This window comes from Rhodococcoides fascians A44A, assembly GCF_000760735.1.
In the GTDB taxonomy this organism is placed as follows: Bacteria; Actinomycetota; Actinomycetes; order Mycobacteriales; family Mycobacteriaceae; genus Rhodococcoides; species Rhodococcoides fascians_E.
Genome location: NZ_JMEX01000008.1, coordinates 2,320,827 through 2,378,497, shown reverse-complemented (window position 1 = coordinate 2,378,497; position 57,671 = coordinate 2,320,827). Strand labels below are relative to the sequence as shown.

Sequence of the window (57,671 nt, the reverse complement as noted above, 5' to 3'; positions counted from 1 at the left end):
CGACTGCAAGCGGTTCGAACTCGGGTGCCGAACCTGCACCGCGTGCCGTCAGTGCAGTGTCGACATCCCGCGCCAGCGGACCGAGAGACAGCCCGTCCACAGCAACATGATGCGCAACCACCGTCAGAACCTTGACTGTGCTGTCGGGTCGCTCCTGCAGGCTCCGCTCCTGCAGCGAGAGCCGTACCGGTGGTTCCATCGTCAGATCGAAGCCCTCGACGGGTGCTGTCGACGCATCCGCGTGGCGTTCGTCGAGTGAGGAGACGACGGTGACCGCGTCCAACAGCGTGGTCGTCGGGCCGTCCGGCGTCGACGGGTACACCGTGCGCAGCGGCAGGTGGCGCTCGACGACGTCGGTGATGGCAGCTCGTAAGACCTCGACGTCGAGGTCGTCGGGTAACGCGAGCTCGAACGCGATGTTGTAGGCCGCGGAGTCGGGTGCGTACCTGTTCTGCAGCCAGATCCGGCGCTCGGCCGGGGCCGGCTGCGTGAACGATCGCGCGTCCGAACGGTGGGTCAGCGCAGGCGGAGGCGCGTATTCAGTGGACAGCTTCTGCACCGATGCGCCGAGGAGCTTTGCCGTCGGCGATTCGAAGATCGTGCGCACGGGCACGTGGGTCCCCAGGGCTGCGCCGATGCGGGCCGCGGCTCGGGCGGCGCGGAGCGAGTCGCCGCCGAGTACGAAGAAGTTGGCGTCGACGCTCATGTTCTCGGCAGCGCCGCCGAGGGTGTCGGCGAAGATCCCGAGGATCACGTCCTCGGCGAGGGTGCGAGCTACCGCGTCACCCGCGAGTGCGTCGGGCGACACCAGGGCACGAGTGTCGACCTTTCCGTTGGCGGTCAGCGGTAGTCGATCGATCGGCACGATCGCCGTGGGCATCAGCGCCAGCGGCAGTCTGTCCAGCAGCCACAGCTTGGCGTCCTGCTCGCCCACTCCCACGACCCAGGCCACGATTCGGCCGTCCCGTGCGTCGGCGACGGCCGCGGTGACGTCGGGATGCGTGCGCAGTGCTGCCTCGATATCGCCCAGTTCCACTCGCACTCCGCGAATCTGGACCTGGGTGTCGATGCGTCCGCGGAAATCGAGCTCGCCGCCCTCCCCGATGCGCACCCGGTCGCCGGTGCGATAGAGACGGGTACCGCCCGGACCTGCGACGAAGCGCTCGGCGGTCAACGCTGCCCGCGAGCCGTAACCCCGGGCCAGTCCGCCCGCCAGATACAGCTCGCCGACGCCGCCGCGCGGCACCGGCCGCAGCCGTGTGTCCAGCACGTGCGCCGAGATGTGCGCGAGGGGGCGCCCGATGGTGACGGGACTGTCGGTCGTCAGGCCATCGGTCAGCGTCGCCACCACGGTGGCTTCGGAGGGGCCGTAGGCGTTGAGCATCAGCCGGTTCGGGCTCCACTGCGTCACGACGTCCGCTCCGAGGACGTCGCCGCCGACGGCGACCGTCGTCACGCTGTCCACGGGCGGGACCGTGGCGAGGACTGCGGGTGTGGACAGGAAGTGGGTGACGGCGTGTTCGGTGAGGAACTGGGCCATCGCGTCACCGTCGACCAGGTCGGTCGGGGCGATCACGAGGGTTGCGCCCGCACCGAACGCCAGAATCAACTCCAACATCGCAGCGTCGAAGTTGACCGAATAACCGTGCAGTACGCGGGATTCTGCGTCGACGCGGTACCGCGGAATCACCTGCTGCGCCAAGGCATGGACAGTTTCGTGGGTCACGGCGACCGGTTTGGGTGTGCCCGTGGATCCGGAGGTGTGGATGACGTAGGCGGGGTGCGCCGGCCGCAGCGTCGCGGTGCGCTCGGCGTCGGTGACGGGTGCGTCGCTCAGCAGTAGGGCAGCGGCTTCGTCGACCCAGTCGATTCCGGTCTCGTTGCCGCCGAATCCGATTCGGATGCCGTCGAGGATTGCGGTGCGTCGGGCTGCGGGGTAGGTCGGGTCGACGGGGACGAACGCGGCCCCGGCCTTCGCCACGGCCCACAGGGCAAGCACGTAGTCCGCCGAGCGTTCCAGCGACAGTGCGACGAGTGATTCCGGCCCGACTCCCTCGGCGATGAGCAGGCGCGCGATGCGGTTGGAGCGACGATCCAGCTCGTCGTACGTCAGCGTCTCGGCTCCGTCGAGAGCGATATTTCCGTCGGTCCACACGTCCAACAGAGTGCCCACGGGTGCATCCACGGCGGGCTGCTCCGGCTGCCCCAGCTCGATGTCGCCCAGTTCGATGTCGCCCAGCTCGATGTCGCCCACCACCGCATCGGGTGTGTCGGCGACGGTGCTGAGCACGGTGAGCAGGGTGTCCGCGAAGTGCTGGACCGTCCGGTGCTCGTACAGGTCGGCGGCGTACTCGATCTGGCCGGTGATGCCGTCGGCGGTCTCGGTGAGTACCAGTCCGAGGTCGAACTCCGAGGTGTGCGTCGGAACCGGAACGACGGCGATCGGGAGGTCGTCGACCGACTGGTGCTGCGCGTTGTCGAACGCGAGCATGACCTGGAAGATCGGGTGCCGGTCCAGTGATCGGTCCGTCGCGAGGGCGTCGACGATGCGCTCGAACGGCAGTTCGGTGTGCGCGAACGCGTCCAGGTCGTTGTGCCGCACGGCAGCAAGCAGTTCCGTGAAGGTCGAGGAGGGGTCGACGTCGACGGCCAGGGGCACGGTTCCGACGAACATTCCCACCATGTCGTCCAGTGCCTCGTGGCCGCGGCCGGCCGACGGTGTGCCGACGACGGTGCGCGAGGCGTCCCCGAACCGGGTGAGAGTGGTGGCGAGTGCTGCGTGCACCACCATGAACGTCGTTGCGTTGGAGGCCTTCGCGAGATCGCGAATCGCGGAGTGCACCGACGCGTCGACGGTGATCGGGACGTCGGCCGTGACCAAGGACTGCACCGGCGGGCGTGGATGGTCGGCGGGCAGCGCGGCCAGCGGACGATCGGTATCCAACACGGTTGTCCAGTAGGCGAGTTGGCTTTCCGCGACGGCGTCGACGACCGCTCGGTTCCAGACCGCGTACTGGCTGTACTGCGCGGGGAGTCTCGACCACGTGGGTGCGTGCCCGGCCAGTCGAGCGGCGTGTGCGACGGCGAAGTCACGGACCAGCGGGTCGATGGACCATCCGTCGATCGCGATGTGGTGCAGCACGATCACGACGGTCACGTCCTGCTCGGACTGCAGAACGGCGGCGCGGATCGGCACGTCGTCGGCAACGTCGAAGCCGGCCGACGCCAGTGCGGCGATGCGCCCGCCCAGGTCGTCCGGGTGCACCGCGTACGTGGGGATGTGGTCCAGTACCTGGCCGGTGGGCTTCACCACCTGGCGTGGGCCGTCCTCGTCCGCCGGAAAGTATGTGCGCAACGACTCGTGCCGTTCGAGCACGTCTCGCAGTGCGGCCACCACGATCGATCCGTCGCCCGCGGTCGCATCGGTGATCCGCAGCGCGACCGGCATGTTGTAGGCCGGGGAGCTGGCGTCGAACTGGTTGAGGAACCACATGCGCTGCTGCGAGTAGGACAGTGGAATCCGTTTCGGCACCGGCATATCGAACAGAGCCTGGGTGTCGAGCAAGTCGAGCGACGAACCCTGGTCGGCGGATGCGTCGAGGGCGGCAGCGACTCCGGCAACGGTGGGGACATCGAACAGCGTCGGCAGAGTCACCGTGCCGCCGAGCCTGGACAGCACGCGCGTGGCGCTGAGGGAGTCCCCGCCGAGGTCGAAGAACGAGTGTTCGCGCCCGACAGCCCGTCCTGTCAGACCGCCGGCGCCGAGGACGTCGGCGAAGACGGTCGCGACCAGCGTTTCGGTCTCGGTCCGCGGCGCCACGTACGCGGTGTCCTCGCCCACGACCGGCGCCGGCAGAGCACGTCTGTCGATCTTGCCGCTCGCGGTCATCGGGAAAGCGTCGAGAACCGTGACGTGGGCCGGCACCATCCACCGAGGCAGGTGCGCGGAGAGATGCGAGTCCAGATTGTCGGTTAAACCAGTGACGTACAGCGTGATTCGTTGATCGTGCACGGCCGCGACGGCCGCCGTGACGCCGGGCGATCGGGCGGCGACCGACTCGATCTCGCCGAGTTCCACGCGGCGCCCCTGCAGTTGGACCTGGCGATCGCTGCGGCCCAGATACTCGAGCGCGCTGCCGTCGACAGCCCACCGCACGACGTCTCCGGTTCGGTACAGCCGGGCGCCACCGACGTCCGCGACGAAACGCGAGGCGGTGAGACCGGGTTGGCCGTCGTATCCGCGGGCAATGCCGTCGCCCCCGAGATACAGCTCGCCGACGCCGCCGCGCGGTGCAAAACGCAGGTGGGCGTCGAGAACAACGGCGCGGACGCCGGGAAGGGCGGTACCGATCGTGACGCGTTCGCCCACCGTCATGGGCTCGGAGAGCGTGGCCAGGACGGTCGCTTCCGTCGGTCCGTAGGCGTTGAGCATCTGCCGATCGGACAACGCGCCGGCGGGCATGTGGTGGGAGGATGCCGCGAACCGGTCGCGCAGTTGCGGTGGGCATTCTTCACCGCCGACGTCGAACACGTCGATGCCCGCGAGGTCCTCGGGTTCGAGTGTCGCGAGGACTGCCGGGGAGGTCACTAGATGGGTGATGCGTTCTGCGGCAATGAAATCGGCCAGCATCCTGCCCGCGTACACCTCGGCGGGCGCGATCACCAACGTGGCACCGGCTGCGAACGCGGAGAGTATTTCCTGGATCGACGCGTCGAAGATCGGCGATGCCAGGTGCAGCACCCGAGATCTTGGTGTCACCGAATAGCGTTCCACCACAGCGGCTGCCAATTGCGCGAGTCCGCGATGAGTGACGCTGACGGCTTTGGGACGCCCGGCACTCCCCGAGGTATGTACGAGGTAGGCCTCGTTGTCGACGCGTGTTGTCGGAGTAGTTATCTCGAACGACTGCGCGTCGAGCAGATCCTCGATGGCCAGCCATCGCACCGACCCGGGTAGCGACGCGGCGAGCTCGCGGGTGGTGACGCCGACCTCGACGGACGCGGCGGTGAGGATCTGCGCCAGCCGATCGGCCGGCTCGAACGGATCGACGGGCACGAACGACCCACCGGCCACCGAAACCGCCCACGCCGCCAGAAGCGAGTGATGCGACCGTCCGATCGCCACGGCAATTCGCGTCTCGGTCCCGGCCGGCAACCCAGAGGCCACTCCCGCCGCGCTCAGGGCGAAATCGGCAGCAATGTGGTCGATTCCGCCGTACCGAACGACTGCAGATTTCTGCAGCAACGAGGTCAACAGCTGCGGCTCGGTGGTACCCCACGCTGCGCTGTCCTCCGCGCCGGGGACGGTGAGCTCCGAGACCGACAAGCCGTCGGGAGCGCCGACGAGTTCCCGCAGCAGGTCGAGAAACCGTGCGTGGTGGTAGCCGAGCTCGTCGGCGGTGTACACGGCCGGGTTGCCGAGGAAGTCGACGCGGGTGGTCGCCCCGGCGACGCCCGGGTAGACGTTGACCATCATGTCGTCGATGGGACCGCTCGACAGCACTCGATACTCACCGACGACATCGCCGAGTCGAATTGTGCTGTTGTACATCATGATATTGACCGACGGACCGAAGATGCCGCGACCGGCGGCAGCGCCGACGTCGGTGCCCGCGGCACGCTGCATGTCCTCCACCCGGAACCGCTGGTGCCGGAGTGCGCCGGTGAGCTCGACCTGAATGCGTCGGAGAAGCTCTTCGACGGTGACCCCGGGCTCGACGCCGATGCGCAGGGGTACGACGTTGGACATCATGCCGGAGGAGTCACGCAGCTTGGTCGTCGCGCGGCCGGAGACGGGGAGGCTGAGCATGACGTCTTCGGTGTCGGTCATCCGCGCGAGGTACAGCGAGAACGCTGCGAGTACGACGGGCACGTCGGAGGAGTTGTAGCGGCGCGCGAGTTCGGCCATGGCGTCGGCGATCTCGGGCTCGAGCTCGGCCCCGACGCTGATCGAGACGCCGCTCGGCACCGAGGACGAACGCGCGAGCCGCGGGGCGTCACTGTGTCCGTCGAGCCGGCCGAGCCAGTACTGACGGTCGGTCTCGTAGCGGGACGACGCGGGGTAGGCGGCCTCGTAGTCGTAGATCTCGCGGACGCCGACGGCTCGGGTCTTCGGCGCATCGGTGCCGGTGAGCAGAGCGGTGTAGATGGCGGCGGTGCGTTCCTGCACGGAGATGGCCCCGAGGCCGTCCATGACGATGTGGTGGGCGCGGCTGAACCAGTAGTAGTGCTCGTCGCCGATCTGGATGATGTCCGACGCGATCAGTTGATCCCGCACCAGGTCGACGGGTGCGCGGTATTGCGCGTTCATGTATTCGTGGGCGTAGGCGACGGGATCGAGTTGGCCGCGGAAGTCCCGGTGGATCATCGCGTAGGGCACGTTGGTGTCGAACCATTGGTAGGGACGGCCGTCGATCTCGGTCAGCCTCACGCCCGGCGACTCCAGGTCACGACAGGCGATATCGGTGGCGCGGATGAGCGTCGGAGGGTCGATGTGCCCGCGGATCTCGACGTACTGGGCGATCGTGAACGGCACGTCCGGTGCCAGCTTCTGCGCGAAGTAGATGTTCATCTGGGCAGCAGAAAGCGGAAACAGGCCATCCTCCAGCGGCGCACTTCCAGACGACACTTCTGCTACCCCTCCTCAGGCTCACTGCGGACGGCTTCGCAGACAACTCAGCTACCCATACGGTCGTTCTGTAGGGTCGCAAAAACGACCTCGACCTCTCGTGGCCCCTCTACAAACTAGTGGACGGGCGGCAATTGCTCTACTTGCCGGGAAATGTCGGGGCATTTCGATGTTCGGGATTCGGCGAACCCTCAGAAATGATCCCGAAAAAGGTCGACTTGCTTGTTTTTCGACGGGAAATCACACGAGGTCAGGTCGTTTTCCAGCCGTAACGAACCGCGCCGGCCGTCAGGATCAAGATGCGGATATCACGGAAAAGCGACCAGGACTCCACATACGTCCTGTCGAGCGAGTGAATGTCCTGCGGTGTCAGTTCGGTCCGGGGAGTGAGCATCCAGAGTCCGGTCATGCCCGGGCGCAGCCGAACCTCGATCGGCAGCTGCGACTGTGATGTCCGCACCGGCCGGGGCCGTGGACCGACAAGGCTCATGTCTCCGCGCAGTACGTTGAGCAGCTCAGGCAGATGGATCAGACCGTACTTGACCAGCGGCCGGTTCTTCCGCTGGTCAGCCGGGGCAGAGAAGTTGAGCAGGTCGAACGCCTCACCGCCGAGACCGAGCCGGGGCAGCGTGGTCACCGAAGCCTTCGAGGGACCGGTGACCTTGGCGTAGACCCAGCAGCACACGAACACCGGAGCGAGCACCGCGAGAGTGCCTGCGGCGACGATCTTGTCGAACACTTCCTTGGTTGTTGCATCCCACGAACCGAGCGCTACAACTCCCGCATTCGAATGTGACGGGTCACCGCCACTTCGACCCAGTCGGTCGCCCTGCACCGATTTTTCACCCCAACTCGTACGTCTGCCGAAACTCGACTCGAATGTCGCATGTAAGCACCATCACGTTACGATCACGCTAACGCGTTGGCCTTTCCTCGGTTTCGCGCATTGTTTCGATTGCTTGAAATGTCATTCACGTGAATTAATCGCTACTCTTCCAGAGCATCGTCACATTTTTCAGGGTGTGACGCTCACCGACCTAGCCCACAGGAGTTCTGGCGACATGACGACCGGTACCGAGACCCGCTCATCGTCACGTGGACGCAAGAAGCGCCCGATTCTGTGGGCCGTCGTGATCGTCCTCGTGCTCGTCGTCGCGTTCGCGGCATGGCTGGCGTACGAGGCCGTGACAGCGAAGTCCAACCTCGAGACGACGCGCGACGCCGCCAACAAAGCCAAGGATTCTCTGCTCGACGGTGATGTCGCCGGTGCGCAGGCCGCAGCGGCGGAGGCGTCGGACTCGGCGAAGAAGGCACAGGACGCCGCGTCGTCGATTCCGTTCTCCGTCGCGGGAGCAATCCCCTTCCTGGGCAGCCCGCTCGCGACGGTGTCCGATATCGCCGACGTCGTGCACGGTCTCGCCGTGGACGTGCTGGAACCGGCGTCCGCTGCGAGCGCGAGTATTTCACCCAACAGCGTCATCGAGGGCGGCGGGCGAGTGAACCTGCAGGCGTTGACGGATGCCGAGCCGATCCTGGCCGAGACGTCCGCCGCTGCGGAGGATCTGTACGCCCAGGCTCAGGCGATCGAGGATCCGGCGTTTCTCGGAGTGGTGCAGGACGCCAGGGTCCAGCTCGAGAACCAGACGCACGATCTTGCCGGGCTGCTCACCAACACCTACACCGCGAGCCGCTTGGTTCCGTCGATGATGGGTGCTGACGGACCGCGCTCGTACTTCATGGCGTTCCAGACCAACGCCGAGGCACGCGGAACCGGCGGTCTCCTCGGCGGTTTCGGCATCATCAGGGCAGACAACGGCACCGCTCGCGTGGATACCCTGGGCGCCAACAACGAGTTGGAGTTCGCCGAGCAGCCGATCGATCTCGGGCCGGAGTACAACGCGCTCTGGGCGCCGCGCAACACCACCGTCGACTTCCGCAATTCCAATGCGAGCCCGAACTTCCCGTACGCGGGACAGATCTGGTCGTCGATGTGGACGGAGCAGACCGGTGAGCAGTTGAACGGTGCCATCGCGACCGATCCGATTGCTCTGAGTTACATCCTCGACGCCACCGGACCCATCACTCTGGCCGACGGCGAGGTGATTTCCGGAGACAACGTCGTCGAGGTGACACTGTCCACCGCGTACGCGCGCTTCGGGGACGATCAGATCGCACGCAAGGCGTACCTGCAGGAGATCGCAGCGGCCGTCGTGGCCAAGATGACGACGGGCGTGGCGCCGACACGACAGCTGCTCGACGCCGTCGGCCGCGCCGGAAGCGAAGGCCGCATCTCGGTGTGGAGCGCGGACCCGGCGGAGCAGGAAATTCTGGCTGCGACCAAGATCGGCCATGCACTGCCGACCGAGCCTGTCCCCTACGCCAATGTGATCGTCAACAACGCCGGCGGCAACAAGCTGGATTACTACCTGGCCCGCGACATCACCTACACCGCGGAAAGCTGCAACGGTCCTACCCGGAAGTCGACTGTCACAGCCACATTGACCAACACCGTCGATCCGAACGGTCTGACGCAGTACGTCGCCAGCACCTTCCAGCCGGGCGTTCCGTACGGCACCAACGAGTCCATCGTCTACCTGTACGCAACCCAGGGCGCCAAGATCCTCTCCACGAAGGTCGACGGGCTCAGTGCCTTCGCCGTTCAGGGCGGCGTCGAACTCGGGCACCCCGTACAAGCTGCCTACGTCACCATCCCGCCGGGTGAATCCTCGACAGTGACATGGGAAGTCGAGGAGCCCACCGTTCCGGGCGAAGCGTTGGTTCCCACGCAGCCTCTCGTCGACGACCCCACCATCACCGTCGACGTCCCCACCTGCTGACCCCGGAATGCCCCATGGTTTCCGTGTCGTTCGTTCGTATGTAATCCGATTGCCGGATACCCGTTCTGCCCGCCCCCTGCAAGCATTGCTTCGACCGATGACACTCATTGTCGTTCGAAACTACGTGTGCGGAGCAAACATGTTGAGCAATAGACTGATCCGACGTTCCATCGCTGTGTCTGCAACACTCGGCGCCGCTCTTCTCCTCGCGCCTGGCGTTGTGTCCGCGCAGCCATCGGTCGGGAGCGCCGACGGAGCCATCAGCGGCGGCAGCGCAATTCTGGACAGTGGTAGCAGCGTTCTGAACGGCAACATCGTCGACGGTGTCACCGGCATCGTCAACGGCGGCAGCTCGATCCTCAACAGCCTTCCGGGGACCGGGTCGTTCGCTCCGCGCCAGCCGTGCAACCAGGGCACGGTCTCCGGTGGTCCTGGCGTGACCCAGACCAATCACGATTTGGGACGGCCCGGGCCTGCGTCGTTCGTCATCAACTACGAGACCGAGAGCGTTCCCGACGTCATCGAGGTGTTCTATCAGGGCGGCCTGGTTCAGAGCATCGGCCCCGTGGGTGACAACATCAACGAGGGCACCGGTTCCGCCGTCGTCGCTCTTCCGCCCGGTGGCGACACGTCCGTTCTGGTGAAGGTGACGGGCCCTGCGGACACCATTTGGGAGTACACCGTGAACTGCCCCTTCGCCTGATCAGCGGTTCGGCGCGTGCATCGACGGCGCCACTCGTGTGAAGCTGGGTCCCATGGGAACGCGAAGATGGTTCGACAACACATTCGCCGACACGTGGGGCCCAGTTCTGATGTTGGCACTGCTGGCCGTGATCGGTCCCGGCGTGATCGACAGCGCGCTCGACGAGCGGTCGCCCTGGCAGATCTTCCTCGTCCTGGCGTGGGCGCTGCTCGTCGTCGTCCAGGTGACGGAGCTGATTCGTCGACGCACCCACCATCCCAGCACTCAGCGGGTCGACCCGGCCACCATCCCGGTCGATGACGTGGCCGACGCGATCTCCGAAGCTCCGTCACGTGTGAAGGCCGTCAAGCTGCTGCGAGAACGTCACCCTGGCCTCGGCCTGAAGGAGGCAGCGGACCTGGTGGACGCCCGCCGATAGTTCAGTATTTCCTGAATACAGATTTCGATGTACAGTCACCGGTATGGACGTCCTGACCCGTGTATCGGTGCTGTCGCGCTTCGGCCATGCCCTGTCGGATGAGACCCGTACGCGGGTACTGCTGGCGCTGAAGGAAGCGCCGGCCTACCCCGCCGAGCTTGCGGCAGACCTGGGCGTGACACGTCAGAAGATGTCGAATCACCTCGCGTGCTTGCGTGGCTGCGGTTTGGTCGTCGCGGTGCCGGATGGCCGGAGAACACGCTACGAGCTGGCCGACGCCAACATCGGGCGGGCTCTGGACGATCTGCTGCAGGTCGTTCTCGCCGTGGATCCCACGTGTTGCCCGGCGTCGACCACCGAGGACTGCTGCTGATGGCCACCGACATCGGACTCCCGGTTCCGAACGCTCGTCGACGGGCAGTGCTGTCCAGGCGAATTCGGTGGTTCGTGGCGGCGACGATTGCCTACAACGTCGTCGAGGCGGTCATCGCCATTTCCGAGGGTGCCCGGGTGTCTTCGACGGCACTGATCGGGTTCGGTTTGGACTCGATCATCGAGGTCTCGTCCGCGGCCGCGGTTGCGTGGCAGTTCTCGGCCTCGGATCCGGAGTCGAGGGAGAAGGTCGCGCTCCGCATCATTGCGTTCTCGTTCTTCGGGCTCGCGCTCTACGTCACGGTGGATGCCGTCCGGACACTCTTCGGAGCCGCCGATGCCGAACACTCGACCATCGGAATTGCGCTCGCGGCAGTGAGTTTGGCCATCATGCCTGCACTGTCCTGGGCTCAGCGACGTGCAGGCCGAGAGCTCGGGTCGGCGAGCGCGGTAGCGGACTCCAAACAAACACTGTTGTGCACGTACCTGTCGGCCGTCCTGCTGGTCGGGCTCCTGCTCAACAGCCTCTTCGGGTGGGCCTGGGCCGATCCGATCGCGGCACTGGTGATCGCCGGCCTGGCCGTCAAGGAAGGGCTGAACGCGTGGAAGGGCGACACCTGCTGCGCGACGCCGGTATCCGCGCAAGCCTCGGCCGGAGCCGATCACTGCAACTGCTGCGACTGACCCGCATCACCATTCCCTCAGCGCTGCTCGGGCGGAATCCAGTGCCGATTGCGGACTTTCGAGCAACCAGTTGGCTTCGCCTGGTTTGTCGAAGTCGAACCAGAGCAGCCCCGAGACGCGGGTGGTGCCGAGGTAGGCGAAGAGGTCGGTGATCCATTGCGCTTTGTCTCCCAGGGCATCTCCGCTGCCGGTTTCGTAGATCCACACAGGCTTGGAGGGTGCCACCGAGTTCGCGGTCGCGATGGCGTCGGCGAAGAGGTTGTCCGGGGTCTGCCAGTACGTCCCTTCACCCCCGCCGTTGTATCCGTCGATTCCCACGAGGTCGACGTAGAGGTCGCCGGGGTAGGTCTGCGCAGCGATGTCCAGCCCTCCTGGGCGGTCGCTGCTGGCGTCGTAGGACCACACCCATTGCACTTTGCTGGCTCCGGCTTGGAGAAAAATGTCGTGCACCCGGCGGTAGGCGGCGACGTAGTCCTCGGCGGTCGAGCGTGAACCGTCCACCGACCACGGGTACCAGTTGCCGTTCATTTCGTGTCCGAACCTCAGCTGCATCGGCTGGTCGAACTCGGCGGCACTTCTCGCCCATCCGGTGATGTATTCGTCGAACTCTCCCGCTGCGATCCGCGCGGGTCGGAATCGTTCCTGATACTCACCTTCGTCGGGATGCCACGGCTCCCACGTGACGGCGGGGATGGCTCCTCGGTCGTGAATGTCGTACAGGGTGTCGAGCGCGAGTGGGCGCTCCCAGGCCCACGCCTCGAAGTAGTTGATCACTTCCGGGGACCGGTCGAGCGCATCCCCGGTCGTGAACGCCGTCGCGACGCCCGAGTTCTCGCCTTGCGAGGACAGGCCGAACGTTCGCGGTGGCGTGTCCGCGGTGGCCGCACAACTTGCCGCTGCGAGCACTGCCGTCGTGACCACAGCCAGGGACGCGAGCGTGAAGCGGGTCATGAGGATCCAATGTGTCGGTCGAACAGCGGACAGGTTTCGAAAAGCGGTCAAACCAAACTCGAGGTAGGTTTCAGGAAGTCGGGTGTCACTCAGGTCAGCGTCGACCATCTTTCTTCCTCTGCGATCGAAACTACAACAGTCGATTGGCCTCCATGACATCTACATACGAGGACCGGATTGCGATTGCATCCCGGTCCGTCGATCCAGCGCTCGTGTCCCCTCCTACCGATCCAGGTTTACCGTCGCCGCCGACGGACGTCGAACGTGATTCCTATCTGCAGAGTGAGAATCGTTGGATTCCTTTGGCTTCCACGTTCGGCGGTTTTCTCACGACGGTCAGCTTGCTGTATCTCGTCCAGGGCCAGATGTGGGCCATACCCCTGCTGATTCCCCTTGCCATCACGACGACGGCGATGGTCGTCTCCCTGCTCACGTCCGTGCAACCGCGTCGAGACACCTTGGCCGGACACATCGCACGCGTGCGTTCCTACGCGCCGGTTCACTATCCGAGTGTCGATGTGTTCCTTCCCAGCGCCGGGGAAGACATTGCTGTGCTGCACAACACGTTCTGGCATGTCAGCCGGTTGGATTGGTCCGGCGAGATCACCGTGTACGTGCTGGACGACTCGGACCGGGGCAGTGTCCGCGAGCTGGCGGAGACCTTCGGCTACGAGTACCGAGTGCGCCCCAACCGTGGATTCCTCAAGAAGGCAGGCAATCTGCGGTTCGGTTTCGACGAGTCCCACGGAGAGTTCATCACCATCTTCGACGCGGATTTCGTGCCCCGGCCGGACTATCTGCACGAGCTCATGCCGTACACCACCGAGGACGACGTGGCGATCGTGCAGAGTCCGCAGTTCTTCGACACCGCGCACCGAATGAACTGGATGGAGTACGCCGCGGGCGCCACACAGGTACTGTTCTACCGCTGGATCCAGGCCGCGCGGGACAGGAGCGACGCGTCCATCTGCGTCGGCACCTGCGCCATCTACCGTCGGAGCGCGTTGGAACTCGGCGGCGGATTTTCGGCGATCGAGCACAGCGAGGACGTCTACACGGGCGTCGACCTCATGCGCGTCGGGTTCCGGACGCGGTACGTCCCCGTCGTGGTGTCCAAGGGTTTGTGCCCGGAGACTCTGGACCAGTTCGCCAACCAGCAGTACCGCTGGGCCAACGGATCCATGAGCTTGCTGAAGTCACGCGATTTCCACAAGATGCCGTTCACGCTTCGTCAGCGTCTGTGCTTCTGGTCCGGGTTCCTGTATTACATCGACACTGCGGTGAACGTGTATGTCATTGCGCTGCCGCCGATTCTGATGGCGTTCCTCGCGCCCGACGATGTGTCGATCAACAACTACCTGTTCGTGTTCCTGGCCATGGTGGTGCGCTTCGCGCTGGTACCGGTCATCACCATGGGCCGCGAGAGCACCCTCGGACTCGATCGCGTTCAGGCCTTCTACTCCTACATCCACTCCCTCGCGGTCGTCGACGTCATGCGCGGACGTACCGATGCCTGGCAGGCCACCGGAATCAAGACGCGCTCGACCACCGCGAGGCGCGTCAAACGCGTCATGACGTCCTGGTTGGTCCTGGTGCAGGTGCTGATGTGGGTGGGCATCTTCTGGCGGGCACCGCAGTACGGGTGGTCCAACTACGCTCCGATGATCGGTTTCGCTGTCTTCAACCTGATCGTCGTCTATCCGTTGATGTTCTGGCGCACGGAGTTCCCGTCGTTGCTGGATCCGATGACGCTCCGCCGCAGACTGTTTCGGTCGGAGGTCATGACCTTCACCCAGCCACCGTCGTCCGAGAGAGTGCCGGAGCGTCGACGCAGGATCCGCATCGAGTGGTCGGCGTCCGCGGCATGGCCGTGGCTGCTCGTCATGGCCGTTGTCTCGGCGGTTCTTTCGCTGCGGCCGGGTTCCAACAGCACCGCGTTCCAGGACGAGGGTCTGTACCTGTTCATCGGTCATCGCATGCTCGAGCACGTCGCCGACGGTGCCACCGTGACCGAGTACCCGGGCGGCTATCTGTCGGGCGCGCCGGGGTTGTTCCCGGTGTTGGGTGCGCTCGCCGATACGGTCGGCGGTCTGGAAGCGGCCCGGCTGGTCAGCTTGTTCTTCACCTGGGTTGCCATCGTCGCCGTCTACGGAATAGGTAACCGCTTGTTCGGCACGCTGGCAGGACTGTTGGGGGCTGCCGCGTTCACGTTGTCGGGATCGGTGATCTTCGTGTCCCACATGGCGACGTTCGACGCGATGGCCATGAGCCTCGTCGCCGTCGCGCTCTGGCTCACTGTGCGCAGTGCTCAACAGAATTCGCTGTTGTGGGCTCCGGTCATCGGCGCGATCCTCGCTCTTGCGTTCCTGACGAAGTATGCGACGGCGGTCTATGCGCCCGGCGTCGCGGTGATCGGCATGATCCTGGCGTGGCCGAGCATCCGCTGGGGTGCGGCGCGCCAGGCTCTGCTCATGCTCGCGTCGGGCACGGCGACGGCCTTTTTCATCCTGATCTTCTGGGCTCAGGATCTCATTCCGGGAATCATGTCGACGACAACCAACCGGACGCCCATTTCCCCCGCGTCGGCATCACTGCTGTCGACGAACGTCGCGACGTGGGTCGGCGCGATCCTTCTCCTGGCGCTGGTGGGCGCGGCGACGCAGTACCGACGGTGGCCGATCGGGCTCGTCATGTTGGCTTTCTCGGTCATCGGACCGGCCCAGCAGATTCGGATCGGCGAGGAGACGTCGCTCTCCAAGCACGTCGCCTTCGGTCTGGTCTTCGCCGCGCCACTGGCGGGTGCTCTGTTGGCGTGGTTGATCATTCGAGCCAAGTGGGTCGGGATACCGGTGGCCGGTGCGGTTCTGGTGATGCAGTCGGTACTCGGGTTCACTCAGTCTCAGCAGTTCTTGACGACATGGGTCGACGACACCGCCATGGTCGCGGCACTTCGCGTCGAGATCGCTGCGTCTCCAGGGAAAGCGATTCTGGGCGAGGAACCTTCGGCTCAGCGTTACGCCCTGCGCGGTGAGGTGGAGCCGATTCTGTGGACGGACACCTTTGCGCTCGGTTACGGCAACAAGACCGGGATGCCGGCGTACCGCGAGGCGATCGACCAGTCCCACTTCGGCACGATCTACCTCAACCTCAACACCGAGAACGGCAAGCAGATCAACGAATATCTCACGACGGCGGAGACTCCGTATCGTCTGTCCAATCGAGTCCCCTTCACCCGCTACGACGAGTTCGCCGGCTACTACCTCGTCTGGACCCCGAAGGTGTTGGAGCGGTGACACATGACTTCGCCGGCGTGCTCGTGTGCGTGCCCACCTACAACGAGTCCAGCAACATCGAGCCGCTGGTCCACCGCACACTCGCTGCGGTGCCCGGTGCATCGATTCTGGTGATCGACGATTCGAGCCCGGACGGAACCGGAGATATCGCCGACGCGTTGGCCGCGGAACACCCGCGCATCTCGGTGCTGCACAGGCCCGCGAAATCGGGCCTCGCGACGGCGTATCTCGATGCGTTCCGCATCGGACTCGAACGGGGGTTCACTCGTCTGGTGGAGATGGACGCCGACGGTAGCCATGCTCCCGAGCATCTGCCGGCGATGATCCAGGCATCGGCCGACGCGGGCGTCGGCCTGGTCATCGGCTCTCGGTACGTCGCCGGCGGGCGTACCGAGGGCTGGCCGTGGACCCGGAAGGTCCTCTCGCGGGCCGGGAACAGCTATGTCCGTCTACTGACGCCTCTGAGAGTTCGCGACGCGACCGCGGGTTACCGGGTCTTCACCGCTGACGCCCTGACGTCGATGGACTTGGATTCGGTGACGTCGAAGGGATACAGCTTCCAGGTGGAGATGGCGTTGATCGTGCATCGGGCGGGTCTGGGTATCACCGAGGTGCCCATCACCTTCCGTGAACGAGAACTCGGCACGAGCAAGATGAGCCGCGCAGTGATCCTCGAAGCACTCTGGCGGACGACTGTCTGGGGTGCTACACCACGGTCGACACGATGAGGATGAGCACCAAGGAGACGACGGAGCAGATCGACGGGCCGAGGGTGTAGGTCTTGAGGGTTCCGCGGACGGACAACCCGTAGACGGACTTGAACAACCAGAATCCGTTGGCGTTCGGTAGACCTCCGAAGAGAGCGCCCGCGAGCGCGGCCAATGCGAGAAGCGTTGCGCCGCTGGGGCTTGCTGCGGCGACGACGGGTCCGAGAATGCCGACTGCTGTCATTGCGCCGAGGGTGATGGATCCGACGGCAGCGTGCAGGATGGCCGCGATGATCCAGGCAACCAGGATGGGTGCGCCGCCGCTCGCTCCGAACATGTTCGTCAGTTGGTCACCCACACCGGAACCGTTGACGAGGGCAGCGAATCCTCCGCCCACGCCGGTGAGAATGAGGATCGAGCCGCTGGTACGCATTCCGCTGCCGACTGCGGCCGATACTTTCTCGACTCCGAGGTAGCGACGCGCCAGGACATACGCGAGGCAGACCCCGACGAACAGTGCGAAGCTGACGTTGCCGAGCGCGTCCGTCACCGGGCCCTCCACTCCGAACACCGCCAGGAACGCACCGGTGAGCATCAGGCCGACGGCGACGATCAGCGGGCTGGCAAGGAGCAACAGCGGAGGCACCGAGTCCTTCGGCCGTGTCGCTGTCACCGTCCCGGTGCGCTTCCCTCGAGTTGAGCCACCTTCGGAGGAGTCGGATTCAGCGGTGGCCGAATTGTTCTCGGCCCCGACTGCAACCGCCTCACCCAGGCTCTCCGATTCGTCACGCGCTTCGTCCCACAGTCCGATACGGATGAGGGTCGAGTACACGGCAACGGTCACGACGATGGCCACGATTCCGAGGGGTAGCGCGTAGAGAAGGGCGGTTCCGATCGGGATGCCCAGGATGCCGACCACCGCCATCAGTGCGGTGCCCGGCACGACGAAGACGAGGCCGGCTGTGATGCCGGTGATCGCGACGCCCGAGAGCAGACCGTGCCCGTTCTTCCCCAGCTTGCTCGAGGCGTGTCGGGTGAGCGGGCCGGACAGGACGATGAGCACGTCGGCGAACACCGATGCGAGAACAACTCCGAGCGAGAGTCCATGTGCGTAGGGCAACCCTCGTCGCCCGAAGATTCGCAGCATCCCCTCGGCCACCCGTTGAGGAACGCCGAGTGCTTCCACCAGCGCTCCCAGCAGTACGCCGAACGCGATGAACAGCCCGATCTCGGTCATCACCGAGCCGAAGCCCTCGACCATCTCGGTCGTCGTACCGGCGAATCCCTGCCCGGTCGCGATTCCCAGATATCCGCCGCCCAGGACCAGCGCGATCACCGGCTCGATCTTGAAGGCCACGATGATGGCAACCACTCCGACAACGCTGATGGCGATGTGGACCAGCGACATTGATTCCATTGAGCGGGTGCCCTTCTCGTGTCCGAACCGTGCGGCGATCGACGGCCCGCGAGCGAGCCTCGATCACTTCGGCACGCTATGTGTCTTGCATCACCAAAGTCAAGCGTTTGTATACATTTCTGTGCTTATGTAGCCTGCAGACACCTCTTGAACCACTGAATGCATACATACTCGCTCACAGAACGGACAGCGCTCATGACGGAACAGCCCCGATCCGACGGTTCGGCCGGCCCCTTGGCCGGGCTGCGAGTGATAGAGATGGGCCAGCTCATCGCCGGCCCGTTCTGCGGCCAGATACTCGGCGACCTCGGTGCCGAGGTCGTCAAGTTGGAACAACCAGGAAGCGGTGATCCGATGCGCGCGTGGGGACGCACGCTCCCCAAGGGCGAGTCCATGTGGTGGTCCGTCGTCGGTCGCAACAAGCAGTCGGTCACCGTCAACTTGCGCACCACGGAGGGACAATCGATCGCGAAGCGCCTCATCCGGAATGCCGATATCGTCGTCGAGAATTTCCGGCCGGGCACGCTGGAACGCTGGGGACTGGGGTACGAACAGTTGTCCGAGCTCAACCCGAGCGTGATTCTGACGCGGGTGTCGGGTTTCGGTCAGACAGGCCCGTATTCGTCACGGGCCGGGTACGGAGCGATCGGTGAGGCCATGGGTGGGCTCCGGTACGTCGTCGGCGATCCGTCCACTCCTCCGTCGCGCGTGGGCATTTCGATAGGCGACACGCTTGCTGCTTTGTTCGCGGCCATCGGGACTCTGGGAGCGGTGTTCGAGCGCACCCGCAGCGGCCGTGGCCAGGTGGTGGACTCCGCGATCTACGAAGCCGTGCTCGGCGTGATGGAATCCCTTGTTCCCGAGTGGGTTATCGCCAACTACCAGCGCGAACGAAGCGGCGCGATCCTGCCGAACGTGGCGCCGAGCAACGTGTACCCGACCAAGGAAGGTGCGTGGATTCTGATTGCCGCCAACCAGGACACCGTCTTCGCTCGACTCGCCGAGGCCATGGGCCAGCCGGAGCTGGCCGTGGACGAGCGCTTCGCCACTCACACTGCGCGCGGTGAGCGGCAGCAACAGCTGGACGGCCTCGTCGCCGAGTTCACTGCCGGTCTCGACGCCGCCGAGCTGGAGAAGCTTCTGCACGAGCATGCTGTCCCGTCCGGCAAGATCTATCGGCCGTCGGACATGCTCGAAGACGAGCAGTTCATCGCTCGCCGCAGCATCATCGAGACCGAGCACCCGGTGCTGGGCTCGGTTCCGATGCAGAACACCTTCCCCCGTTTCAGCCGCACCGATGGCAGCGTGCGTTGGCCAGGTCCGAGTTTGGGCGAGCACACCACCGAGGTTCTGCACCGCCTGGGCGGGTACACCGAGGACGAGGTCGCGCACTTCGCGGGTCAGGGCACCGTGTGATGATCGGCCGCGACTTACCCAGCAGTGCAACGGTTGTGGACGTCGGCCTACGGGACGGCCTCCAAGCCGTCGAGAACGTCCTAGACACGGACGCCAAACTGGAGATCCTGAACGGGTTGTTGGCGTCGGGCTTCACGACCCTGGAGATCACCTCTTTCGCTCACCCGCGCGTGCTCCCCCAGTTCGCCGATGCAGAGCGGGTGATCGCCGACGCGCCGAGGACTCCCGGCGTCACCTACAAGGCGCTGGTGCCCAATTTCAAGGGTGCGCTGCGCGCACTCGAGACGAAGATCGACGAGATCGTCATGGTCGTCCCGGTCGATCCGGAGACAGCTCGACGCAACCAGAACGCAACTCCCGACCAGTTGCTGGCGGCGCTGGCCGAGGTGGTCGACCACGCGCATGCGTCGGGCAAGAAAGTCTCCGCTGCCGTGGCTACGGCGTTCTTCGCTACCTGCCGGGGACCGATCCCGAACAACGAACTGAAAGGCGCTCTGCGACGGGTGATCGACGCCGGCGTCGACTCGCTGTATCTCGCCGGCACCAGTGGAATGGAGATCCCGTCGGAGTTCGAGAACGGTATCGCCCTCGCCAAGTCGCTGGCACCGGACATCCCGGTCGGTGTGCATCTGCACAACCGCAACGGGTTCGGTCCGATCAACGCCCTTGCAGCGCTGGCCGCGGGCGCCGACTGGCTGGAGGCGTCTTTCGGAGGTCTCGGCGGAGACATGTGGTTCCCGGGTGACAAATCCGTCCTGGGGAACGCACCCATGGAGGATGTGCTGAACCTGCTGAACAGCATGGGCGTCGCCACCGGCATCGACTTGGACCGTTATCTCGACGTGGTCCGGTACTCGGAGAAGGTCACCGGAACCGATTCGTACTCGTTTCTGTCCCGTGGTGGTACACGGGACGACGTGGCTCGTACACAATGGTTGGACTGACGCGCAAGGAGCCACGCCATTGTCCGAACTCAGCAAGGCCATCTTCGACCTCATCATCAGCGGGCAGTATCAGCCCGGCGAGAAGCTCAGAGAGATCGAACTGGCCGAACGCTTCGGCGTGAGTCGCACCCCGGTGCGGGAGGCATTGAAGGCGCTTGCAAGCAGCGGCGTCATCACCATCGAACTGAACAAGGGCGCCCGCGTCGTCGAATACTCGCAGGATTCCGTCGAGATGATGTATTCCGCACGATCGATGATGGAACCGCACGCGGCGCGCCTGGCCTCGGAGAACATGAGCGACGACGACGTGGCACAACTCCGCACCTTGGCCGACGACATGTATTCCGAGGTGGTGGGCGAATCGAACTTCGCCGCGATCGCGGTTCTGAACAACGCTTTTCACTCGGCGATCCTGGAACGGTGCCCCAATCCTCGAATCGCGGAGATGACGTCCAGCATGCTGAAGCCGGTGGTGGCGTCTCGAACGTTCCGCAGCTACAGCGGGCCTCAGTTGATGCGCAGCGCCCTTCATCACCTCGAAATCGTCGACGCCATCGAGGCCCGCGACCCCGAATGGGTCGAATCGATCATGCGCGCCCACATCCGATCCGGGTATCACAGCGCCGTTACCGCCAGCAGGTCTCAGGCAGACGGAACCTGATTCTCGGGCCCACGACGGGGATGTCTGCAAGGATGACCCGATGCGGCTCGGAAGATCGACTGCGGTCCTTGTCGCTGCGTTAGTGTTGCTCGTCGGGTGCTCGGCGGATCCGCCGGCCCCGCCGGCGCCCGTGGTCGTCTCCTTCGACGACGGCGCTGGCCAGGTCTTCGTGATCAATGCCGACGGGACTGGTCTGCGACAGGTCACTCCGACGGTCGCCGACGACATGTCCGACGGGAACTACACCGACGACGCGGTGGTGTCGCCCGACGGCAGACAAGTGGTATACAGCGTCCGAGGGGGGCTCGTGGCCCGCGACCTCGCGTCGGGTGAGGTTCGCACGTTGCGTGAAGGCGGGGGCCAGCCCGAGTTTTCTCCCGACGGGTCGTTAATCGCGTTCACGAGCGGCGAGAACATCAGCGTGATGAACGCCGACGGCACCGACTTGCGGGTGGTGTCCGACGAGGAGGCGCTGTTCGGGTCGTCGTTCTCCCCCGACGGTTCCCGCCTTCTCTTCGATGTTGCCGGCTACATCCTTGAAGTGCCCACCGCAGGAGGGGAATCGAAGGTGGTTCTACGAGACCAGTTCTGGAATGCGGACCCCGTCGTGTCACCCGACGGATCCACGGTGGTCTTCGCCAGCAACCGCGGCGGTAACAACGGATCGGAGCTCTATTCCATGCCCGTGGGTGGTGGCGAGATCACTCAGCTCACCACAACGTACGCAGTCCATCCGGAGTTCAGCCCGGACGGCTCTCGCATCTTCTACACAAGGGCCACAACGCCGTCCGGCGAACTCGTCACCGACGTCAGCCTGTCGACCGGCTCCGAGCTGGCCTCGATGAAGCCCGACGGCTCCGATCAGAAGCGCTTGACTCCCAAGTCCATCACCGGCCAGCACCCCAGCGTCGGCGGGGGACGGTAAAAAGACAGCGACAATGGATCGCGCGTTGACGGCAGAGGGTATGCACCGGAGAACCCTGGCGGAGCGTAGAGACCAGTACTTGTCGTGGGCACGTAAGAACCAAGCATTCTTCGCGTCCGGCGCGTGCCACATCCTCGCCTACGCATGAAGTACGGGATACGGTCACGCGGTACAAAGCATTCGGTCGAATACGGCAGCCTCCCTGTTTATTCGGACATTGCCCCCCATGAACCCCGTACTACATCCGAAAAGCCATAACCTGCGGGAGGATTCGTAGCTTACGTCCAGCAAATCCAATCGCTGTTGCGTAGCATCGGCCGTACAAGCCCGCCGGGCCAGGTCTGTCCGTTATCAACCAAGGCTCATTCGAAGAGTGGGGGCACCTTTGAGTCCGACGGTAGCGATTATCGGTACCCGCGGTTATCCGAGCTTCTACGGTGGATTCGAGACACTCGTTCGCCATCTTGCGCCTTATCTCGTTGAACATGGATGGGATGTCGTTGTCTACGGACGCGAAAGGTCACTCGACTGCAACCCGGCTCACAACGATCCCCGGGTGCGCTCGGTGGTCACGCCAGGGGTCGACAGCAAATCAGCGAGCACGCTGACCTACGGTTTCACATCGGTGCTTCATTCCGCGGCCACGAAGCCGGATGTCACCTTGGTGATGAACGTAGCGAATGGGTTCTGGTTACCGTTGCTGAGATTCAGAGGAATTCCTACCTTGGTCAACGTCGACGGCGTGGAGTGGGAGAGGGAGAAGTGGGGCCGCCTGGCCAAGGCAATCTTCTTCGTCGGGGGTCGACTCACCGCCAAGTTCGCAACGACCTTGATCTACGACTCGCGCGAGTTGGGTGTTCGCTGGCAGGAGCTGTCCGGTCGCGAGGGGGTGTTCATTCCTTACGGTGGCGATCCCCGCAGCGGGGAAGATCCACCCGACGATTTGCCGAAGCGGAAGTACGTGCTCATGGTTGCGCGGTTGGTACCGGAGAACAGCATCGGCCAGTTCCTGGAGGCGGTCGAACTCATCGGATCCCGTTGGGATGTCGTGATAGTCGGATCATCCGGGTATGGCGGTGAGATCGAACGACGCGTTGCGAACATTGTCGAGCGGAATCGAAACGTGCGCTGGTACGGTCACCTCAGCGACGACGCCAAGCTGTTCTCGCTGTGGGAGAACGCGGGTGCCTACTTTCACGGCCACAGCGTAGGTGGAACCAATCCTGCTCTGGTACAGGCGATGGCGTGCGGCGCACCGATCGTCGCTCGCGACACTGTGTACAACCGCGAGGTCCTCGGTGAGACCGCACTGTTCGTCCGGCCGGACGGTAGAAGTATCGCCGACGGCATCGACAGGATGATCAGCGACGTGGACCTGCAGCAATCACTGAGCGACAGCGCCGTGCAGCGCGCGAAAGACTTGTACACCTGGGACCGTGTGTGCCGCGATTATGACGACGCTCTTCGTTCTCACCTCGAGTCCAACGGAATGGCCGGCTCGCAGGAATGATTCACGCTGCTGTGTTGACGTAACTTAGTGTTCGCCCAGCTATCGCGCGAGAGTGCTCGAGAAATCGGCCTGCAGACACTCTGTGTGTCGGGGCATTCCGTCGATCCACTATCGATTGGATCAGGAAGACACAGGCACGCAGGCTCAGCCCACTGGACACGACGACGCCCCACCACAACCGCTGAGCTCGATTGCGTGCAAGGTCAGCTGCATAGAAATCGTAGAGGTTGATCACCCAGGCCGAGTTGGTGTGTGCCGCTTGTTCACTGTTGCTGCTACCCACGAGATGTTGTGCGGTCGCGGCAGGTTGGACCAGAACTTTACCTCCGGCCTTGCCTACACGCCAACAGAACTCGATGTCCTCGGCGTACATGAACCATCTCTCGCAGAGGCCGTCCATCCGACGCCATGTTTCTGCGTCGACCATCAAGCAGGCACCAGTCACCCAATCAGCCTCGAAGGGTGATGATTCGAGATCTTCGGACGGTAGACAGTAGTGTCCTTCCAGCCATTCACGCCCCTCGGCAAGCCTCGACAGACCGAAGTAATGGGTGAACATCCGCCACGACGTAGGCATCCTTCCGGCGGACACCACCCTGACGAGTCCGGAGGAATGCTCGATCATCGGCGCCACCACCCCGCCGCGGGTGCTCGGTACGGCGTCTCGGAGTACCCCTACAGACACGGAGTCGATCACCGCGTCAGGGTTGAGGAGCATGATGTTGTGACCACAGGCTACTGACGCCGCCCTGTTGACCGCCTTGGCGAACCCCAGGTTCTCTGCGCCTCGGATGACGTGGACCGTCGGAAAGCGTTCCAACACAACATCTACGGTCTCGTCGCTCGACGCGTTGTCGTAGACGATCACCTCGATCTCGATCGCTGTGTCACTGTCGATCGCTGTGCCACTGTCGACCACGAGTGCACCGAGACACGCCTCGATGACGTGGGCGCTGTTGTAGGTGACGATCACCGCCGACACGTCAGGCTGTGTCATCCGGGTTTCCTGCTCTTGATGAACTTGGCGGGAACACCCCCGTGTATCTCGTATGCCCCGACGTCCTTGGTCACCACCGAGCCGGCGCCGATGATGGCGCCCTCACCTATCGTCACTCCGCGCGTCACGACGCAACCCGCCCCGAGCCAGGTGTCCGCACCGATCACGGTAGGGGCTCGCAGGTAGCCCTGCCTGTTCATCGCGACGGTCGTATCCGCCGATCCATGATCCTCGCTGAAAATGGAGACGTGCGGCCCTATCAACACGTTCTCGCCGATCGTCACCCCGCCTTGACCCCAGATGACGTTGTACATCCCTACCGCGGTGCCCTTTCCGATGCTCACTCCCACACCGGGTTCCGAGATGACTCCCGACCCGTTGATGGACGACCCCCGACCGACGGTGACAGAGTCGCCGAAGATGATGCCGTGTGCGGAGTGCGCGTCGATGGAGACGCCGTCTCCGAAGACGACACCGCTGCCCACCTGAAGTTTGGCCGCGTTCTTCACCCGAACCCCGCGGCCTCGAAAGTGCACGGCGGGCCCTTTCAGGTAGGGCATGCCGAATACCTGCCCGCGGGCTGCCTGGACCATTCGGCTCCAGACGAAGCCGAGCAACGTTCCGGCTGCAAGGTCTTCGGGTAAGTGACGTTGTCGCAGACGCCAGTAGATCCTGTCGATGACGCTGTGCAGCATGGATTTTCTCCTCGTTGTCTGGACAGCGGTCCGCATTGTGGTGACGACGGAGGCCCAACTGTTGGGCTCGAAGTGCGGAGCCACGTCGGGTCGTGGTTCGTCGAGTATGCGTCGCATGCGGGCACCGATGGCACTTTGATCCGACGGATCCGCGTAGTCGACGTGCCCCGCGAGCACCTCACGAAAAACCGGAATGTCGCTGACAAGAACAGGTGCGCCGAAGTGCAGTGCTTCCAGGGGTGGCAGACCGTACCCCTCTCCGAGCGAGAGATACACGAACAGAGCTGTGTTGGTGTAGAGCCACGACAACTGCGACTCGCCCACGAAGCCTGTGTAGACGATGGATCCGTCCGAGACAGCGGCGGATATGACTGGGTCGGCTACGTCACCGGCTCCGTTTCGCTCACCGACCACGACGTACGGGAAGTCCGGGGTCACGATGCCCGCGGCGAGGGCGCTGCGAAGAGCCATCGCGAGGTTCTTGCGCACGTTCAGTCGGCCCACGGACAGCAGGAAGCCCTGTTCCCGCAGCTTCAGATCGACGGGTGCCGACACGTCTGCCCGCACCAGCGCCTGCGACAGACCCAGTCCGGTGGGCACGACCCCTTTGAGCGCAGGGTTATGGTGCTCGATCCGGGCGGCTTCGGTTCTCGATGACGTGAACAGCACGTTCGCCAGGCGTGCGTTACGGGGGTAGATGGACAGGTAAGCCAGCTCGAGCCTCGAGAACCATTCGGGATTGGACTGGAACAGAACATCGTGAAGGAAGACGGCCGACGTACCTAACAGAGGGGTGAAGTTCTGGGTCACGACACAGTCGAAACCGCGTCTGAACGAGAGCTCGACTCCGTTCTTGAGAGGATGCGTCGGCAGTCGCGTGCGGATCCAACTCAGACCTGCAGCGGTCAACTCGGCTACCTCGTCCGGTGACGGATCACGCGCCAGCGCAATAACCAACTCGTCGTCCTGGAACTCGGAGCCCCATGCCTCCACCAGGTCGTGAATGATCGTGATGCCGGCAGGCGGGCCTTCGAACCAGTGATAGGCGTCGAACAGGATTCTCATGCCTGGCCTTCCTGCAATGCGGATGGTTCCACGGGTCGCCCGACGCGAGGAAGGACGAGCAGCATCCCGGTGGAGATGATGACCCTCACTCCACTGGTCACGACCAAGGCCACGATGAGCCCTCCCGCCCCTCCGAGCGCCACACCGAGTCCCTGGAAGCCGACGTCGGCGAGAACGGATACGAGGCGGGCCCGGTGGATCACCACGGGCGTCATGAAGAATCGGCACCCGAGCAATGCTGCGTCGAACATCTGGGCGGACAGAATGGCAATGCCGACAGGCACGATGTAGGGCACTGCGGCGTTCGGCCCGAGTTCGGCGAACACCGTCGACAGGATTACGCCGCCGACTACACCGCACACCGCGAGGCCGACTGCGACGACGACGTTCCACTTCATGCACGCGGCGGCGGCGGCTCGCGGGCCTACCGCACTGATCCGCGCCACGTGCTTGAAGATCAAGGGCTGAAGACCTTGGATGACGACAAAGGCCGGCGCGAAGACGAGTGCGTACGCGAATCTGATTCCTGCGGTGGCCTCGTCGTCCTGAGCGAGATACAGCAGAAGCGTTGCAATCTGGCTTCCCACACCCAGATACAAGGCTTCCGCGGTCATGCGCCACGCGAACGCGATGCGGGATTCGAAGCCGATGTCAGTGGTTTCGTCACCGCAGAACGCGATGCCCACGGTCAGGATCAGAACCAACCCCACACACCACGTCGTGAGCAGGTAGGCAAAGCCTTGATCGAACACGAACGCGAGCGACCCGACTACGCCGAACACGACGTAGATTCCGCTCAACATCGCGGCTCTGACGTACCCGCCCCGAATGATGAGTACCTGCCTTGGCAGGTCGGACACCACCAGCAGAGCGGCCAGCGCGCCCAGCACTGCAGCTTGGCCGATGTCACCGCTGCGGCCGACCCAGCCGAACACGATCAGCCCGGCGACGGTGGCGAACAAGCATGCGCCTCGCCATGCCGACCATCGGTCGATCGACGTCTCCGGTGAAACACCGAATCGCGCCGCCGCGACCATCGCGGAGTTCACACCCCATGCCCGAGATGCGCCGACGGCGATGAATCCGATTGCGGCAGCGACGGACAGGGACGCGAACTGATCGACGGGGAGTGCGATGCCTGCTGCAAGATTGAGTGCGAAGAATCCGAGCGACCACATGCCCTGGTCGATCATGCGCAGCACGAAGACACTCTTCGTCGCCATCACGTCAGCGCGGGTCATGTGCCCACCAGTCTTCGGTGAGAGTGGCGCCCATTTCCGCGAACACTCGCTCGAAAAACGAATCGACGTTCATCAGATTCGAATCATCCACCACCGCAAGACAGATGGCGTTCTCCGAGCGCTCGGTGTAGATGTTGAGACCGAGGCCGTCGTCGAAGACACCGGAACAGTAGAGGTGCCGGACTCGTGTGCTGGACCACGGCAGATGTTCGAAGACCGGTGTTCCTTTGACGTGCGAGATCGTAACCTGACGGCCAGGGGTGAAGGGTCCCTTGTTCGACCGGTCCGGAACGAACGGTGGTGGCCGAAAATCACGAACCGCTCCGCGCACGATCGAGCCGAGAGGCGCCGCGGAATCCAATAGGCCTCGTAGTCGATCACTCACGAGTTGGCCGGACCAGCCGTCTTCACGAAGCCTACCGATACTCAACGCAGGCGCGAAGTTTCCGCTGACGAAGCGCTCGGTTCCGATATAACGCCTGCTGTCGACGGACATGTTGACGGCAAGATCGATCGACGGGTCGACCTCAGCGGCAACCGCACGGATGATCGCGACCGTGATGCCCTCGTTGATGGAGATGCGACGTCCGCCTTCGCCCAGTCGGTCCGCGAACTGCCGAGCCTCGCGCGCATCGATCACCTCGCACCTGGTCACACGCCAAGGAACCTCGGGAAGTGGGGCCGGACGGGGGAGGTTGGGCTGATGTTCCTTGAGTGAGGTCAGTGCGTGACGCAGCATGGACGGCCTGTACAGGCCGGTCCTGAACACGGCCGTGATCAAGGGGAGGAACGCTGCGCGTCTGTCTGTCTCGCGCACGGCGTCGGTACCGGTGATGGCGGCAATGATGTCGCCGATGTACGCGCTGCCTGATATCCCGTCGAACCACACATGCTGCGGCCGGAAGGCGACGTAGCTGTCGGTGAGCGTGATATCCATCGGGAACTCGCATGCCGGCCGAGCGTGCAGTTCGTAGCAGAGGTCACCCATGCTCTTGGCGTCGCTCCGTGAATACACCAGGCGGGCGTTTGCCGTCCGGTCTCCTCGGAGGGCACGGAAACTCGCTGTGCTCCTGTCGATTCGACGCAGGAGCATTCGACCGTTCCGGGAAGTAAGGAACGCCTCCAGCCTTGCATCGGCCGTTTGCGCGTCGGGTAGGTCGAAGGGTCCGTAGATCCGCAGCGATTGCAATTTGACGAAGGACACGTCGCGCGGAGCCATCAGTCTGGTCCGCGGCATCGGAACTCTGGGGACCGTGATCCTGCGGTACCAGGGCGGTGAGGGGACTCCTCCACTCGGAGTGCTCATGACGCTCCGACCCGACGGGTTGACCGATGCTCGATTCCTTCGTCCCACAGCTGTGCGGCGAGGTCGACGAAACGCGATGTACTCCAGACCGCCGACTCGCGTCGCGGCATCGCAGCAGCGTCCACGACGGCTGCTGCGATTTCTTCGCGGCTCGTACCCGCCCGAGCCTGCAGAGCGATCCCGGAGGTCCTTGCAAACTGCAAGACGGATGCCGCTCCGGTGCCGGTGAAGCACACGACGGGGAGTCCTTGCGACGTTGCTTCGCCCACGACCCCGCTGGCACCTTCTCGTCCGGAGGGGTGCAGGAGCACGCTCATTCCTGCCATCATTGCCAGCACCTCCGAGTGTTCGATACCGCCGTGGAACACCACGCGGCCCAGCACGCCCGTCCGCTCGCACTGGGCACGCAGGGCAGCAGCATGTGGGGTGCTCGTCTGTCCGACGATGTGCAGGGTCGCTGATGCAAGCGTCGGTGCGAGAAGGGCGTCGATTGCTATGTCGATCCGCTTACGCGCGATGAGGTGTCCCACGCACAGAATGTCCAGGCCCTCTCGACGGTCGACGCTACGGGCCGATTCGGCAGAGCGCGGAACCACTACATTCGGGAAGATGCGCGTCGGAGTTCCCGTCGATCCGAGCACGTCGACGACCGCCTCGTTCTGAGCCAACACCAGGTCACACCCACTCGCTGTGCGCCGTGCCGGCAATGCGATCAGAAGGTCCCGAAGCGCCTGCATACAGAATTGCCGCAGCGACGTCGCGGTCCGTGGACGGATGCGGAACACAGCGGCCACTCCTCCAGCACCGATCGGACCCCAGACCTTGAACACGTCTGCGGGTAATCGGGTTATCGGTGTGGACAACAGTTCGGTAGCGAAGACGACGTGGTGCGTATAGACAACGTTGTAGCGCCGTGCCAGTGACGGCATGCAGCGGCCGGCGAGACGCACCCAGATCTCGTGTTCGATGCGGGTGAAGCGTGGTTCGTGCCAGCGGAAGAACGAGGGCGCTCGGGGAATGTCGATGGCAACTACCTCGAATCGGTCGGCGAATCGGGCCGGAACCCGGCCGCGACAGGCGATCTCGGACCGACGGTTGGTGACGAGCACGACAACTGCGTCGACGGCTTCGGCGTGTTCGAGGGTTGCCAGCAAAAATTGCCATCCGACGCCCGGCTCGCTCGGCATGTCCGGGTGCACGACGAAGGCGGACACGACCACCGCATTGCGACCCGCCACCAGTCCCCCCTCGTCGATCCGGAAGACGAACAACATTTGCCGCCGATCCATACCGTAACTGTGAGGGGCACAAACGTCACCTCGATACGAGTTCGCGCGGGGTCGGAAATCGCATGGGCGTCAACGGAAGCGACGATTGGGAGGTTCGACAGCCACGATTCCGTCCTTCCGACCGTTATTCGATACCTTCTCCCGATGACCAGTCGATTTAATTCAGAAACACCCGCGCGCAGGGAATTTCGGGCAGCTAACAAGTCTCACGACTGGCAGGAATTGCAGGGCCATTGGGGTTAGAGTTCAGCAAATACCGTCCGGTCAGGTCAGCGACCGCTCGACTACCCACGAGGAACCGAATGACACTGCTTGCAGGGCGCGGGGGTCCGGAAGCGGAGACGACTCGAAGTCCGGACGTTCACACAGGGAACGCTTTCGGATACCGTGCCGATATACAGGGACTGCGCATGATTGCCGTTGTCCTGGTGGTCCTCGATCACCTTTTCGGCTGGCCCCATGGGGGTTTCATCGGTGTCGACGTCTTCTTCGTCATTTCGGGTTTTCTCATCACCGGACTCCTGCTTCGCGAGGGAAACCGCAGCGGTCGGGTTTCGATCTCCAACTTCTATCGTCGTCGAGCCCGTCGCATTCTTCCCGTATCGTTGCTCGTACTCGGCACTACGGTCACCGCCTCGTACGTGCTGCTCCTGACCAGCCGATTCGAAGACGTCGTCGGGGACGCCTGGTGGTCGCTCTTCTTCATGGTCAACTGGCATTTCGAAGCGGTCGGAACCGATTACTTCCAGTCCGCTCTGCCCCCGTCGCCACTGCAACATTATTGGTCGCTGGCGGTGGAGGAGCAGTTCTACCTGGTCTGGCCGCTCCTGATCGTCGCATTGTTGATGGCGACCAAACGTATTGTCCCGAGGTTGTCACTGGCAGTCCTGACGTGCGCATTCGCTGCGGCCATCGTTGCGTGTTCGTTCGCGTTGGCGTACCGCCAGAGCATCAGCGCACCGACTGTCGCATACTTCTCCACATTCACCAGGGCATGGGAACTCGGCGCAGGCGCTCTCGTCGCGGCCGGAGCATCGCTTCTCACCCGACTCCCCGGCATCATTCGAAATGCCATGGGCGCACTCGGCATTGTCGGAATTGTCGCATCCGCTTTCGTCATCGATCCCGCGTCTACGTTTCCTTCACCGACGGGTGCGCTGCCGATCGTATCGACGTGTCTGGTCTTGGCCGCGGGCATCGGCGTCAGTTCGGTCCGCTCCAATTGGATCTTGACGCTCCGACCCTTCGTGTACGTCGGGGCAATCTCCTACTCGCTGTACCTCTGGCACTGGCCCGTGATCGTCCTTCTCGAGTCGGTTCTGGCGCCGGGACTCGTGTACTACGTAACGGCCATTTCCTTGATGACCGTGCTGACGGTCGCTTCCTACCACCTCGTGGAGAAGCCGATACTGGGTTCGTCCTTCCTCGCGCCTGTCCGGCACGGCAGGGGCCGTAGGCGGAGCGCAGGCTCTCGCTCGAACCACGATGCACATGTGGTGGTTGTCGGTGCCCTGGGGGTTGTCCTCATCTTGTTGTCCATTGCCGTCTTCAACCAGCCCGCTCTAGTGGTATCGAGCGACGCAGCACCCCCAGTCCTAGCACCCGTCGCCGCGTCCGACGCTCGGGCCGAAGACCCGCTTCAGGTGGCAATCAAAGATGCCCTGTCCGCAACGGAGTTCCCATCGTTGAGTCCGCCGTTGGACGACATCGAGAGCGGCATTCCCGAGGAGATGAATCCGGACATGAAGTGTATCGACTCACCGGACATCAGCTTGGACCTGTGCAACTTCGGAGATCCTGCTGCTCCTCAGTCCGCGTTCGTGGTGGGAGACTCGGTCTCGATGTCGTGGATGCCCGCGATTCGCGGTGCGTTGGAACCCAACGGCTATCGCGTGCACGGTTTTGCAATGGCGAACTGCCCGTTCGTCGCTGCGGACATTCTCATCGAGGAAGATCCCGAGTACTCGCAGAAGTGCAACGACAGCCGCGACACCGTCGTAGAGCAGATAAACACTGCCAGGCCAACTCTGTTGATCATCTCGGACATGGAGTACGGCATCGAGCGACTGGTCGACGAACCAGGATCACCCCAGGCTTGGATGAAGGCACGGACAGGTCTGATCGATCAGGTGGCGGAAAGCGGCGCCCGCATCGTGATCCTTGCCCCGGATCCGTTCGGCAAGGCCGTCACCGAATGTGCGACGCGAGTGTCATCGCCGTCGGACTGCGTCAGCCCGATTTCACCCAACTGGACGACCAAACGAAACGCCGACGAAGCCGCAGCCAAGGCCACCGGAGCAACTTTCGTCGACACGAGGCCGTGGTTCTGCTTCCGATCGTCGTGCCCGATTTTCGTGTCCGGCATCGTCGTACGTTGGGACACAGGCCATATCACGTCCAACTACGGGCGGTACTTGATACCGCGCATGACCGAAGTCCTGCTCCCGTCATGATCACCCGCGCGCTGCCGGCAACCGTGGTCGCGACGGCCGTAATGGTGGCTGCGTTCCTGTTGATCCCGGCTCGCCATGCCGGCGCGCTGGATCCGTGGTTCGGAGTGGACAGCTCGGATGCGCTGCGGTACATCACGATGGCGAACGGTGGAGAGGTCGAGTACCCGTGGGGTGGGCGATGGTCGATACCGTGGATTTCCTCCCTGTTCGGAGATTCGGCGACGACGGTACTCAGAGTGCTCAACTACGTGTTCGCTTTCGCGGCAACGACTCTGATCACCTACAGCGCAGCCAAGCTGTCCGGCTCGTACCGCGCGGTGGCTGCAGCGTGGTTGTTCACTGCGACCGGCGCCGCCTACACCCTGCTTTTTCAGAACCCGTATCTCTTGGACTCGGCTGGATTGCTCGTCATCGCGCTGATCGGTTTCTGCTACCTCCGTCACCGAGACCTGCCCATGCTGGCCCTGATCCTCACCGGCGTGACGGTGAAGGAGGTAGTGATCGGCTTTCTAGTCCTTCTCCTCTTTCGGCGTCAGTGGGCCTTGTTCTCGATCGGCGCCGTGGCGTCGTGCGCACTCCTCGCGTACGGGATTCACAGTTCACCGCCCGGGTCGGCCCTGTTCCCCGAACCAGGGTTCGGCATCGTCGTCAAAGGTTGGTTCGGCTTCGGCGCCGGATGGGTGCTGATCCTCGCAGGTATCAGCTCTCTCGGTCTGTACATTGCTCGGTCGTCGCACAAATCGAAAGCAGTCCAGGAGCTACGCTCGAGTGGGCCAGCTCAGTACTTCGCGACGGTTGTCGTGATCGCGCTCGCGTCGTTGCCGTTGGCGACGGATACTTCTCGACTGCTGGTGTTCGCTCTGCCCGCCACACTCCCGATCACTGCCGTGGTGCTGTCGAAATGCACCCACCGCACGCTGCTGATTGCCTGCGGACTCGCTGTCCCGGCCGTGTTCGTGGTTCTTCCGACTCGTGTGTCCTTCGCCCTCAAGCCTGAAGTGCTGACACAACTCGAGGAGTGGTACGCCGCCAACATCGCTGCCATCTTCGTCGCGACCGTTCTGTCGACCGTCGGCGCGTGCATTGCCGCGCGCCCATTACTCGCTCGGTCACCGAGCCGAGTCGACGCGTTGAGCGATTTGGGAGTGACACAATGACCGAAACCGATCGCTTATCCGGTTTGCATCGACGCAATTCGTCGAATGTATTGAACACCCGTGAAATTGTCGTCACAAACCATTGTTCTGCAGAGGACGATATTCGCTTTTGTAGAAGTTTCCGTTGTGCCGCCAGTACATTGATCAAGCAGTCTCGAACACGTACGGCGGCGGCGTGTACATTACGCGGGCCGTCAGCTCTTTCGTTTCGGTCACCGTCGAGCGTGATCGCAGAAGATGAGGAGACAGCCAGTGGGCGTTCGTGAGTATGCGCTGGCCCTACGATCCCGGTGGTTGACGATCGTGGCGACCACGCTCGTCGGCGCTATCGCGGCCCTTCTGTATTCGCTGCTGGCCACGCCCGTGTACCAGGCATCGACTCGCTTCTTCGTATCCACAGCTGCGATATCAGCGAGCGACGTCTATCAGAGCAACCTCGCTTCACAGCAGCGTGTTGTCTCCTATACCGATCTGCTGTCCGGACGCGCCCTTTCGGAGCGCGTGATCGATCAGCTCGGCCTCGGGGTCAGTCCGAACGAACTGTCGGCGCAGATACTGGCGACGTCCAAGCCGAACTCGGTGCTGCTGGATGCCGCTGTCAACGACACGTCACCCGAACGTGCCCGTGACATCGCAAATTCCATCGGCGCACAGTTCCCTACGCTGGTGAGCGAACTCGAAACTCCATCGGACGGAGGCACGGCCAGCGCGACGGTCGCGGTCGCCGAACAGGCCGAGCTGCCGACGCAGCCGATCTCACCGAAGAAGGTGCGCAACGTCGCGCTCGGGATCACTGCCGGTTTCCTCCTCGGCGTCATCGGCGCGCTGATCCGCGACCGCTTCGACAACACCGTCAAGGACGCCGCCGTTCTGCAAGAGCTGACAGACAGCGTCCTGGTCGGCAACGTTCCGTACGACAAGCAGGTCAAGGACAATGCTCCGATCGACTTCGGCACGTCCACTGCACCCGTCGCAGAGGCCTACCGGGAACTGAGGATCAATCTCAAGTTCCTCGCCGTCGACAACCCCCCGCGGATGCTCCTCATCACCAGTGCTATTCCGGGAGAGGGCAAATCGACCACGGCGGTTAATCTGGCATTGTCGCTTGCCGAGATGGGCAATCGCGTCGTCATAGTCGACGCCGATCTTCGGCGTCCACGGATTGCCGATTACCTCGGCATCGTGCCCGCGGTCGGCGTCAGCTCGGTCATCTCACACGACGCCAAAGTCGACGAGGTTGTTCAGGCGTCGGGATACGAGAACGTGTGGGCCGTCGCAGCCGGGCCACCACCGCCGAATCCCAGTGAATTATTGGGTAGTTCAGCTGCGCAGTCACTGCTCAAAGACCTGCAGCGGGCATTCGACTATGTCGTCGTGGATTCCCCGCCGGTGCTACCGGTCACCGATGCCACCGTGCTTGCAACGCAGTGTGATGGCGCGATACTCGTGACGCGCTACGGGCACACGACCAAGGATGAAGTCTCCCGTGCCGCCGCGACTCTGGAGACCGTCGGCGCAGCGTTGCTCGGGGTCGTGATGACGGTGATACCGACGTCGAGCCGTCCGGGCTCGCGGTACGGATACGACGCGCCGCAACCGGCGCAGCCGCCCAAGGATGCCCCCGTCCCGACCGCCGCCGCACGCAAGCATCTTCGTTGACCGGCCGCCCCATGGCTCGGCGCTGGAGATCTTTGCCCGTCGAAGGGTCATTGCGGGAGCTGTTTGCGTTCGTTGCGATCGCATTCGTGGTCTCCTACGCGACTCTGGCCGAGACGTTTCTGGTCACTGTCGTCGCGTCCATCATCGTGGTGGGCGTAGCCGTCGCGGTGTCGCTGTCCGATATCCGATGGGCCTGGGCCCTGTACTTCTTGGCGATCTGCTCCAGCGGCCTTCAAACCACGGTTTCGGGCCTGACAGTGCGGCCGGAGTACTTCGCAGCACCGATTTTCGTTCTCGCTCTGTACGCCCACTCGCGACGCGACGGCACCTCGGCGGCTCGCCGTCCGGTGCCCGGGGGCGTGTACATAGGCGCGGCGGGCCTGGTGGCAACAGGTCTCTTGTCGAGTCTGCTGGTTGCCCCCGAGGCCGGCGCGAGCTTGCGGATGGGCGTGCAGTTGATCGTTGCGCTACTGGCCATGATTCCACTGGCATCGGTGAACATCGATATCAGGACGACCATCTTGTGGGGCTCCGTCATTCTCTGCACGATCTCCGTCGCGAGCATCCTGTACTTCCTCGTCGATCCCTCACGCCGGGTCAGCGGACTGGCTTTCGAATACAACATCATGGGCAGTCTGTGTGTCGGCTGGATCGGAGTGCTGTACTACTTTGCCGACGACGCCAAGGTGGTCACACGGCAAGTCTTTGCGATGTCGGTCCCGATCGTGATCGCGCTGATCCTCACCTCGACCCGTGCTGCCTGGGTTGCCCTGGGATTCATCCTGCTTTTCTGGGCTGCGCGCAACGTGACGAAACAGCCTGTCACAGTATTCAGTTCATTGCTCGCGGCCGCGCTTGCTGCCTTCTACCTGCAAGAAATCTACTACTCGGTCGGCGACCAGGACACATTCCTGTGGCGAGTGGTCCATGTCGTGGACATTCAGACAGGAACCGGCGCTTACCGGGTGCAGCTGTGGAACGACGCGCTCACTCAGATTGCGACACGAGATTGGGGCGTGCTGTTCGGAACCGGGTTGAACTCGTTCCCCCAGTTCAATCCGGTAGATCCCACCTTCGTCGCTGCGGCGTACCTGAGCTCGATGTGGCTGGCCGTTCTCTACGACGTCGGAATCGTTGGCACCATCTTCTTCCTGGTCCTCGCCACCAGCCTGTTCCTGGCAGTGAAGAACAAGTGGCGGGCAGTTCCTCTCTTCGTCGCACTTGCCGTCTGCACGTCGATCACCAACATCATCTGGTTCGCATTTCCCTGGACTCTCATAGCGCTCGTCGTCAATGCATCTCTCGTGGGGACAACTGTGCCTCTGCGAAAATCGAAGCGATCTGCTCGCGGTGCCCACCGTCGCCGGCACAGGCTGGTCCCGTCGTGAACACGTGCTCCCTTGCAAGGAGGTCTCCACAGTGACCCGGAATGTTCGGTGGGCGGCAGCATGTGTCGCCCTCCTTGCTGCCGCCGCGATGCCGGGATGCAGCACTGCGTCCGACGATTATCAGTCGACGACGGCAGCGACTTCTACCGCTGAACCGACGCAAACCTTCGCCTCTCGTCTCGCCGCAACCGACGCCCCGCTCGATATCTATCTCGTGGGAGACGGTACGGGCGCGTCGCTGGGCGGCTGGGTCTACCTGACGATTCAGTCCCTCGCGCAGACGTCGGGGCGTCCCGCCGATATCCGCGAATGGGACGTACTGGCGGGCGAGGGATACATCGAACCCGCTATTCATGTGGCCGACGGCGCCGGGCAGCCCATCACATTGTGGAACGCCTCGGTCTCCCGCAACATCGACTTCATCAACGACGTGCTGCCCCAGATGCGACCACCTGCCGAGATCGACCTGGTGCTGGTGAACAACGGGCTCGACATCGGACCGGCCATGCTCGCCCAGGAGTCGATACCTCTGATGCGTGTCCTCCGAGACCAGAATCCGGGGGCATCTGTCGTCTCGATCCTGCAGCCCGCACCAAGTCAGCCCGAAGCTCAGAGCGATCAGCAACGCGCCAATACCCGGGACCTGGACATATCGAGCCGGAAGAACGAGTTTCAGACCATCGACGTGGCGACGGCCCTGAGCGAAGCACCCGACGTGTACGACGGCGTGGACCGCTATGCGAATACGGAAGGCCAGCGCATCTGGGCATCGGTGGTCGCCGACAGCCTGACCTCCGACATCACGGTGCCAAGCCAATAGCGTCGAGCGACCGGGGGGACATGAACAGCAGCGAAGATCTTCCGAAGCGCCGGACCAGGCGACGACCGAGCGTCGTCGCCTGCGTGTTGGTGTCGTTGCTCGTGTTGATCGTCAGCGGCATCGCCGGCTGGTCGATCGGCTCGATGTACGAACATCTGGGTCAGGGCAATGGCCCGTCTGCCGGGGTACCGGACGTTCCCACGTCCGTGCCCGTGGTGGCGTTCATCGGTGATTCCTACGGTCAGGGAATCGGCGCGTCCTCAGCCGGCACGCGGTGGACCACGTTGGCATCGGCGGCCCTGGGATGGTCGGAAATGAACCTTGCCGTCGGTGGCACCGGTTACACGACCTCTTATCTGGGACAACCAACGGATTACGCGACCAAGGTCGAGTCGGTCCGCGCGGCACAACCCGACATCATCGTGGTCTCCGGGGGTAGGAACGATCACCTCACCAGCGGCCCGCCCGAGATCGGCATGGCAGCCGCAGCGCTGTACGGGCAATTACGCTCGGCAGCCCCAGACGCCGAGCTTGTAGTGGTCAGCCCGATCTGGGAGGCGACGGACATCCCAGCGGAGTTCGCCGCAATCATCGACAGCATACGACGAGCTGCCGAGGGTGCGTCGGTGAAATACCTGGACATCGGTGAACCGTTGTCCGGTCACCCGGACCTGGTGGTGGCAGACGGCTTGCACCCCAACGACGCCGGCCACCACAAGATCGCCGAGCACGTAGTCGCCGTCGTGGGCTGAGCTCATCGGGTGATTCGGATCTCGTTCGGACCCAGAAAGCGACTTCGAGCTTGATCAATCCGATTTTCCAGACCACTCTAATCGCCATGTGGCTGATGAAACAGCTCGCAAGACTGGTTTTGATGAACCAACTACGGCGAGCAGAAAAACGCGAATGTGTATGCATGGCTTGCTGTTACTGTAGGTAGGCTAACGAAGCCACAGTCCTACCAATATGCACCCACAGACTGGTCGCTCACTCTAGAGAAGCCCAAATATGCACGGCGACCACGCGCATGGGTTCTGCCTGAGCGTGTTGCGCGTACAAGTTGTCTGGCGCCTAGAGCGCAGCAGATGTAGTTTGTCTTATGCACGGTGACGGTCATTCGAGCGACGGAGCAAGTCGGCAAAACACCGGTCTGTACGGCAAACTCTCTGCTATGAATCAGGCTGACCTGAAGTTTGCTCTCTTCGCGGGTGCGCTCGCATCCGTTCTCCTCGCAGTCCTCGTCATGACCGGCGAATTCGACCTATGACCGACTTTCCGCGAACTCAAGCCCGGCGCAGCGCACCTAAAGACACTGCAATCGAGTCACTTCGTGGCCTTGCCGTGGTGCTCATGGTCGCCGGCCATGTAATCGGTTCCGGCGCGAACAGAGGAATGCAAGTCGCCGACGACTCAGTCTGGCGCCTCTTCTACCTGGGATTAGCCGACATACGCATGCCATTGTTTACCGTACTGTCAGGACTCGTTTACGGTCTGCGCCCGATTACTCGGCGAGGCGACTACAGCGGGCTAGTACGAGGAAAGATCCGTCGCCTCATTCTTCCTCTCCTCACAGTTGGCGCCCTGCTCGTTGTGCTGCAGATGGCTGTCCCCGCAGCAAACTCCGAACGTGCCCCGTCGGAGGCCTGGAAGGTCTGGGTGTACGGCGAAGAGCACCTGTGGTTTCTCGAAGCGGTGTTCCTGATCTTTCTGACTGTCGCCGCACTGGACTACTTCGCCGTCCTATCTACACGCTACGGTTGGGCCGCTTGCACCGCCTGCGCACTAGTAGCTTTCGTTGTCGTCCGGCTGCCCGACTCTCTCGACTTCTTCTCGATCAATGGATACATCCGCCTGCTACCATTTTTCCTGATCGGCTACGGCATGCAGCGATTTGGACTCTTCACAGTTACCCGCTGGAGGGCTGTGGCCGCCGTCGGGCTGTTCGCCGCCGTATACGCCCTGCGTTTGACGACAATTCTTGGTAGTTGGGAGCTGCCCGAATTGGTTCAACGTGTGGCCAGTCTCGCCGTGGGGGTCCTCGGCGTCACTTTGATCTATTCAGCACGTCGTGTGATCGAACAGCGACCGTTGGCGTGGCTCGGCGCATTCTCGTTTGGGATCTACCTCCTGCACGTCTTCGGAGCTGCCGCCACGCGTATCGCACTCGGACAGGCAGGCGTTCAACAGGATGTGATCATCTTCGTCGTGTGCCTCGCCGCAGGCGTTGGCCTACCCGTGATCTTCCAGAAAATCTTCGGTGCATGGAACCCAGTACGCGTGTTGGTACTCGGAGAGACACCCCTTCGGGACCAGTGACATCCAAAATAAGCCAATAGGATCTTAGTCGGTGCGCACTGGTCAAAATCAAAACGCGTCCTGCTATACCCCTCGAAGCACCGGACCGAAACCCGCACGGGTGTGCTTATCCGCCTCTGCTGAACCTTGCCTCGACTACTAACACCAAGTAAACACGTCACCCCATCCCGCACATTCGACGAACCGACTGATCAGGGCCGCACTCGACCATCACACCGCTGCATACCCCCCCCGAAAAAAAACTTCCAGTCAGTTCTGTCTATGGAAGTAACCCGCACCGAACCCGATTTCGTCACCCTTACGAGTTTCAATGACCGAGAAACCCGTGCTACACAGTTTTGGGCCCCTTATAACGACTTGGCTCGTGCTGGCACCGGCCGCGCCACCCAACCAGGCACTAAGGCGCAGGTGCGAAACAAGGCCAACTTCGTCATACTTGGAAACAGATTGCTGCCGACGCTTTATGACCCCTGCACGTGCAGCCTCACCGCGATCGAGAGTCGAGAATCAAAGCATGGCTGTAACGCAACAGCGACAGGCCGATACAGAACCCCACGACGGCCTAAAGTTCGTCCGACTGTGCTTCTACCACGTCTACATTGCTTGCACACTCGGATTAAGCACGGTGTTGTTGATACCGAGGTCACAATCCGGAGCGGTCGCAGGGGGAGGCGCCATATTCCAAGCAAGCTGGGTTTTCCTTCTCGGCCTTACCGTCGTCACACTGATAACAATCCGCCGGCACTTCGGCCCGAACTTTTTCTTCGCATTCATGATGTGCGCCTACGTAACATCATCGGCAATCTGGTCAGTCAATCCGTCGTCAACTTTGACCTATGGGGCACTGTTCGCAGGAAATATACTTGTTGCATATGCTATCACCACCGAGTACAGCATTGACCAGATAATCCGCTACATATCGCGAATAATTTTAGTGCTGACAGTACTTGGGCTGGCCGCATACGCGGCAAGATTATCCTTTACCTTTTACTTCGACCACCAATCACGGGCGAATCTACTCGGAATCCAGCCTCTCCGTGGACTATTTCCGCACAAAATCACAGGCGGACTCTACGCCGTAATGGGCGCAATACTCGCATTGAAGCTCTATCGAGGCCCCCTGCGTCTAGCGGCAGTATCCCTCTATGCATTATTCGTAATACTTTCCGGGTCCGCATCTGCACTAATACTGGGATGCACCGCCATGCTAATATATTTCGTTGTTAATTTCGCAGTGCGGCGAAAAATTCGAAGCGGTATGTTCGCCCTGCTATTTGGCACCGCGGCATGCGTCACCTCCATCACCGTATACTTAAATCAATCTTCGATTCTTGATTTATTGGGCCGCGACAGCACCCTAACTGGCCGAACGTCACTTTGGCAATACGGCTTAGATGAGTGGCAAAAACACCCTATTCTAGGGTGGGGTTTCAACGGATACTTTAGTTCAGACTACGCACAGTACCTGCGGCACATCAGCGCGTTCCAAAACTACAACGTCCCGCACTTCCACCAATCATACATTCAAACCATGGTCGACCTGGGGTTAGTCGGACTCATTTTGTTAGTAATAATGCTGTCGTACATTCTTTACTTCAGTTACAAATGGGCACTACAAGACACTTCAGGTGCCGGTTGCGCGACATTCACATTAGCCTCATCAATTGCAGTAGCAGGATTTGCAATTTTTGTCGTATTCGAGTACAACCACTTTGCAACTGTCATCCTATTCATCATGTACTTTGGCCTGCGACGCAGATTCGCAAAACAACCAAACAATTCATCTGCGACGCACATGCTTACCAGAATCGGCCAAAAATGAGAACTTAAGATCATCACCGGATTTCGAATACATACAATCCTTCGTATTCACTTAGAAGCGAATTAAAAGACTAATCATTTAACAATGGAGAATGGCCACAAGAAGTCACGTACCGAGGTTTTGTAGACCTTCCGACACTTGGCAATGTACATCGCTAAGAGTAAATATTGACCTACGATCAGCCCGACACAGCCGCCTACCGGACCAACAATCGGAACCAAAACGACCGCCCCTATGCAGTTAACTATCAGACCTGCGACCACAAGTGCAGATCCAAACGACGCGCGACCCATTCCGGCCAGGCTGGGGTAAATAACCTTACATGCCGCAGTTGCTGGCATTGAGATGGCTAATACCTGTAGCAACAGAACCGCTTCTGAATATTGACTGCCAACTACCACCCGAAGCAAAAACGGGGCAAATAGCGCGAGCGCTACTGACGCCAGCACGAATAACCAAAAAAGAGTAGCAGCTAAGTGCGCAGTCTCCACTATTGTAGCCTTCTGGTTCAAACCGTTTCGTGCGGAATTTGAGAAAAGCACCATTCCCAACGCGGAGGCGATCTCAAGAAATATTTCACATACACGGATAGCTGCAAAGTACTGCCCTGCAGCACCGGATCCGTCGAAGTACTCGATTACAAACATCGAGATACGATATGACAGCATGATTGCGAAGAGATTGAACGCAAATACTATTCCATACCTAAGCATATTAAAAAATCTACCAACTTGGAATCTCAATCTTGATTGACGGCTGAACGCCAATAGAAAGAGAACCGGGAAAGCTACCACACCTGCTACCGACTGTATCCAGACGGTAGCTTCGAAGGTAACTGCGGAAAAAATGAATAATAGCAAAACTGAGACCGACACCAAAAGATGGGGCGCGGCTTCACTAAAGGTAAACGAACGAATCCGCCCCGTTCCGAGAAAGACTCCCTGCAGGAGATTCAAACTAAGCGACGATAACACACCAACCGCGATAACTCCGATACCCAAAATAACACTAAACCCCGGTAATCGGTTTGCATACAATAGGCTAAGAATTGCTGCGGACGGCAACGCTAGGATGGGCAGAACGCACAACGTCAGGCCAAGCACCTCGCCTACGCTGATCTTCCCGCGGGCAATCTCATACGCAAACGATTGGCGAAGCCCAAGGCTACCCAGGGCCCCGACTAGTGCAAAAGCTGATGTTAGAATTCCAAACCACCCAAACTCAGATGGCGACAGCGACCGGACCAGAATTATCAGGGACAGAAATTGAACAGCACGAATAAGCGTTCGACCGCTGAGAACGGTTAAGGCCTGACCTAAAATTTTCTTCACGATCTGCAACCGGGTTCGTTCAAAATGGAATCATTTCCCTAGAGGATCTGCAACTAGCTGGCTTTCTATGGACTCTGTTTATCTGGGCCGAGTACTACACGAGAAGCGGTGTTCTTAGCCCTCTGTCGAACCCCCAGATATAATCCCGAAAGAGCGACGACAAGTGCAGGCCACCGCAGGCCAGACCAACGCTCACGCATTAGCCCAAATGCTTGCGCTACCTGCCGACCACTCTGCGTAGCGAATGCGCCTCGTAGAAGAATCGCACCGACAAAGTCGGCATAGGCCACATTGTCCATGTCCTCAGCATGCCGCTTTAGAAATCGCAAAGATGAGTCGGGGTCGTATTGCTTTGAGACCGACCCCACGGACGCCTGCGCCACGTGGACCAGTGGCTCGTTGAGAAAGACACTCCTTACATCAGAGCGCTTTTCAAGACGCAGGGCGTAATCCCAGTCTTGATGCTTTCGCAGCGTGCTGTCCCAACCACATGTCCGTGCCACCTCAGAACTGACGATGAAACTACTGGATTGAACAAGGCTGTAACCGAAACGAAGACCTGGCCTGCGCACCATGTACGAGGCCAGGGACTCAACCTCTGGATTGTATGGAACTCCTGGCAAGCGTCTTAGATCAGACGCGCTATGGAACCACGCAGATCCAAAGCAGAAATTCGCCCCGGCGCCCCGCATTACCGCTACCTGGGCTGCAAGCTTGGTCGGCTCCCACCAATCATCGTCGTCAAGAAACGCTATAAAGTCGCCTGAGCCCATTCTCGCTCCCTCATTGCGCGCGGCTGCGCCGCCATGGCCCCTATTTGGAACGACACTGGCACTATGTCCGACCATATTTACGACAGTTTCGTACATATCAGGTCGATCAACTACCACAATTATTTGTGTGTCGACGTCTTTTTGCTTGGCGGCACTCAAAACTGCACGCGATACCTCCGGACGCCCGATCGTCGGAATGACAACGGTGATTTGTACGCGGTTGGTTTTACCGTCTTCTGCACTAATCATCTAGATTTTCCTCTGCGCGCAACTAGAACTGCAAGAAAGATTGGCTCGACAAGGTATCGAAAGAATAACCGGCGCGGGTCGCGGACTAGCCGGAAAAGCCACTCCAACCCCAGATCTCCAAGAAATCGAGGCGGCATTTTTTGAAATCCGCTTAACTGATCGATGGCGCCACCGACGGTAGCGTACACCGATTCAGGCAGGAGACCATAGTACGTGTCCAAAATAATTTCTTGTTTGGGCATTCCGAGCCCCAGAAGCACAAGATCGGGGCGAAACTGAGAAAGTTCTTCGAATTCGCTGATTATCAATTTCGTTAAACCCTCATACCCATCCCAGCCTCGGACAAGTACTTTCGGCATTGTTCTAGAAAACCGTTCTTGGAGTGCAAGGTTCGAAGCAGGTGACGCTCCTATTATCGCAATCTTTTTGATTTTACTTGGCTGAGCGTCTTCTAACTCAATGATCCAGTCGCACGATCCGACTCGAGGGACTGAGCGTTCCTTGTCTTTTCTTCCACCGAGACGCATAAGTAAGGTTAGGGGAAAACCGTCAATCAGCACCACGTCCGCAGATTGGAAGCTTCGCTTGAAATCGCTATTCGTATATGACAGATACACGCTATGGAGATTATGATTGAGAAGTCGTCTCTTTCCGCTGGAAGAGGATAGCCAGTTCACAATTTGCGTCGCGCTACCGGGAGTTACATCGACGCCCAAAACTGGCACTAGGCGGTGTATAAAATTCTGTTCTTGTTCCGGGCTAGTTTTCATGATTTTTCCTGATTGAAATCTCAGTTACCAATCCACTCTTATTTCCGTCTCTGTGCTCAAGCTCCTTAATCTGGCGCACGGAAGTACTGACATGGCGTGATAAATCCGCCACGACAGCCGACGCATTCGCAAGCGCCTCGGCGCTCTCATTTCGCTGAGGCACTACGGCGTTAAAGTCCAATGAATCTTCTGTCGGATTTGAAAGTATCATGGTCGTAAGTCCGAAATATTCGAGATGCGTCCGGACCTTGTGCTCATCATCGGAGCTTATACATATGGCTTGTGCACCTTCTGTAAGCCCAATTATGAGCGCGTGGATTCGATTGCTGCACACGAATCGTGACTTCTTTAAAAGGTCTCGGACGATTATTTCCTGTTCAAGGTGAGGAGTAGTCGAAGCCCACGCTATGTACTCCCACCCTTGGTCCTTGGCCAGTCTTTGCATCGCGACTTGATCGCGTCGAACCTGGCAGTAGACTATTACTTTCAGTTCATACCGCTCAGCCATCTCACGTATCCGTTTGATTGCGTATTCGTCGAATGCATGCCTACGATCTGATCTGTAGGTGACTGCGAGCAGCGTTCGGCGGTACCCATCTTTATCCTCAGATGGTTTCTCGATTGCCCAGTCAGGCACGAGTCTTCCGCCGCCAAATTCGTCGCGAGATGCAACGTCTCTCCAGCTACCTATTGAGGTAGCTAAGTTGGCGACCCGCACCGCTAGTTTTGCCAGAACTGCGATTGGTTGTGTAACGCGATTATCGAGCGCTGTACCTGTCCGCACGACCGCCCCGCCGCGTAAACGAATGATCGCCGCGGGCACCCACAACGACATATAAGCAACCGTGGTTTTTAAGTTAAGCTGCACTTCGCCCGGATTAAAGACCAGGACCGGCGGTCGACGCTGCAGTGTGTTCATGACCATAGCTAATAGCCATACCGTTTTACTCGTGTAAACATGTGCATCTACCGGGATTCCGAGGCCTTTGATAAAGCCCGCAGATGCGGAACCTACGTAGACGTGGAGAGACTGTCCTTCGGTATCGCGCTGGTTTAGAAGAACGTTCAGAAGCCGGCGTCGGAGCACAACGTCTCCGAGATTGTCGTCTTGACCGGTGGACCAATAGAATACATTCAGAATTAAAGTTCTTTTGTTCGATCTCAACCGTCAGTCCTCTTTCGGCATAATTCACTTTCAGGCCAAACATACAATCAACGAAGTGAACCGCAGATATCCTGCGTCGAGGTGAGCTAGTAGGCTCCAGAGCTCCCCGCAACTGCCTTCACCGTCTTGGCAATAATCAAAAGGTCACCGACCATCGACCAGTTCTCGACGTACGAAAGGTCGAGACGCACAGTCTCTTCCCAGGAAAGATCGGAACGCCCGCTCACCTGCCAGAGTCCAGTAATCCCAGGCTTTACCAGGAGGCGCCGGCGAACCTCGCCGTCGTAGGTTTCAACCTCGCGACGCAAGGGCGGACGAGGGCCGACGACGCTCATCTCTCGCCTCAGCACGTTCAGGAACTGCGGCAATTCGTCGATGCTGAAGCGGCGCATGAACTTTCCAACCTTGGTGACACGCGGATCGTCGCGCATCTTGAACAGCACGCCTCCCTCGCTCTCGTTCTGCGCGAGTAGAGCGTCGACCTGCTTGTCTGCGTTCTGGACCATGCTGCGGAACTTGATCATGTCGAACGGCTTGCCGTCGATGCCCATGCGTTCCGACTTGTAGAAGACCGGACCGCGGCTTGTGAGCTTCACAGCCAACGCTGCGATCAAGAGGATCGGCGCGATCACTAATAAGACAGCACTGGCGAAAATGAAGTCGAAGGCCGTCTTGCTGAAGCGCGTGGCACCGTTGTACTGCGGCTTCTCCACGTGGATCAGAGGGAAGCCAGCAACGGGTCGCATCACCAATCGCGGGCCGGCGACGTCGACTACGCCAGGCGCAACCACTAGGTCTACGTTTTTCTTCTCCAGATCCCATACCATCTTGCGGATGCCTTTGGTGCCCAGGTGTTCGGTAGCGGTCACGGCAACGGTGTCGGCGCCGGACTTCTCGATTGCGTCGACCACGCTGTACTCGTCACCCAAGATCGGAATCTCGAATCCGTCGACCGTGATGGCATCGCGCTCGGGCTCGTACCCGGGGAGGCACATTCCCACGACGCTGTAGCCGGCGGCGGGATTGCGCTCGAACTGCTTGGCCATCGAGACAGCCGCCTTGCGGCTGCCGACAATAAGCACGGCCGTCTGGTACTGACCTTTACTGCGTTTGGAGGCGACGGTCTTGCGCCACGCCCACCTGCTGAGCAGGAGACCGAGGAGCCCCACGGGGAGCGCGATCGCCAAGTACAGCCGAGCGATGTCGATCTTGAAGAGAAGCGACAGAATGGCGATGACGCCGAACAGTCGGAACGTCGCGGACACGATACGGCGGTATTCTTCCGCGCCGTTGCCGATGACCCTGGGCGAGCGGGTACGGAAGATCACGAGAAACGAGATCCAGATAGCTGCCAGCACGACGGACACTCCGGTGTAGCTCGCGAAGGCGCGTGCTCCCTCGGACTGCAGCTCGCCGAACCTGATCAACTGAGCTGCGGCGACCGCAGCGACGACAACGACGACGTCCGTGACACGAAGCCTGTCGACGTACTGATGCTCCCAGACACGGCGCGAGGTAAGTCGTCTCTCACGCTTCGGCGCCTTCTGCAGCGTGCCCCCGCCCGGAGTCCGCTGCACTGATCCGATAGTTGCCACCGACTCCCCCTCCTCACCCTGCTCCCGCAGCTCGAAGGCCGGCGGACTGTCGTCAATGAACCGTGGTTCGACACATCTGCACTGACGTGAGGGAACCGATCGCTACCTGCCCGCTGCTCGAGCATTCAAATTTTCGCACGCAATCGGAAAAGCGACTCTCCAAGTGGGTCACATCACAGAATGATTACGCCGACCCAACTGGTTTACCACACCCGCAATCCCGCCCGTGGGCAAGTTTGTGAGATTTCCCGACACGAGGTGCATCGACAAAAATTCAACTTTCGTTACAGCCAACTCAGCAAGGAGCCAAGTTTTGTGAGTCTCACTGCGACACAACGGAAGTCTGCGTAAGTTTCACAACTTTGCCTCGTTGAGCGAGCTTCATTTACATCGTCGAAACATGCAAGGGCGCCTGATTTTTACACAAACCGTCCAATTGCTTCGACAAACCTTCCATGCGTCGCGCGGTTGCGCACAAGCGGTCATTGTGCCGGTTTTGTGTGTCCCGCACAAACGTCGAATAGAAATTGTTAATTCACATGAATGACGCTGGTTTCAGGCAATCTTCAAAACCCGAGTTCAGCGTCTTGAACGGGCCGAAACAAGCATCAGGGACGGTTACGGACGTCCTAGCCCGCGGTAAGTCCATCCCGCACCTCGCCACTCGTCCGGGTCGAGGCAGTTCCGGCCGTCGATCAAGGTTTTCGACCGAACCACTCCGTCGAGGTCCGCCGGCTTCAGTGCCTTGAACTCTTTCCACTCGGTCAGAACAAGCACCACGTCAGCACCCTCGCACGCCTCGAGGGCAGACGAGCTGTACCCCAGCGTCGGGAACAACGCACGCGAGTTGTCCATGGCCTTCGGATCGAACACGTTGACTGCCGCACCCTGAAGCTGAATCTGGCCGGCGACGTTCAACGCCGGAGAGTCGCGCACGTCGTCGGAGTCGGGCTTGAACGCAGCACCGAGGACGCCGACGCGAGCCCCGAGGAGAGACCCGCAGGCTTCCCTGGCCAGTTCCACCATGCGAGTACGTCGGCGCATGTTGATGTTGTCCACCTCGCGCAGGAAAGTCAGCGCCTGATCGGCACCGAGCTCGCCTGCGCGAGCCATGAAAGCTCTGATGTCCTTGGGAAGGCAACCGCCGCCGAAACCGATGCCTGCATTCAGAAACTTGCGGCCGATCCGGTCGTCGTGGCCGATCGCGTCGGCGAGAACCTTCACGTCGGCGCCGGAGGCCTCGCACACCTCGGCGATGGCGTTGATGAACGAGATCTTGGTGGCCAGGAAGGCGTTGGCCGAGGCTTTGACCAGCTCGGCCGTCGCCAAGTCGGTGACCAGGAACGGAATCTTCTCGGCGAGCAATTGGGCATAGACCTCACGTGCCAGTCCTTCTGCACGACCTGGTCGGTCTCGGTCCACACCGAGGACCAGGCGATCGGGATGCAGCGTGTCTTTCACTGCATAGCCCTCGCGGAGGAACTCCGGGTTCCAGGCGACCTCTACGTCGTCACCCGCCGGGGACAGCTCGCGCGCAAGCGCTCCCAGGCGAGCCGCGGTGCCCACCGGCACGGTGGACTTGCCGAAGATGACGGCGGGCTTCGTCAACAGCGGCGCAAGCGTCGTCACGACAGCGTCGACGTAGATCATGTCCGCAGCGAACTCACCCTTCTTCTGGGGAGTGCCCACGCCGAGGAAGTGAACCTCGGCGAACTCGGCTGCCTCCACGTAGGAAGAAGTGAAGCGGAGCCGGCCGGCTGCGATGTTGCGTTGCAGGACCTCTTCCAACCCCGGCTCGTAGAAGGGAACCTCACCGGCCTCGAGCTTGGCCAACTTCGCCGGGTCGACATCGACACCCAGCACCTCGTGGCCCAGCTCAGCCATACAGGCTGCATGCGTGGCACCGAGATAACCCGTGCCGAAAACGGTGATACGCATCGTTCTGTCTTCCCCCGTAAGAGTGCCGAACCCGAGAGCCGGATGAATACGTCAGAAATATATGAAGGCTCGTCGACGTCGACGGCTTGACCTTGCCTGGCACATAGTAGTCGGACAGCCCGACAGAATGCGCGGCGTGTGCATCCGCCATCCAACGGCGCAGCGCAATAGTTTGTGTTCGAGATCGCCCGCAGGCCAACGAGACACAAACATCGAGTGAACCAAGCATTGGCCACTTTTTCAGCACTCATTCATGCAAATGACACGTTGGACCGATATGAATCATCACGATCACAACTGTGTACTTTCACCCCTCCGTCACAGACGATGAACACTCCCCAGCCGAAAGAGGTGACACCATGTCCGATGCCCCGCACACGCACATCGAAGACGACGTCCAGATCCTCGTTCGGCTGTGTGGCTACTCCCCCGAACACGCTCGCGCAGAACTGACGGCCTTCTCCTACCGCGAGCGAGCCGGGTTGATCCCTGTCGGTGAAGCGCTCGCGACCCTCGCCCGTACACCGGACGAAGGCAACGCCGTCGGTAATCGTCGGCGTTGGCGGGATGCCCTCCGGGGCTCTGCCGCCGCCAGCGAACTGGCAGCGTGATGAGGCATAGTGCCGACCTCGCCCAGCCTCGATAGTTCCAGCGGCCGCAGGCAAGCACGGCATCAGTCGTTTCTGATCAGTTCGCAGGTGTTCAAGTCGAAGGACGGCGTTCCGATCGGTTGTTTCGTCGACGACCGCTCGTGCGCGAGGTCATCTACCAGATGACGCCTTCACTCTCCTGCAGTGCGAAAGTTTACAAGTCCTTGTCGGTGCCGTCTGCAACACTCCCGTAGACCGACGCCCTGTCGGCGTTGCACTCGAACCTTCGGAGGACAGCATTCTCTACGGCCTATGGCGATCGTGCCAGCATTACTCGGAGCCCGGCTCCATTCCAGACGCGACGTCGGTATCCCAACAAGGGCTGATCACGGCCTCGTCCTCGTTACCAAGACACCGAAACGCTCAGCACTTCATGGCGCGTCACGACGAAGCGTCGGACTCGTGGGTTGCCGTTTCATTCGTAAGGGGCGAAGTTGCACGTCCCACCAGCCCCGAGCAATTGTCGAAATACGACGCGGTGCGCAATCAAAAGATCAAGTGGACCGGAACCAGCTACCAGGAACTGCGAGCGCACGACCACCCGCAGGCAACCATCGATCTCGACAGCGAGACCCCACAGTTATAGCAGTGTCGGGGAGACGGCACCCGGGTGGACGTCGCTCCGGAAACGTCGAGTGAGCCAAGGAGGGGCACCCGACCATAACGTCGAATCAGTCGCACATCCGGCGACGACCCAGCGCACTAACAGAACCACAGTCGTGTTGTATTTCGCCTCGATACTCTACATCGCATCGGTTGTCGCGAAATTCAAGTAATCGACAACTTTCGCTCGCTCTCGGAAGTAACGCAGAGACTTCGACGACCAGCCGTCCATACCGTCGCCTCCGAGTGAAGGAACCGTAACCCATCCTCGGACTGACCTATGTGTGTCGACCACCCGCGCACCTCGAGGAACTAGCGCCACATGAACTTGGGATAGCGTGCAAGTACTCAAATCTTTGCCGAACGAAGGGGTCGATACACGTGGATGGCAGGGTTACCAGTGTCCCCAGAGTGCTCGCGGGTGGAACCCGGAGTCTCGTCATCCCTGTTTACCAGCGAAACTACGACTGGCGAATCAAGCATTGCGCCAAGTTGTTCGACGACATCGAGGACATCGTTCGCACGAGCCGAGAAGGCCATTTCTTCGGAGCCGTGGTCGGCCACAACGAGGATTCCTTTACTTACGTAGTGATCGATGGCCAGCAGCGGCTGACGACAACCAGTTTGTTGATACTTGCCCTGGTCCGATCCATGAAGTCCGGCGCGATCGCAACCGAGAAGCCCAAGTTGGCAGACCGCATTCAGTCAGAATACCTGCTGATGCGCGACGAGAACGACGAGATCAAGTTCAAGCTCAAACCCGTCAAGAACGACAACGCGGCATACATCCGGTTGTTGAACGGCGACGATCCCATCGAATCCTCCGCCGTGACGACCAACTACAACTATTTTCTGGAACGGCTCGCACGAACGCATCTCACTGCAGAGCAGGTCTGGGGAGCGATCGAGCGTCTGGAAGTCATGCTTCTCGAGGTCAAGCTGCCGCAGGATGACCCGCAGCGAATTTTCGAGAGCATCAACTCCACGGGGCTCGAACTCAGTGAAGCAGACAAGATCCGCAACATCGTGTTGATGGGCCTCAAGACCCACGAGCAGACAGATCTGTACGAAAACTACTGGAACCGAATCGAAAAGTCGGTGGAGTACCGCACCGACTGGTTCATCCGGTTGTATCTGGTGTCCAAGACCGGCAGGACCCCTCGTGTCGACGGCGTATACGAAGCGTTCCGGGCATTCCAAGCGTCCTCACCGTCAAACATTCGTGCGATGCTGACCGAGATGCGTGCTTACGCCGACCACTGTCACAAGCTCAACACCGCCAGCACCGGAATCACACGGGCAGACAAACGCTTGCGTCGGTTCAACTTGGTGAAGCACGACGTGGCTCTGCCGCTTCTGATGCCGCTCGTCGGAGAACTCGAAGCAGGAACTGTCAGCGACGATGACTTCACCGAAACAATCGGTGTCATCGACACCTACATCTTCCGCCGGTTCGTGAGTAGTGTTCCGACCAACGGGTTGAACAAGGTATTTGCCTCCAGCTACACCGAGACCCGTCGACTCCGCACAGGTACAACTGCGACATTCGCCGAAGTTCTTGCCTATCTTTTGACCCGTCGCGGCGGCTCAGGGCGCTTCCCCGAAGACGATGAGTTCGCCGAAGCGTTCGCCACGCGGGACTTCTACAAGACTCAGGCCGAGAACCGGACTTACACGTTCGAATGCCTGGAGAACAACACCTCGAACGACTCGCGCGACATTGCCAAAGCGCTCGACGATCTCGACATCAGCATCGAACACATCATGCCCCGGACTCTTACCGCAGCATGGAAGCAGCACCTAGGGTCGGAGTACGAGAACATTCACGCGACGTGGGTGAACCGGATAGGCAATCTGACAGTCACTGGATACAACTCCACCTACTCCAACGATCCGTTCGAGAGCAAGAAGGTCCGAGAAAACGGTTTCGCGGATTCACCGTACCGGCTCAACAAACTCGTCAAGTCATCGGAGAAGTGGACCGAAGACGAAATGCACTCGCGCACAGTAGAATTACAAGAGATTGCGCTGAAATACTGGCCGTACCCGACATCGACGTTCGCGCCTGTGGTGGCGCCTCTACCGGCCCTCCCGATGGGTGACGACGAATCCTTCACCAACCGTGTCATTTCCGCCTTCGAGTTTCAGGGCGAGCGAAAGACTGTTGCAAGCTGGAAAGACACGGTGGTCGAAGTGGTTCGCCGTTTGGTAAATAGTCACCGCGACGAAGTCTTCGCCTACGCCGCCACGGACGCCTACGGAATCGAGACCACCAATGGCTCCTCGCACGATCTCGGTAAAGGCGAGGTGCAGGTGGTGCCGGGCCTGAAAGTGTTCCTTAGCACGTCGACCTACCAGAAGTTGTTGTTCCTCCGAAAACTGTTCAAGCATCTGGACATCGACACCGACGAACTCGTCATTGTGCTGCGTAACAGTGAAGCTGGCCCCACAATCGAGGACGATGACGCTGCGACCAAGCCCTACGCCGAACTCACCAAGTTCATTCCTGCGGCTGCCGAGCTCTCCACGACATCGGCCACTCCCGAGGACACGGCCCCCTTGTACGAGGAATTCCGCGCGGCGCTCGCAGACTTCGCTGTCGACCACAATGCCGTTCTTCCGGGGAAAGGCTTGCCCGATGTGAGAACCAGCGCATTCATCGATGCCGCGGGTCCGGACGATATTTTGGGCGCACTGAGCTTGGTCCGGCAGATCGAGCAATTGGCGCCCGGGCATTTCCACGAGCTACTACAAGAAGGGGTCATCGGTCGTTGGCTCGCAGTTCTGGTGTAGAACCGACGAGGCGCCCTATCTTGGCCGCATCCGGAATGTCAGACCCGCGGCACCGCGCAGCGACATCTTCGCGACCGGAAAATGGCGGCGCTGAAGGAACGTAAGGGACGCGATCGTGTCGAGATCAGTTGACGTTCAACCGCTGCGCTCGCGCGGTCTCAACCCTGCGCGTCAGGGCAAAGCATTTTAAGAGTGTTCACATTCACGGGCGGAAGCTCCGCCATGTCCTCGGACGCATGGGCGTCAACGCAGGTCAGGAGCCCACCGAACAATCGCATTGCAGGGTTGGTCATTTCGTTCCCCGGCGGTTCAGTAGGGGCCCGATCAGTTTGGCTATCCAGCTGTGCGCACGTCCATTGTGTGTAACGGGCTGCCCCGCCTTTCGGTACGCGTTCGAATACCTCTTGGACGCTTGGTCGTACACCGTCGGGGCTATCCGCGAACATCTGCAGCGCCTGGGCGCTCCTGTCGTCAGAACTGTCGAAGGTGCCCTCCGCTGCATCAGCGATGTGAACCTCGTCCATGAATGACAGGTACGCATCTCGGAACTCCCCTACCGTGGGTTCCGCGCCGGTATAGGACACGCATCCACCCGCATCGGCCTCGGGTCCAACTATAGTGGTCCGAGCGGCTGAGGGCGGACCAGAGGCCACCGATTCCTCGGAGCCAGCACAGCCGACAAACGCCATCGCACCGAGAGTCGTAGCCGACACCACAATCCAAGTTCCTCTGAGCCTCAGCATGACCAGAACCGCTTCGGCCAATGCGAACTGGAGTAGTCGCTGAGCATCGCTCCGAAACCGAGAGGTCCGCTGTACCGCTTGACGAAGTATTGAGCTTGCGATGGCGTCAAATCCTTCGTGTTCTTCTTGAACTTGCACTGCGCCATTTTGTTCAAGAATTCGGTCTGCTGTTTAGCACCGAGCGGCGCCCACCACTGGCCGTACATGTTCGCAATACTCGCAGCTATGCCGAGAGGAGCGCTGACAGTGACTCCGACTACACCGGCCCAAACGTCTATCGCTCCGCCCATCGACCGGCCGTCGTCGTTCTCCTGCACCCCGCGAACCACCTCGTACAAGCCCAGGCCCGTACCGGCGACACCGGCGGCTTTCCCTACCCCGGAGCTTGGGGTTTTGGTTAGGTAAGCGAGGAAGTCGTGTGCGACTCCGCCGAGTCCGATTCCTGTTCCCAACCTGCTGATTACGTCCTCCAGGAAGTTCTCGCTCTTGGGCTTGCCAGACGAAACTGGCCTGGGGCGTGGTGGAATGGACGGAATCGAGGGAACCGGGGGCGTTTCCGGTCCCACAACACCACCCGCGGCGTTCTCCGAATTGTTGACCTCCGCCGACGACAGCAATCCGAGATCGGATCCCGGGATGGCTGCGGCGTACGAGCACTTGTTACCGAGACCGACGCACGAGGGCAGCGCCACGGTCTGCCCGGGTGCAGCAGGAGTGACGATTTGGCTGCCGAAATTGTCTTGGAACATCACTGAGACCGGAATGTTGCTTGTATTGGTATAAAGCACCCCATTCGGCGTGGGATGAAAGTGTTCTCCATAACCAGTGTTCAAATGCCACAGCGATTCCGCACCACGGTTCACGAAAGTGCCTGCCGTGGGCACGTAATCCCCCCAGTCCAACATCTGTTGGCCGACAGTGCCCGTTCCGGTGGTGTAGCTGCACACCACGAGACCGTCCGGACAAGGGGGCAACAACAACGTCTGCCCCGGCGCGACGGTGTGCGGCGTAAATCGGCTTTCCTGCTGGTGAACTACGTACGCTGGGCGGGTTCCGGTGTTGACATAGAGGACGCCATTGCTTGCCTCGGTGAATCCGCCGCCAAAGCCGCTGCTCCACGAATAGGACTCGACAGCATCAGGAATACCTGCGCCGTATTCTCCGTAGTTCCCGAGAGTTACACCCGTCTCGAGGCCCGAGCCATCCATTCGCACAGAGGAATACTCACATCTGTCCACCACCCGGTTACATACAGGAAGGACCGCACGCTCACCGGGCTTCAGGATATGCGTGACCACTTCCTGACCATTCTGGATGTACGTCACCATCATGTCGCCCGACGTGTTGTTGGTGTACGAATAGCCTCCGGATGTAGGGACGAACCCGGCATCTGCAGCAGTGGGCACGACCCGAGCCACCGCCCGTTCGGCAGGCCGCACCGCGACTTCTTCTGCGGTGCGCACGTCGATGCCGTCCGGTCGTGCTGGCAGGCCCGGCGGTTCCGACGACACCTCGTCGTGTTCCTTGGAGCTCGCAGGCGACGCCGACCCAGGCACTGTTTCCTCGACGGCCGGTTCGGCCACAGTCGTCGAAGGCACATCGGTTCCTGCCTCCGAGGATGGTGCGGGAGGTACCACCGTGGGCACCGACGAAGTCGAGGGCGTTTCCGTCACCGTCGGCTCCGCCTCCGCGACCTCGGAACCCTCGCCATTCGCTAGGCCGCTGGGCTCAGCAGCGGAAGTCGGCTCGACCGTACCTGTCTCGTCGGGACTTGCCGAGGCATGGATCGGCGTGATCAGTGCAGCGGAAAGAACACAACAGGCAATGAAAGCGGCCCAGCCGGAATGTCGCATTTGGAACTCCTCTGTAAATCGCCGACATCGCAGTTTTGCATGGCCGAACACGAACGCACAGTCCTGTTTTCGACTGACAGGAAATCTGGGGGGTGAACCCGTCAGCTGCACTGCGCAAAAAGTTTAGGTGCGGGGAATTGCGAGAGCCCCGCCGTTTGCCCCCACGCCGTCGAAAATGCATTGCAGTAGTTTTGGGCCGCTGCTTGTGCGTCACCGGTGAGTCCGGCAAGCCCTGCGCATGACGTCGACACCGCGGCACTGAGCCCGCCGATAATCAGGTCAGACACCTGCCGCACCCCGGGGAGGTCCGGCACAGTCTTCGACGAATCCACCAGGCCCTGTGCAAGGGCACCACATTCTCGGTAGTCCGTGAAGATGTTTCCCTCCCACCACGCGGGGATCGCCCCGATTACCGAGGGTGCGCCGCCCGTCACACTAGTTGGGTTGCCGTCGATCGTCACCCCTACAGCGTTCTTGCGGTCGTCGGTAGAAATCAACGGCTTACGCGCTGAAATGTCACGGCTCCCACAGATTCCGGATATTGCGTAATCGCCGTTGACGTACGGACCGAACCTGGCCACACCATTGCCGAACGGGTCGAGCTCAATGAACGTTGTGTAGACATTGCTTCCCATCGACACGAAACATCCGTTGCCCGCCGGTCCATAGGTGTTAACGGCATCCCCCCTGCCGGAAACGCGCACGTCGATGAAACCGCCCGGCGCAGTCGAAATAGTTACTTGCCCCATGTCGACGCCCTGCGGCACCCCGAAGGCTGGGGCAACCGTGTCAGCAGATGCACTCGGTGCGGATAATGCTCCGCCTCCGACAATAACTCCTGCTCCAACCACCACTGCTCCGAATTTGCGTATGAACCCATTGCTTCGCATCAGCCATTCCTTCGTGTCCGGTTTCGGAGAAGCTAACACTGCATCGGTACGATTTACCCGGTCGGCCGGGCAATTACAGCGATCGAATGACACGGCCTGCAACCTACGAATATCGTTGCTGGGGTGACGGTTGCGTAGGTATCAAGACCAGGATCTTCATGGGTGTCGTATCCAAGCGAGTTCGGGAGCTGTTGCAGCCGTCATGTATCGGGCTCGACGAAGACGGACGAGCCACTAAGGTGCTCTCTGCGAGGACCAGGAACGATCGGACTCCTATACAGAGTCACGGCTGTCTCCGATCGAAAGATTCACAACATTCGACGGAGTGGTTTCGAATCCACCGTGCCAGAATGCTTTCTCGGGGGTAGTGGTAAATTTCCTCCGCCAGCAGACTGCTTGGGGACAGGTGGTCAGGGAATCCGGTGGGAATCCGGAACTGACGCGCAGCGGTGAGAAGGACCGGCGGGGCAACACGCCACTGAGCACGAACGCTCGGGAAGGCGCCTCGTCGGGATGAATTCGAGTCCGAAGACCGGCCGGCAGCGCTTCGCCGAAGGCGGAGTGTTCACACCGAGACGGACTCCGCGACCCGAGTCCCCGACGAAGCGAGCGTTCCTGTATGCGCATGGCCACACCCAGATTCA

40 protein-coding genes and 1 riboswitch (2 of these 41 cut by a window edge) are annotated in these 57,671 nt (G+C 61.3%); of the genes, 23 read left to right on the top strand and 17 right to left on the bottom strand.

Annotated features, from left to right (window positions below; all coding sequences use genetic code 11):
- Both BH95_RS23440 and BH95_RS23435 read right to left on the bottom strand, forming a co-directional pair.
- Positions 1–6,628, bottom strand: partial view of a non-ribosomal peptide synthetase gene (locus BH95_RS23440; RefSeq protein WP_244165109.1) — the 5' portion only. The gene continues 3,290 nt to the left of window position 1, outside the view; the window shows 6,628 of its 9,918 coding nt (coding positions 1–6,628); the start codon lies at positions 6,626–6,628; its stop codon lies beyond the left edge, outside the window.
- Between the two features lie 250 nt (positions 6,629–6,878).
- Positions 6,879–7,463, bottom strand: coding sequence for a sugar transferase (locus BH95_RS23435; protein ID WP_037184464.1), 585 nt, complete (start codon positions 7,461–7,463; stop codon positions 6,879–6,881).
- 226 nt (positions 7,464–7,689) lie between these two features.
- Here BH95_RS23435 and BH95_RS23430 point away from each other — a divergent pair, with 226 nt between their 5' ends.
- The 5 genes from BH95_RS23430 (at position 7,690) to BH95_RS23410 (ending at position 11,642) form a co-directional block, all read left to right on the top strand.
- The gene (locus tag BH95_RS23430; protein ID WP_037184461.1) at positions 7,690–9,465 is read left to right on the top strand and encodes a DUF4012 domain-containing protein; all 1,776 of its coding nucleotides are present in this window, start codon (positions 7,690–7,692) and stop codon (positions 9,463–9,465) included.
- 139 nt (positions 9,466–9,604) lie between these two features.
- A complete protein-coding gene (locus tag BH95_RS23425; protein ID WP_371828328.1) occupies positions 9,605–10,168 on the top strand; it encodes a hypothetical protein in 564 nt (187 codons plus the stop codon).
- A gap of 52 nt (positions 10,169–10,220) precedes the next feature.
- Positions 10,221–10,586 (top strand): hypothetical protein, encoded by a 366-nt coding sequence (locus tag BH95_RS23420; protein ID WP_037184456.1) that lies wholly within the window; start codon positions 10,221–10,223, stop codon positions 10,584–10,586.
- A gap of 43 nt (positions 10,587–10,629) precedes the next feature.
- Positions 10,630–10,959 carry an ArsR/SmtB family transcription factor gene (locus BH95_RS23415; RefSeq protein ID WP_033189070.1) on the top strand — a complete coding sequence of 110 codons (330 nt, stop codon included), beginning with the start codon at positions 10,630–10,632 and terminating at the stop codon, positions 10,957–10,959.
- Positions 10,959–11,642, top strand: coding sequence for a cation transporter (locus BH95_RS23410; protein ID WP_037185477.1), 684 nt, complete (start codon positions 10,959–10,961; stop codon positions 11,640–11,642). The genes BH95_RS23415 and BH95_RS23410 overlap by 1 nt, the downstream gene beginning before the upstream one ends.
- 6 nt (positions 11,643–11,648) lie before the next feature.
- Here the strand turns inward: BH95_RS23410 and BH95_RS23405 are convergent, their stop codons facing one another.
- A complete protein-coding gene (locus BH95_RS23405) occupies positions 11,649–12,593 on the bottom strand; it encodes a glycoside hydrolase family 26 protein (RefSeq protein WP_157773149.1) in 945 nt (314 codons plus the stop codon).
- Between the two features lie 152 nt (positions 12,594–12,745).
- Between BH95_RS23405 and BH95_RS27895 the strand changes: the two genes are divergently transcribed.
- Both BH95_RS27895 and BH95_RS23395 read left to right on the top strand, forming a co-directional pair.
- Positions 12,746–15,886, top strand: a complete 3,141-nt coding sequence (locus tag BH95_RS27895) for a glycosyltransferase family 2 protein (protein WP_052060141.1) — start codon at positions 12,746–12,748, stop codon at positions 15,884–15,886.
- A complete protein-coding gene (locus BH95_RS23395; protein ID WP_037184453.1) occupies positions 15,883–16,614 on the top strand; it encodes a polyprenol monophosphomannose synthase in 732 nt (243 codons plus the stop codon). The genes BH95_RS27895 and BH95_RS23395 overlap by 4 nt, the downstream gene beginning before the upstream one ends.
- Here BH95_RS23395 and BH95_RS23390 read toward each other — a convergent pair.
- Positions 16,592–18,001 (bottom strand): GntP family permease, encoded by a 1,410-nt coding sequence (locus BH95_RS23390; protein WP_052060140.1) that lies wholly within the window; start codon positions 17,999–18,001, stop codon positions 16,592–16,594. The two genes, BH95_RS23395 and BH95_RS23390, sit on opposite strands and share 23 nt — an antisense overlap.
- Positions 18,002–18,205: 204 nt before the next feature.
- On the opposite strand from BH95_RS23390, the gene BH95_RS23385 reads away from it, so the two are divergent.
- The 5 genes from BH95_RS23385 to BH95_RS23365 all read left to right on the top strand — a co-directional run bounded on the left by BH95_RS23385 (position 18,206) and on the right by BH95_RS23365 (position 23,466).
- A complete protein-coding gene (locus BH95_RS23385; RefSeq protein ID WP_033189068.1) occupies positions 18,206–19,426 on the top strand; it encodes a CaiB/BaiF CoA transferase family protein in 1,221 nt (406 codons plus the stop codon).
- Complete coding sequence (locus BH95_RS23380) at positions 19,426–20,370, top strand: pyruvate carboxyltransferase (RefSeq protein WP_037184447.1); 945 nt, start codon at positions 19,426–19,428, stop codon at positions 20,368–20,370. Before BH95_RS23385 ends, BH95_RS23380 begins: the two co-directional genes overlap by 1 nt.
- 19 nt (positions 20,371–20,389) lie before the next feature.
- A complete protein-coding gene (locus BH95_RS23375) occupies positions 20,390–21,031 on the top strand; it encodes a GntR family transcriptional regulator (protein ID WP_037184444.1) in 642 nt (213 codons plus the stop codon).
- A 40-nt stretch (positions 21,032–21,071) separates the two neighbouring features.
- The gene (locus tag BH95_RS23370) at positions 21,072–21,956 is read left to right on the top strand and encodes a TolB family protein (RefSeq protein WP_080738090.1); all 885 of its coding nucleotides are present in this window, start codon (positions 21,072–21,074) and stop codon (positions 21,954–21,956) included.
- Positions 21,957–22,329: 373 nt separating this feature from the next.
- Complete coding sequence (locus BH95_RS23365; protein WP_306427513.1) at positions 22,330–23,466, top strand: glycosyltransferase; 1,137 nt, start codon at positions 22,330–22,332, stop codon at positions 23,464–23,466.
- Between the two features lies 1 nt (position 23,467).
- Here the strand turns inward: BH95_RS23365 and BH95_RS23360 are convergent, their stop codons facing one another.
- From BH95_RS23360 to BH95_RS23335, 5 genes are all read right to left on the bottom strand, one after another.
- Positions 23,468–24,463 (bottom strand): glycosyltransferase family 2 protein, encoded by a 996-nt coding sequence (locus tag BH95_RS23360; protein ID WP_037184441.1) that lies wholly within the window; start codon positions 24,461–24,463, stop codon positions 23,468–23,470.
- Complete coding sequence (locus tag BH95_RS28430; RefSeq protein WP_080738089.1) at positions 24,460–26,223, bottom strand: glycosyltransferase; 1,764 nt, start codon at positions 26,221–26,223, stop codon at positions 24,460–24,462. Before BH95_RS28430 ends, BH95_RS23360 begins: the two co-directional genes overlap by 4 nt.
- Complete coding sequence (locus BH95_RS23345) at positions 26,220–27,464, bottom strand: hypothetical protein (RefSeq protein ID WP_037158556.1); 1,245 nt, start codon at positions 27,462–27,464, stop codon at positions 26,220–26,222. Before BH95_RS23345 ends, BH95_RS28430 begins: the two co-directional genes overlap by 4 nt.
- Positions 27,451–28,701, bottom strand: coding sequence for a hypothetical protein (locus BH95_RS23340; protein ID WP_167336914.1), 1,251 nt, complete (start codon positions 28,699–28,701; stop codon positions 27,451–27,453). Before BH95_RS23340 ends, BH95_RS23345 begins: the two co-directional genes overlap by 14 nt.
- Positions 28,702–28,766: 65 nt before the next feature.
- Entirely contained in the window at positions 28,767–30,059 is a 1,293-nt protein-coding gene (locus BH95_RS23335) for a glycosyltransferase (protein ID WP_037184435.1), read from the bottom strand.
- A 302-nt stretch (positions 30,060–30,361) separates the two neighbouring features.
- Here BH95_RS23335 and BH95_RS23330 point away from each other — a divergent pair, with 302 nt between their 5' ends.
- The 8 genes from BH95_RS23330 (at position 30,362) to BH95_RS28420 (ending at position 41,674) form a co-directional block, all read left to right on the top strand.
- Positions 30,362–32,512: an acyltransferase family protein gene (locus BH95_RS23330; protein WP_037184432.1), complete on the top strand. Its 2,151-nt coding sequence runs from the start codon at positions 30,362–30,364 to the stop codon at positions 32,510–32,512.
- Positions 32,509–33,669 (top strand): hypothetical protein, encoded by a 1,161-nt coding sequence (locus BH95_RS23325; RefSeq protein WP_037184430.1) that lies wholly within the window; start codon positions 32,509–32,511, stop codon positions 33,667–33,669. Before BH95_RS23330 ends, BH95_RS23325 begins: the two co-directional genes overlap by 4 nt.
- 237 nt (positions 33,670–33,906) lie before the next feature.
- Positions 33,907–35,328 (top strand): polysaccharide biosynthesis tyrosine autokinase, encoded by a 1,422-nt coding sequence (locus BH95_RS23320; RefSeq protein ID WP_094628599.1) that lies wholly within the window; start codon positions 33,907–33,909, stop codon positions 35,326–35,328.
- Positions 35,325–36,716 (top strand): O-antigen ligase family protein, encoded by a 1,392-nt coding sequence (locus tag BH95_RS23315; protein WP_157773145.1) that lies wholly within the window; start codon positions 35,325–35,327, stop codon positions 36,714–36,716. The genes BH95_RS23320 and BH95_RS23315 overlap by 4 nt, the downstream gene beginning before the upstream one ends.
- 31 nt (positions 36,717–36,747) lie before the next feature.
- Positions 36,748–37,536 carry a hypothetical protein gene (locus BH95_RS28835; RefSeq protein WP_157773143.1) on the top strand — a complete coding sequence of 263 codons (789 nt, stop codon included), beginning with the start codon at positions 36,748–36,750 and terminating at the stop codon, positions 37,534–37,536.
- A 20-nt stretch (positions 37,537–37,556) separates the two neighbouring features.
- Positions 37,557–38,288 carry an SGNH/GDSL hydrolase family protein gene (locus tag BH95_RS28830; protein WP_037184421.1) on the top strand — a complete coding sequence of 244 codons (732 nt, stop codon included), beginning with the start codon at positions 37,557–37,559 and terminating at the stop codon, positions 38,286–38,288.
- 511 nt (positions 38,289–38,799) lie between these two features.
- Positions 38,800–39,852 carry an acyltransferase family protein gene (locus tag BH95_RS23300; protein WP_080738086.1) on the top strand — a complete coding sequence of 351 codons (1,053 nt, stop codon included), beginning with the start codon at positions 38,800–38,802 and terminating at the stop codon, positions 39,850–39,852.
- A 514-nt stretch (positions 39,853–40,366) separates the two neighbouring features.
- A complete protein-coding gene (locus BH95_RS28420) occupies positions 40,367–41,674 on the top strand; it encodes an O-antigen ligase family protein (protein WP_157773141.1) in 1,308 nt (435 codons plus the stop codon).
- A gap of 74 nt (positions 41,675–41,748) precedes the next feature.
- Here BH95_RS28420 and BH95_RS28415 read toward each other — a convergent pair whose 3' ends face one another.
- The 6 genes from BH95_RS28415 to BH95_RS23280 form a co-directional block, all read right to left on the bottom strand.
- Positions 41,749–43,005, bottom strand: coding sequence for an oligosaccharide flippase family protein (locus BH95_RS28415; RefSeq protein WP_244165163.1), 1,257 nt, complete (start codon positions 43,003–43,005; stop codon positions 41,749–41,751).
- A gap of 65 nt (positions 43,006–43,070) precedes the next feature.
- On the bottom strand, positions 43,071–44,027 hold the full coding sequence (locus BH95_RS30020; RefSeq protein ID WP_080738083.1) for a glycosyltransferase family 2 protein: 957 nt from the start codon (positions 44,025–44,027) through the stop codon (positions 43,071–43,073).
- Positions 44,024–44,797: a WecB/TagA/CpsF family glycosyltransferase gene (locus BH95_RS28405; protein WP_080738082.1), complete on the bottom strand. Its 774-nt coding sequence runs from the start codon at positions 44,795–44,797 to the stop codon at positions 44,024–44,026. The genes BH95_RS30020 and BH95_RS28405 overlap by 4 nt, the downstream gene beginning before the upstream one ends.
- Positions 44,787–45,716, bottom strand: a complete 930-nt coding sequence (locus BH95_RS28825) for a polysaccharide pyruvyl transferase family protein (protein WP_157773139.1) — start codon at positions 45,714–45,716, stop codon at positions 44,787–44,789. The genes BH95_RS28405 and BH95_RS28825 overlap by 11 nt, the downstream gene beginning before the upstream one ends.
- Before the next feature lie 332 nt (positions 45,717–46,048).
- The gene (locus BH95_RS23285; protein ID WP_371828341.1) at positions 46,049–47,587 is read right to left on the bottom strand and encodes a sugar transferase; all 1,539 of its coding nucleotides are present in this window, start codon (positions 47,585–47,587) and stop codon (positions 46,049–46,051) included.
- A gap of 588 nt (positions 47,588–48,175) precedes the next feature.
- Positions 48,176–49,495: a UDP-glucose dehydrogenase family protein gene (locus BH95_RS23280; RefSeq protein ID WP_037184413.1), complete on the bottom strand. Its 1,320-nt coding sequence runs from the start codon at positions 49,493–49,495 to the stop codon at positions 48,176–48,178.
- A gap of 359 nt (positions 49,496–49,854) precedes the next feature.
- Here BH95_RS23280 and BH95_RS23275 point away from each other — a divergent pair, with 359 nt between their 5' ends.
- On the top strand, positions 49,855–50,106 hold the full coding sequence (locus tag BH95_RS23275) for a hypothetical protein (RefSeq protein WP_037184411.1): 252 nt from the start codon (positions 49,855–49,857) through the stop codon (positions 50,104–50,106).
- 1,053 nt (positions 50,107–51,159) lie between these two features.
- Positions 51,160–53,541 (top strand): DUF262 domain-containing protein, encoded by a 2,382-nt coding sequence (locus BH95_RS23265; protein WP_037184405.1) that lies wholly within the window; start codon positions 51,160–51,162, stop codon positions 53,539–53,541.
- Positions 53,542–54,277: 736 nt separating this feature from the next.
- On the opposite strand, the gene BH95_RS23255 is transcribed toward BH95_RS23265, so the two are convergent.
- Together BH95_RS23255 and BH95_RS23250 are read right to left on the bottom strand one after the other, a co-directional pair.
- Entirely contained in the window at positions 54,278–56,137 is a 1,860-nt protein-coding gene (locus BH95_RS23255; RefSeq protein ID WP_157773137.1) for a hypothetical protein, read from the bottom strand.
- A gap of 101 nt (positions 56,138–56,238) precedes the next feature.
- Positions 56,239–57,120 (bottom strand): hypothetical protein, encoded by an 882-nt coding sequence (locus BH95_RS23250; protein ID WP_157773135.1) that lies wholly within the window; start codon positions 57,118–57,120, stop codon positions 56,239–56,241.
- Between the two features lie 275 nt (positions 57,121–57,395).
- Positions 57,396–57,582: riboswitch (cobalamin riboswitch) on the top strand.
- A 64-nt stretch (positions 57,583–57,646) separates the two neighbouring features.
- On the opposite strand from BH95_RS23250, the gene BH95_RS23245 reads away from it, so the two are divergent.
- Positions 57,647–57,671 carry the 5' end (the start) of an ABC transporter substrate-binding protein gene (locus tag BH95_RS23245; protein WP_037184391.1) on the top strand. Its footprint extends 983 nt past the window's final position, so only the first 25 of its 1,008 coding nucleotides appear in the window; its start codon is at positions 57,647–57,649; its stop codon lies beyond the right edge, outside the window.

Excerpts from the sequence above, each read along its gene's own strand:
- BH95_RS23320 (WP_094628599.1), top strand. The coding sequence starts at position 33,907 with ATGAGGAGACAGCCAGTGGGCGTTCGTGAGTATGCGCTGGCCCTACGA.
- BH95_RS23390 (WP_052060140.1), bottom strand. The coding sequence starts at position 18,001 with ATGTCGCTGGTCCACATCGCCATCAGCGTTGTCGGAGTGGTTGCCATC.
- BH95_RS28420 (WP_157773141.1), top strand. The coding sequence starts at position 40,367 with ATGGCTGTAACGCAACAGCGACAGGCCGATACAGAACCCCACGACGGC.
- BH95_RS23330 (WP_037184432.1), top strand. The coding sequence starts at position 30,362 with ATGACACTGCTTGCAGGGCGCGGGGGTCCGGAAGCGGAGACGACTCGA.
- BH95_RS23255 (WP_157773137.1), bottom strand. The coding sequence starts at position 56,137 with ATGCGACATTCCGGCTGGGCCGCTTTCATTGCCTGTTGTGTTCTTTCC.
- BH95_RS23325 (WP_037184430.1), top strand. The coding sequence starts at position 32,509 with ATGATCACCCGCGCGCTGCCGGCAACCGTGGTCGCGACGGCCGTAATG.
- BH95_RS30020 (WP_080738083.1), bottom strand. The coding sequence starts at position 44,027 with ATGATTAGTGCAGAAGACGGTAAAACCAACCGCGTACAAATCACCGTT.
- BH95_RS23370 (WP_080738090.1), top strand. The coding sequence starts at position 21,072 with ATGCGGCTCGGAAGATCGACTGCGGTCCTTGTCGCTGCGTTAGTGTTG.
- BH95_RS28430 (WP_080738089.1), bottom strand. The coding sequence starts at position 26,223 with ATGAGAATCCTGTTCGACGCCTATCACTGGTTCGAAGGCCCGCCTGCC.
- BH95_RS28825 (WP_157773139.1), bottom strand. The coding sequence starts at position 45,716 with ATGAACACACTGCAGCGTCGACCGCCGGTCCTGGTCTTTAATCCGGGC.
- BH95_RS23340 (WP_167336914.1), bottom strand. The coding sequence starts at position 28,701 with ATGCCGCGGACCAGACTGATGGCTCCGCGCGACGTGTCCTTCGTCAAA.
- BH95_RS28405 (WP_080738082.1), bottom strand. The coding sequence starts at position 44,797 with ATGAAAACTAGCCCGGAACAAGAACAGAATTTTATACACCGCCTAGTG.
- BH95_RS23405 (WP_157773149.1), bottom strand. The coding sequence starts at position 12,593 with ATGACCCGCTTCACGCTCGCGTCCCTGGCTGTGGTCACGACGGCAGTG.
- BH95_RS23360 (WP_037184441.1), bottom strand. The coding sequence starts at position 24,463 with ATGACACAGCCTGACGTGTCGGCGGTGATCGTCACCTACAACAGCGCC.
- BH95_RS23420 (WP_037184456.1), top strand. The coding sequence starts at position 10,221 with ATGGGAACGCGAAGATGGTTCGACAACACATTCGCCGACACGTGGGGC.
- BH95_RS23430 (WP_037184461.1), top strand. The coding sequence starts at position 7,690 with ATGACGACCGGTACCGAGACCCGCTCATCGTCACGTGGACGCAAGAAG.
- BH95_RS28830 (WP_037184421.1), top strand. The coding sequence starts at position 37,557 with ATGAACAGCAGCGAAGATCTTCCGAAGCGCCGGACCAGGCGACGACCG.
- BH95_RS23425 (WP_371828328.1), top strand. The coding sequence starts at position 9,605 with ATGTTGAGCAATAGACTGATCCGACGTTCCATCGCTGTGTCTGCAACA.
- BH95_RS23380 (WP_037184447.1), top strand. The coding sequence starts at position 19,426 with ATGATCGGCCGCGACTTACCCAGCAGTGCAACGGTTGTGGACGTCGGC.
- BH95_RS23335 (WP_037184435.1), bottom strand. The coding sequence starts at position 30,059 with ATGGATCGGCGGCAAATGTTGTTCGTCTTCCGGATCGACGAGGGGGGA.
- BH95_RS23410 (WP_037185477.1), top strand. The coding sequence starts at position 10,959 with ATGGCCACCGACATCGGACTCCCGGTTCCGAACGCTCGTCGACGGGCA.
- BH95_RS23385 (WP_033189068.1), top strand. The coding sequence starts at position 18,206 with ATGACGGAACAGCCCCGATCCGACGGTTCGGCCGGCCCCTTGGCCGGG.
- BH95_RS23300 (WP_080738086.1), top strand. The coding sequence starts at position 38,800 with ATGACCGACTTTCCGCGAACTCAAGCCCGGCGCAGCGCACCTAAAGAC.
- BH95_RS27895 (WP_052060141.1), top strand. The coding sequence starts at position 12,746 with ATGACATCTACATACGAGGACCGGATTGCGATTGCATCCCGGTCCGTC.
- BH95_RS23280 (WP_037184413.1), bottom strand. The coding sequence starts at position 49,495 with ATGCGTATCACCGTTTTCGGCACGGGTTATCTCGGTGCCACGCATGCA.
- BH95_RS23275 (WP_037184411.1), top strand. The coding sequence starts at position 49,855 with ATGTCCGATGCCCCGCACACGCACATCGAAGACGACGTCCAGATCCTC.
- BH95_RS23345 (WP_037158556.1), bottom strand. The coding sequence starts at position 27,464 with ATGACCCGCGCTGACGTGATGGCGACGAAGAGTGTCTTCGTGCTGCGC.
- BH95_RS23415 (WP_033189070.1), top strand. The coding sequence starts at position 10,630 with ATGGACGTCCTGACCCGTGTATCGGTGCTGTCGCGCTTCGGCCATGCC.